Source organism: Pseudoxanthomonas daejeonensis, from assembly GCF_010093205.1.
Classification (GTDB): Bacteria; Pseudomonadota; Gammaproteobacteria; order Xanthomonadales; family Xanthomonadaceae; genus Pseudoxanthomonas; species Pseudoxanthomonas daejeonensis.
In genome coordinates this window covers 1-57671 of the sequence record NZ_PDWN01000016.1, presented here as the reverse complement: position 1 = coordinate 57671, position 57671 = coordinate 1, and the positions used below count along the sequence as shown (strand labels likewise).

Here is a 57671-nt window from a genome sequence, read left to right as displayed (position 1 = left end):
TCATCGGCCACGAGCACTACGACACCGCCCGCCGCGTGCAGTCCACCTTGCAGAAGTACAAGGAGCTGAAGGACATCATCGCGATCCTGGGCATGGACGAGCTGTCGGAAGAGGACAAGCTGTCGGTGTCGCGCGCGCGCAAGATCGAGCGCTTCTTCAGCCAGCCGTTCCACGTGGCCGAAGTGTTCACCGGCTCGCCGGGCAAGTACGTGTCGCTGAAGGACACCATCCGCGGCTTCAAGGGCATCTGCGACGGCGAGTACGACCACCTGCCGGAGCAGGCGTTCTACATGGTCGGCACCATCGACGAAGCCGTCGAGAAGGCCAAGAAGATCGCTTGATCGCGATCTTCCTGAACTGAGCACAGCGAGGCCCCATGAGCACCATCCGTTGCGACATCGTCAGCGCCGAGCAGGAGATCTTCCACGGCGAGGCCACCCTGGTCGTGGCCACCGGCGAGCTGGGCGAGCTGGGCATCGCGCCGCGGCACGCACCGCTGATCACTCGCCTGAAGCCGGGCAAGGTCGTGGTGACGCTGCCTGACGGCGCGCACCTGGACTTCGCCATTTCCGGCGGCATCCTCGAGGTGCAGCCGCAGGTGGTGACGATCCTGGCCGACACCGCGATCCGCGCCGAGGACATCGACGAGGCCGCCGTGCGCAAGGCCAAGGAAGAAGCCGAACGCGTGCTGGCCAACCGCAGCGAAGCGATGGAAGTGGCCGAGGCGCAGCAGCGCCTGGCCGAGGTCACCGCCCAGCTGCAGGCGCTCGAGCGCCTGCGCCGCAACCTCAAGCACTGATCCGCGTACTGCCCGGCCCCGGCCGGCTGACGCAGCGAACGACGCCGGCCGATGCCGGCGTTTTTCGTTTCAGGCGCCACCGTGGCCGCCACGCGCTGGCCGGGCAGGTAGACTGCGATGGACTGTCCACCCAGCCGCACCACCATGACCATCACGCCCCAGGAAGCCCTGCAGCGCACGATCGAACACCGCGAGATCTTCCACGACGAGATGGTCGGGTTGATGCGGCAGGTGATGCGCGGCGACGTCTCGCCGGTCATGACCGCCGCGATCCTCACCGGATTGCGGGTGAAGAAGGAAACGGTCGGCGAGATCGCCGGAGCCGCCACCGTCATGCGCGAATTCTCGCTGACCGTGGACGTGGCCGACCGCAGCCGGCTGGTCGACATCGTCGGGACCGGCGGCGACGGCTCGCATACCTTCAACATCTCCACCTGCTCGATGTTCGTGGCCGCCGCGGCGGGTGCGCGGGTGGCCAAGCACGGCAACCGCAGCGTCTCCTCCAAGTCCGGCAGCGCGGACGTGCTCGAGGCGCTGGGGGCGTCGATCGATCTGCAGCCGGACCAGGTCGCGCAATCGATCGGACGCTGCGGCATCGGCTTCATGTTCGCGCCCGTGCACCACCCGGCGATGAAGGTCGTCGCGCCGGTGCGCCGCGAGATGGGCGTGCGCACGATCTTCAACATCCTCGGCCCGCTGACCAACCCGGCCGGTGCGCCGAACATCCTGATGGGCGTGTTCCATCCGGACCTGGTCGGCATCCAGGCGCGCGTGCTGCACGAACTGGGCGCCGAGCGCGCACTGGTGGTCTGGGGCCGCGATGGCATGGACGAGATCTCGCTGGGCGCGGCGACCATGGTCGGCGAGCTGCGCGACGGTGTGGTCCGCGAGTACGAGATCCACCCGGAGGATTTCGGCATCGCCATGTCGGCCAGCCGCAATCTCAAGGTGGCCGATGCGGCCGAATCGCGCGCGATGCTGCTGGGCGTGCTCGAGGGCGTGCCGGGGCCGGCGCGCGAGATCGTCGCGATCAATGCCGCTGCCGCGCTGTACGTGGCGGGCGTGGCGACGGATATCGCCGACGGCCTCGTGCGTGCGCGTGCGGCGATCGACAGCGGCGCGGCGCGGCAGGCACTGGCCGGCTTCGTCGAGACCACCCGCGAACTGTCCGGACAGGTTGCGCCGGCATGAGCGACACCGGCTTCGCGCGCCTGCCGGCGCCACCCTATTACGCGGTGGTGTTCAGTTCGCGGCGCAATGACGCCGATCCGGAAGGCTACGCAGCGGCGGCCGACCGCATGCTCGAACTCGCGCGGCAGCAACCCGGTTTCCTGGGCGTGGAGTCGGCGCGGGACGCCGGCGGCTTCGGCATCACGGTGTCGTACTGGGAAAGCGAGGCGGCGATCCGCGCGTGGCGCCAGCATGCCGAACATGCGGAAGTGCGCCGCCATGGCCGCACCCACTGGTATGCGCACTACGAACTGCGCGTGGCACGCGTGGAGCGTGCTTCGGGTTCCGCCGGCGGCTGAGCCCGCCGGAAGACGTGCCCGCGCCGGCTCGTGCGAGAATGCCGGTCCGCCGCCGAGCAAGAGCCCGCGACCGCCGATGAGCGACATCCTGCAGACCATCCTCGCCCGCAAGGCCGAGGAGATCGCCGAGCGCCGCACGCGCGTGCCGCTGGCCGACGTGGCCGCGCGCGCGCGCGATGCCGGCCCGGTGCGGGGATTCGCCGCGGCGATACAGGCGGCGATCGCCCATGGCGATCCGGCCGTCATCGCCGAAGTGAAGAAGGCCAGTCCCTCCAAGGGCGTCATCCGCGCGGACTTCCGGCCGTCCGAGATCGCGGTCAGCTACGAATTCGGCGGCGCGTCCTGCCTGTCGGTGCTGACCGACGTCGACTTCTTCCAGGGCAGCGACGACTACCTGCAGCAGGCGCGCGCCTCTTGCACGCTGCCGGTCCTGCGCAAGGATTTCACCGTCGACGCCTACCAGGTGCACGAAGCGCGCGTGCTTGGCGCCGACTGCATCCTGCTGATCGTCGCCGCGCTGGACGACACCCGCCTGGCCGACCTGTCGGGACTGGCGCTGGAACTGGGCATGGACGTGCTGGTCGAGGTCCACGACATCGACGAACTCGAGCGCGCGCTGCAGGTGCCGGTACCGCTGGTGGGCATCAACAACCGCAACCTGCGTACGTTCGAGGTCTCGCTCGACGTGACCCTGGAGATGAAGAACGCCGTGCCGCGCGATCGCCTGCTGGTCACCGAGAGCGGCATCCTGGTGCACGAGGACGTGGCGCGGATGCGCGCGGCGGGGGTGCATGCGTTCCTGGTCGGCGAGACCTTCATGCGTGCCGAGGAGCCGGGCGAGGCCTTGCGGCAGCTGTTCTTCGACAGGTAGGCACGAATGGATGAGCCCCGGCGCATGAACGACGCAGCGCAGTACCCGCCACCCGGCGAGGGTGCGCCGCTGGTGGTGTTCGATTTCGACCACACCCTGTACGACGGGGATTCGGGCAGCCACCTGTTCGCCTGGCTGATCCGGCGCAATCCGCTGCGCATGCTCGCCGCGCTGCTGGCCACGCCGGTGCTCGGGCCGATGGTCGCGTTCCTGCCGACCCGGCGCTGGGGCATCTCCGGCTACGTGTGGATCGGCAGCTTCGGCCTGCACGCGGCGCGCGAGTTCGACCGGGTGATCGACCGCTACGTGGCCACGCATCGCGAGCGGATCGCCGCGCGCCTGCTGCCGGTGGCGCTGGATGTCTTCGCCCGGCACCGGGTCCGTGGCGACCGGGTGGTCGTGGCGACCGGCGCGCCGCCCGAGCTGGCCCGGGCGATCCTGGCCTTCGTCGCCCATGAGGACGTTCCGGTGATCGGCACCGCGGTGGGTCCGCGCTGGGGCGCGGTCGTGGCCACGCGTCATTGCCACAACCAGGAAAAGGTGCGGATGCTGCGCGAACGCGGCTACATCGATATCGAGGCGGCCTATTCGGACAGCAGCGCCGACCTGCCGTTGCTGCAGGCTGCGCGCCGGCCTGTGGTCGTCAATCCGAAGCCGGGTCGGGTGGAGATGTTCCGCCGGGTGTTGCCGGCGGGCACGCCGATCCTCAACTGGGGTTGCCACGATCGAGGCGGCGATCCGGTCTCCTGACCGCGGGCCGCCGGCCTAGAGGTTCAGCAACGCGTGGCCGATCTGGTAAAGGCTGATGCACAGCACCAGCACGCCGACGGCCACAAGTACCCACTGCTCGCGCACGCGCTTGACCAGCACCGCGGCTACCGGCGCGGCGATCATGCCGCCGACCAGCAGTCCGGCGACGATCTGCAGGTGCTCCAGGCCGATCGACAGGAAAAAGGTGATCGAGACGGCCAGCGTCACCACGAACTCGGCCGCGTTGACCGAGCCGATCACGGTGCGGGCCTGGCCGCCGCCGGCCAGCAGCGTCGAGGTGGCCAGCGGTCCCCAGCCGCCGCCGCCGCTGGCATCGAGCAGCCCGGCGAAGAAGCCCAGCACGGGCACCCGGCGGACTTCGCGTCGTGGCACCAGCCGGCCACTGGCCCGGACCAGGATCAGCACGGACAGGACCAGCAGGTAGGCGTAGACGAACGGTCGGATGATCTCGCCCGGGATCTGGGTGAGGACGTAGGCGCCGATGACGCCGCCGATCACGCCAGGCACGGCCAGGCGCAGGAACAGGCGCCGGTCGACATTGCCCATGGCCAGGTGCGAGGCCCCGGAGGCGCCGGTGGTGAAGACCTCGGCGGCGTGGATGCTGGCACTGACCTGGGCTGGGGGCAGGCCCATGCCCAGCAGCACCGACGAGGACACCAGGCCATAGGCCATGCCCAGCGCCCCGTCGATCAGCTGCGCACACAGCCCGATCAGGACGAACCAGAAGAAAGTTTCCCCGAATTCCATCAATGCGCGGCCCGGCCGCCGCGGCCGTCAGCGGGTGCCGTAGAGCACCACGGTCTTGCCACGCGCATGCAACTGGCCGTCGATCTGGAGCTTCTTCAGCACCCGGCCGGCCATCTCGCGCGAGCACCCGACCAGGCGCGCCAGTTCCTGCCGCGATACGCGCATCTGGGTTCCCTGCGGGTGGCTCATCGACTCCGGCTCCTTGGCCAGGTCGTGCAGGGTGCGCACGATCCGGTCGGTGACGTCCAGGAAGGCCAGGCGGCTGGCCTTGCGGCTGGTGGTCAGCAGGCGGCGCGAGAGCTGCACGCCGATGGAATAGAGCAGGCGCGGGGCGTCGCCGGACAGCGGGCCCAGCATCAGCTGCTGCAGGCGGTCGTAGCTGATTTCGGCCAGCTCGCAGGCGCTGCGGGTGCGCAGGATGACCTCGCGGCTGTCGGACTCGATGAACAGGCCCATTTCGCCGACGAACTCGCCCGCGCCGTAGTAGCCCAGGACCAGTTCGCGGCCGTCTTCTTCCTCGGCAATGATGCTGACCGAGCCGTTGACCACGTAATAGAGCGTGCCTGCCGGGTCACCCGGGCGGAACACGTCGGTGCGGTTGGGGTAGCGCCGGCGCTGGCAATGGGCCAGGAAACGCTCGATGGCGGCCTGATCCAGCAAGAGCGGGCTGCTGGTGAAGCGCAGGGGAGTCACGGCGAGGTTCCTGTGTTTCATGGGATTCGAAGCGCCCGAAGATAGCCGGCCGCGGGTCGTCCGGCAAACCCCGGTGACATCCAGACATACCGCGGTCACCGGCTTTGGCCCATAATGCCGCGTTTTCCACCCCCAGAGGCATGACCGCCGTGGTCAAACCGCTGCCGCGCCTGAGGCTGCAAGGCTTCAACAACCTGACCAAGGCGTTGAGCTTCAACATCTATGACGTCTGCTATGCGGTCTCCGAAGACGAGCGCCAGCGCTACATCGAGTACATCGATGAGGCGTACAACGCCGACCGTCTGACCCAGATCCTGACCGACGTGGCCCAGATCATCGGCGCCAACATCCTGAACGTGGCCCGCCAGGACTACGACCCGCAGGGTGCCTCGGTGACCATCCTCATTTCCGAGGAGCCGGTGATCGACAAGAAGCAGGCCGGCAAGGAGGTCATCTCCGAGGCCGTGGTCGCGCACATGGACAAGAGCCACATCACCGTCCATACCTACCCGGAAACGCACCCGCAGAACGGGATCGCGACCTTCCGCGCGGACATCGACGTGGCCACCTGTGGCGTGATCTCGCCGCTGAAGGCGCTGAACTACCTGATCGAGAGCTTCGAGTCCGACATCGTGGTGATGGACTACCGCGTGCGCGGCTTCACCCGCGACATCAAGGGCAAGAAGCACTACATCGACCACAAGATCAATTCGATCCAGGACTACCTGGCGAAGAACATCAAGTCGCGCTACGAGTCGATCGACGTGAACGTCTACCAGGAAAACATCTTCCATACGAAGACGCACCTGAAGGAGTTCGACCTCGACACCTACCTGTTCGAGGAAAAGGCGCGGAATCTCTCGTTCAAGGAGCGGATGCGGATCGAGGCGCTGCTCAAGCGCGAGATCGAAGAACTGTTCCACGGGCGCAACCTGTCGGAATAGGCCTGTCCGCGTCGCCGGGTGACGGGGGATTCAGCCTGCCGGTGGCAGGATCGCTGCACGAATTCGCGGGACGTCCCGCGCGCGGCCCAGGCCGCGGACGAAGACCGACGGCGGTCCGGAGCCTTGCTCCGGGCCGCTTTTTTTATCCCTGCGTTCTGATTCCCGCGACCGAAGGAGAAATGACGATGGCGTGGACCTACCTGCTGCTGGCCGGCCTGTTCGAGATCGGGTTCGCCCTCGGCCTCAAGCACACCGAGGGTTTCACCCGGCTCTGGCCCAGCCTGGGCACAGCCGCCGCGGCCGCCGTGAGCCTGTACCTGATGACCCTGGCCATGCGCTCGATCCCGGTCGGGACCGCCTACGCGGTATGGACCGGCATCGGCGCGGTCGGGGTGGCGCTGATGGGCATCGTGCTGCTGGGAGAGAGCGCGTCGCCGGCCCGGCTGGCCTGCATCGGCCTGATCGTGGCCGGAGTGGCGGGCCTGAAGCTGGTGTCGCCGGCCTGAGCATGCAGCGCGCGGGTTGCCACGGAGCCGGCCTGGATCGCGGGGCGGGATCTGCCCCGCAGGCCTGGTCCGCCTCGCATGGGAGCAGCGGGGCAAGCCCTGCTGCGCGGGCCGGAGAACTGCGCGCGGTCAGAGGCGGTAGGCGACCAGTTTCATCAGCCGGGAGGCGCCGGCCATCACCATCGGGATGGGGGCCGGCAGCACCCTGGCCCCGGCCTGCTCGGCATGGTCGGCGTGGCGGGCCTCGTCTTCCTTCATCACCCGGATGATTTCCCGGCTGCGCTCATCGGCGGCCGGCAGGGATTCCAGGTGCTCGTCCAGGTGCGCCTCGACCTGGCGTTCGGTCTCCACCACGAAGCCCAGGTTCCAGCCGTCCCCGCGCAGCCCGGCCAGTGTGCCGATCGCATAGCTGCCGGCGTACCAGAGCGGGTTGAACAGGCTGGGACGGCTGTCGAGCTCGCGCAGTCGCTGCGCGCACCATGCGAGGTGGTCGGTCTCCTCCTGCGCCGCTTCCAGCAGGTGCCCGCGCGTGGCCGGATCCCGGGCAACGGCGGCCTGGCCGAAGTACAGCCCCTGGGCACAGACCTCGCCGACATGGTTGATCCGCATCAGGCCGGCGGCGTGGCGCCGGGCCGGCTTCGGCAGGACCGGGTCGGCGGCCTGCGCCGGACAGGGTCGGGAAGCCGGGGGGTCGCCCAGGGTGGTTTCCAGCGCGCGCTGGGCCTCGACCAGGATGCGATCGAGCGGGGACAGGTGGCGAACGGCGGACATGCAGGCTCCAGGACGCGTCGACCGGGCCAGTGGAGGGTCCGGCACAGGATTGTCCGCCGGGCGGCCGGGGGCTGCCAAGCCGCGACGCGGGACAGGGAGGACAACACTCCGGCAAGTTGCACGGGGCGGCCCGGACGGGTATCATCCCGCCTCTTTGCTGCACCTTTCACAACGCGAGGCAAAGTTCCGCCCGGGCAATCCGGACCCGGAATCCGCCCGACCAACCACCAGGTTCCCATGAAGACTTTCATCGCCAAGTCCGAGACCGTCCAGCGCGACTGGTATCTCGTCGACGCCTCCGGCAAGACCCTCGGCCGCCTCGCCGCCGAAATCGCCCACCGCCTGCGCGGCAAGCACAAGCCCGTCTACACCCCGCACGTCGATACCGGCGATTACCTCGTCGTGATCAACGCCGAGAAGATCACGGTGACCGGCAGGAAGCTGCAGGACAAGATGTACTACCGCTTCACCGGGTACATCGGCAACCTCAAGAGCGAGTCATTGGGCCAGGCGCTGGAGCGCCACCCCGAGCGCGTGCTCGAGATCGCCGTCAAGGGCATGCTGCCGAAGGGTCCGCTGGGTCGTGCGATGTACCGCAAGCTCAAGGTCTACTCCGGTTCCGAACACCCGCACGCGGCGCAGCAGCCGCAGCCGCTGGACATCTAAGGCACAACGATGGCTACCACTCAGAATTACGGCACCGGCCGTCGCAAGTCCTCCACCGCCCGCGTGTTCCTGCGCAAGGGTAATGGCAGCATCACCGTCAACGGCCGTCCGCTGGACGAGTTCTTCGGTCGCGAAACGGCGCGCATGATCGTGCGCCAGCCGCTCGAGCTGACCCAGAGCATGGACAAGTTCGACATCGTCGTCACCGCCGCCGGCGGCGGCACCACCGGCCAGGCCGGTGCGATCCGCCTGGGCATCGCCCGCGCGCTGGTCGAGTACGACGAGTCGCTGAAGAGCGACCTGCGCAAGGCCGGGTTCATGACCCGCGACGCGCGCGAGGTCGAGCGCAAGAAGGTCGGCCTGCACAAGGCACGCCGCGCTTCGCAGTTCTCCAAGCGCTGATGCGTTTGGCCGGTCGCATCTCCTTCCGGGAGGTGCGGCTGCGGTGGATCGGGCAGGCCCAGGCTTGCCCGGTTCCGCCACTGGCGGGATGCATTCACCCGCCGCCGGGACTATAATTCCGGCCTGCCTACAGCCCCGTCGCCAAGCGGTAAGGCACCTGACTCTGACTCAGGCATTCGGAGGTTCGAATCCTTCCGGGGCTGCCATTTTCGGGAAAAGCCCGGCCGCAAGGCCGGGCTTTTTTGTATCCCGCTGCAGGCGCAGTTCTGTGCGCACGGTCAAAGTCCCGTCGCGCCGCATGGCATGCTACTTGCGTCTATGTTGGCCACCCGTCGCAGTCGTCCGTCATGCCCCAGCTGCAACCCCAGACCGAATCCGGAATCCGGCATTTCATCCGGTACACGTGCGCCATGCGCGCGCTGGGCTTCTATGCCGGCATGCTCGGGATCGGCTCGGCGTTGCTCGGGCAGGATGCGTCGGCCACGTTGCTGCTGTTGCTCGCCTTCACCTGCCTGGGCTGGCCCGTCCTGGCCTGGCGCCTGTCCAATGCCACGGCCGATCCGCTGAAGGCCGAGTTCCGCAACCTCACCATCGATACCGGGCTGGCGGGATTCTGGATCGCGATGGCCCAGTTCGACCTCCTGCCCAGTGCGCTGCTGGCGTCGGTGATGGCGATGGACCGTACCGTCGCCGGTGGTTGGCCGCTGACCCGGCGCTCGATGGGAGTGATGGTGCTGGTGGCGCTGGTGACCGCTGCCTTCAACGGCTTTGCGTTCCAGCCACACAGCAGCTTCGCCACCATGCTGTGGTGCTTGCCGTTCCTGATGCTGTACCTGCTGGCGGTCGGCGCGTCGACCCGGATGTTCGCCGACAATGTGCGTGCGCAGAAGCGCGCGCTGGAACAGGGCTCGCGGATCGATGCGCAGACCGGCCTGGCCACGCGCCCGCAATGGCTGGCGCTGGTCGGGGCGGAACTGCGGCGTTTCCAGCGCTACGGCGCGGTGTCGTCTTTGCTGATGGTCGACATCGACCGCTTCAAGCGGATCAACGACAGCGCCGGCCACCTCGCGGGCGACCAGGTGATCCACGAGGTCTGCGCGATCCTGCGCGAAGGCCTGCGCAGCGCCGATACGGCCGGTCGCTATGGTGGCGACGAATTCGGCGTGCTGTTGCCCGGAACCGAGCGCCAGGCCGCCCGTGAAGTGGCCGAGCGCCTGCGCCGCGCGGTGGCCACCCAGGTAGCGGTCGGCGGCGAGCCGGTCACCCTGAGCATCGGAGTCGCCGAACTGGGGCAGGGCATGGAATCGATCGAGGACTGGACCGGCGCCGCGGACGAGGCGCTGTACCGGGCCAAGGACGCCGGGCGCGACTGCGTCTGCGACTGACCGCGACTCGGCCGCGGGCTTCAGCCGGCGTGGGGTCGGCAGCCCAGCGCCGCCAGCGGTCCGTGCAGCGCCGGTACCTGCATCAGCCAAGGCGCGGCCACGGTCAGCAGCCCGGCGCAAAGCACCACGCCCCCCAGCGCCATGCGCAGGCCGGGGCGTTGCAGCCAGCGGTTCATGCGTGCCCCCGACCAGGTCAGCGGCAGCATCACCGGAAGCGTACCCAGGCCGAAAGCGGCCATTACCAGAGCGCCACCGCCTGCGCTGGCCTGCAGCCAGGCCACGGTAAGCAGGCCCAGGCTCAGGCCGCACGGCATCCAGCCCCACAGCGCGCCCAGCGCGATCCGCCGCCACGGGCGATCGGCCGGCAGCAGGCGTCGATGCACTGGCTGCATCCAGCGCCAGGCGCGAACGCCCGGTCGTGCGAAGAAATCCAGGCGCCCGCCGCGATCAAGCAGGCGCAGCGCCACCAGGATCAGCGCCACGCCGGCCGCCATGCGCACGCCGGTGGTGAGCGCCTCGATCCGCAGCACGCGCAGCAGTCCGCCGCCCAGGCCGCCGGCCAGCGCGCCGGCGATGACATATCCGCCGATGCGTCCGAGGTTGGCCTGCCAGGCCACCGCCAGCGGCCGCCCGGGGGCCATGGCCGGGAAACCGGCGGCGATGCCGCCGCACATCACCGCGCAATGCACGCCGCCGAGCAGTCCGGCCAGCAGCGCAGCGAGCAGGGTTGGCAGGTCGATCGGCACCTCAGCGCTCGCGCCGGTCCACCGGCGGCGCGGGACGGTCGTCGTCCTCGAGGATGTCCAGCGCCGGCGTATCGAGGTCGTCGAACTGGCCGCGCTTGACCGCCCATACGAACGCGGCCACGGCCACGCCCATCAATACGAGGCTGATCGGGATGAGCAGCAGCAGGATGTTCATGGGGCTTCCTTCGCCGGCAACGGTGCGCTGGGGACAAGCGTGTGCGCCGATGGCTTCGTGGGCCGCGCCAGGCGCAGCGCGTTGAGGGTGACGGCCAGCGAGGACAGCGCCATGCCCAGCGCGGCCAGCCATGGCGTGACCAGGCCGGCCGCGGCCAGGGGCAATGCGAGCAGGTTGTAGCCGCCGGCCCACGCGAGGTTCTGCCGGATGATGCGATGGGTCTGCCGTGCGAGCACGATCGCCTCGGGGATGCGCTGCAGTGTGCCGCCGGTGGTGACCATGTCGGCGGCGCGGTGCGCCAGCGGCGCACCTTCGCCCATGGCGATCGATACGTCGGCGCCGGCGAGTACGGGCGCATCGTTGAGGCCGTCGCCGACCATGGCTACGACGCGGCCTTGCGCCTGCAGCCGGCGTACCAGCGCCAGCTTGTCTTCCGGCACCTGCCGGGCGTGGGCCTCGTCCAGCGGGAGGGACATGGCCATGCGTGCGACCGCCGCCGCGCCATCGCCACTGGCCAGGTGCAGGTGCAGGCCCTGCGCACGCAACTGCGCCAGCGCGGCGGGCGCGTCGTCGCGGGCGCGCTCTTCCAGCACGAAACGTGCGCACGCGCTCGTGCCATCGCCAAGCCACAGTGCGCCATCGTCCTCGCCGGCGCCGGCGAAATCGGCGCGGCCCAGTCGCCAGGTGCGTCCTTCGACCTGGCCCTGCACGCCACGCCCGGGCACGGTTTCGACCTGGGTGGCTGGCAGGGGCGAGGCATCGACGCGGGCGAACGCGTTGGCCAGCGGATGGCCGCTGTCGCGCTCGAGCGCTGCGGCGATGCGCAAAGCGAGGTCAGGGTGGATCAGGTTGCCGGGTGTCTCCACGGCAGCAAGCACCGGCCGGCCATCGCTGAGCGTGCCGGTCTTGTCGAAGACGATGTCGGTGGCGCGGCCCAGCGTATCCAGCGCGTCCGGGCGCACGGCGAGCAGGCCGATGCGCGCCAGTGCGCCGTGCGCGGCGGCCAGCGCGGCCGGCACGGCCAGCGACAGCGCGCACGGGCAGCTGATCACCAGCAGGGCCAAGGTCACTTCCAGCGCGCGTGCCGGTTCGTGGTACCGCCAACCGATGAAGACCAGCAGCGCCACCGGCAACAGGAACAGCACGAAACGGCTGGCGAGGCGGTCGGCGACGCGCGCCAGGGCAGGGCGGTGCGCTTGTGCCTGTTCGACCAGCCGTGCCAGCTGCGAGATCCGGGTCGCCGGGCCGGTGCAGGTCACGCGCAGCCGCGCCGGCCGCTCGCGGCACACGGTTCCGGCGTACACCGCGTCGCCGTCCACCTTGCGTACCGGTGCCGCTTCGCCGGTGAGCAGGGCTTCCTCGAACCATGCCTCCTCGCCGAGCAGCCTGCCGTCGGCGGGAACCGATTCGCCGGCCGCCACGCAGGCGATGTCGCCGGCTCGCAGCGCGGACAGCGGCACCGTCTCGCGCCCGCCATCGTCCCGTTCGCGCGTGGCGAAGGCCGGGCGCGCCCGCGCGAGCGCATCGACCTGCGCGCTGGCCACGCTGCGCGCGCGCTGCTCGAGCATGCGCGCGGCCAGCAGCAGGAACACGAACATCACCGCCGCGTCGTACCAGACATGCTCGCCGCCGCGGATCGTCTCGAACAGGCTGGCGAAATAGGCCAGCAGGGCCGAGCCGGCAACCAGCACGTCCATGCCCAGGCGGCGTTCGCGCAGTTCGCGCATCGCCCCGGCGATGAACGGCCAGCCTGAGTAGAACACCACCGGCGTGCTCAGCAGGAAGGTCAGCCAGCGGAAGAAGTCGCGCGTGGCCACCGGCATGGTGTTGTCGAAGTCCAGGTACAGCGCCTCGGCCAGCATCATCGCCTGCAGCGTGCCGAGGCCGGCGATGCCCAGCCGCAGCAGCCAGCGGCGGCGGTCGCGCACGCGTTCGCGCTCCAGCGCCTCGCTGCCGGCCAGGTACGGCCGGTAGCCGAGCATGGCCAGGCGTTGCAACGGCGCCGACAGCGTCGTGCGCGCCGGATCCCAGGTGATGCGGATCCGCCCGGTGACCGCGTTCGCGGTGGCGTCGGTCACGCCCGGTTCGCGTGCCATCGCCCGGTCGATCAGCCACGCGCAGGCGGCGCAGCGCATGCCGTCGGTGAGCACAGTGATCTCGCGACCGCCTTCGACCACGCGACTATGCTCGGCCTGCACGTCGGACCGGTCCCATACCGACAGGTCCGGCAACTCGTCGCCGACCCTGCCGGCATTGGCGTTGCGCAGGCGGTAGTAGCCATCCAGTTCGGCACGGGCGATCCACTCGGCCGCGGCGGCGCAGCCCTGGCAGCAGAACGCACGCGCTTGGCCGTCGAGTTCCTGCACGCACGCGTGCGTGGGCAGCGCCTCTCCGCAGTGGTGGCAGGTACCGGCGACCGCGACGGACGCGGGCAGGCTTGCTGCCGACAGCGAGGCCGGGCCGACGGACACGCTGCTCAGCCGCTCGCGTCGGGCGAGGGCGTGCCCAGCGAGGGCGCCAGGCGTGCGGCGTGCTGCTGTTTGGGCAGGCGTCCGTGCAGGCGCCAGCTGCCGTCGGCGGCCTGCAGCTGCACCACCCAGTCGTGCTGTGGATCGACCGCCTGCTGCAGGCGCCAGCCCGGCCCTTCCGGCACCAGTTCCAGGTGCAGGTCCTCGGCCTTGCGGGCCGGATGCTCGAGCACCAGGCGCAGCGGCTGGCCACGCACGAAATCACCGGTAGCCGGCAACACCTCGACGATGCCGTCCTCCACCCGCAGCACCGCGCTGAGGCCGCGCTTGCCCGCCTCCGCGTCCGGGCCCAGGTCGGTGGTCTGGATCTGCGCCACGCGGCGCACCGGGTCGTTGACCGCATCGGCGCCGCCGGTGCGCGTGGCGATCACCAGCAGGCCCACGCCGGCGACGATCGACAGCAGCGGCAGGCCGACCACCAGCCACATCACCGGGTTGCGCCACGTGGAGGCTCGGGTTTCGGGCGAATCGTTCATGGGGTGGGTCCGAAGAAACTGCTGTCGATGGTGCGCCGCTCGCGACCGTCCTCGCTTTCGACGACGAAGCGGATCTCGTGGCGACCGCCGATGCCTGGATCGGCGGCGACGCTCAAGGTGACCGGCAAGACCTGCTCGGGACCGGCTTCGACCATCGATGGGCCGGACAGGCGCAGGCTGGCGCCGGCCCCTCCGGCGCTCTCCAGGGTGATGCGGTAGCGGCGCGCTTCCTGGCTCTTGTTGATCAGCTTGAGCGTGTAGTCGTTCTCGACGTGGCCGTCGGCGGCCTCGCGATACAGCGCATTGCGGTCGCGCAACACTTCGGCGATCAGTTCGCTGCGATGGGTCACGCCCCAGGCCCAGGCGCCGCACAGGCCCAGCAGCAGCAACCCGTAGACGAGGATGCGCGGGCGCAGCACGCGGGTGGACTTGCCGTCGATCGCGTTCTGGGTCGAATAGCGGATCAGGCCACGCGGGTAGCCCACCTTGTCCATCACCTCGTCGCAGGCGTCGATGCAGGCGCCGCAGGCGATGCACTCGTACTGCAGCCCGTTGCGGATGTCGATGCCGGTCGGACAGACCTGCACGCAGATCGTGCAGTCGATGCAGTCGCCCAGTTCCTCGGCCGCGAATTTCGGCAGCGGCTCGGCCATCGCACCGGCGCCGGCCAGGCTGATCGTGCCGTGCGCCTGGATCCGGTTGTCGGCCGCCGAAGGATGCCGGCTTGCCCGGAACACATAGTCGTAGGCGGCGACCGGATCGATCAGCCCGCGGGCGCGCTGCAGCACGCTGGCCAGGCCACGCTTGCGCGGGCCGCGCGGCTCGCCGCGCATCGGGTCGTAGGCGATCAGCAGGGTGTTGCGATCGAACATCGCGCTCTGGAAGCGCGCGTACGGGCACATGTACTTGCACACCTGCTCGCGCAGGAAGCCGGCGTTGCCCCAGGTGGCCAGCGCATAGAACAGCACCCAGAAAGTCTCCCAGCCACCCCAGCCGAACGGGACGATGCGCGCGCCCAGGTCGGTGATCGGGGTGAAGAAGCCGACGAAGGTGAAACCGGTCCACAACGCGAACACCGCCCACAGCGCGTGCTTGCCGCCCTTGCGCAGCACTTTCTCGCCGGTCCACGGACCGGCATCGAGCTTCATCCGCTTGCCACGGTCGCCCTCGGTCCAGCGCTCCATCCACAGGAACACTTCGGTCCACACCGTCTGCGGGCAGGCATAGCCGCACCACAGCCGCCCGGCCAGCGCGGTGAAGAAGAACAGCGCCATCGCCGCGATGATCAGCAGCAGGGCCAGGAACAGGAAGTCCTGCGGCCAGAACACCAGTCCGAACACGTAGAACTTGCGCGCCGGCAGGTCGAACAGTACCGCCTGGCGGCCATCCCAGTGCAGCCACGGGAAAAGGTAGAACATGCCCAGCAGCCACACTACGGCGGCCACGCGCAGGCGGTTGAAGCGCCCGGACACGTCGCGCGGATAGACCTTGCGCTCGCTGACGTAGAACGAGTTTCCCTGGTCGTCGACGACGTCCAGCGGGATGCGCTTGCTCATGGTTGCCGTCCTGGCTGCGGCCGTGCGCGTGCGCAGGAGCGGGGCGGGCTGGACTGGCCGGTGCGGGGGAATCGGGTCGGGTTCATGGTGTCGGCTTGGCCGCTCGCGGCGTGGCTGGCGGATCGTGGCTCCGCATCCATCCCAGTATCCGCAAACCCGCGCCGTGCGCCAGACGACAAATTGCCGCAGGGGCGCGCATCGCGCCCGGGCTATCCCGGCGGCAACGGCCGGTTGAAGCGACTGGACGGACGCAGCAGGATCCAGGTGAACAGGCTGGACGACGCGGTCGCCAGCCAGAACATGAAGAAGCCCAGCGTATAGCCGAGCTCGCGGGTGATCTGCAGCTGCGGGAAGGTGAGGTCGCGCAGCGCCAGCGGGTCGACGAAGGCGAAGAACACCATCGTCGCCACGCCGGCAGCGAAGAAGCTGGGCCAGGCGATGGCCCCCACGCGCTGCGCGAGCGGGCGTGGGGGATGGTCGAAGCGCGGCTCGCTGAAATCGGTCACTTCACGCCCTGCTGGCTCCCTGTCTGGGTCGCATTATGCGACAGCGACCAGACGTAGGCGGCGACCAGGCGTGCACGGGTTTCGCCCAGCAGCTCGCGGTGCGCCGGCATGCTGCCGTGGCGGCCGTGGGCGATGGTCTGGTACAGGCTCTCGCGGCTGCTGCCATACATCCAGTACGCGTCGGTCAGGTCCGGTGCGCCCAGGTCCGCGTTGCCGGTGCCGTCGATGCCGTGGCAGGCCGCGCACACGCCCTCGTAGAGCTTGCGGCCGCGCGCTGCCATGTAGTTGTTCTGCAGCGTTTCCGGCGCCGACAGCGTGCGCACGTAGGCGATGGTGTAGTCGATCGCGTCCGGGCCGCCCATGCCGGTGAGCACCGTTCCCCACTCGGGCATCATGCCCTCGCGCCCGTCGAGCACCGTCTGCAGGATGTGGTCCGGCGAACCGCCCCAGTGCCAGATGTCGTCGGTCAGGTTCGGATAGCCGATCGCACCCTGGCCCGAGGAGCCATGGCAGGTGGCGCAGGTGTTGCTGAAGATCGAGCGGCCCAAGGCCACCGCCTTCGGGTCCTGCGCCAGCGCATCGATGGCCTGGCCGGCGAAGGGCTTGAACGTCTGCTCGAGCTTGGCGTCCTCGATGGCTTTTTCCTTGCTGTGCTCGTTCACCGAGGTCCAGCCGCCGTAGCTGGGCACGCCGCCAAGGCCGCCGAACCAGAACAGGTAGGCGATGGCGAAGACGATGGTCAGGTAGAACAGGTTGATCCACCACTTCGGCAGCGGCTTGTTGTACTCGGTGATGTCGCCGTCCCAGATGTGGGACGTGTCCTCGGGCTTGGGATCGCCCGGGCGCCGCCGCGCGGTCCACCACAGCAGCCACACGCATCCGAGGATGTTGATGGCCACCAGGACGATGACGAACCAGGTCCATCCGCTTGTCATGCCACGTTCCCCTTGTCTTGCAGGCCGGCGTCGCCGTCGTCCAGCGGCAGCTGCGCCGCCTCGTCGAACGCACGCTTGCGCTTCGGGCTCCAGGCCCAGATCCAGCCGCCGATGAACAGCACCAGCAGCGCCCCCGTCACCAGCCCGGCGATCATGGCTGGCCTCCACGCGGCGCGTGCCGGCCCAGCGCCTGCAGGTAGGCGACCATCGCATCCAGTTCGGTCTTGCCCTCTACGTCTGCGGCGGCCTGCGCGATCTGCTCGTCGGTGTAGGGATCGCCCAGCGTCTTGAGCGCGGACATGCGTCGGGCCACTGTCTTCCCGTCGACCTTGTTTTCCTGCAGCCAGGGGAAGCCGGGCATGTTCGATTCCGGCACCACGTCGCGCGGGTTGATCAGGTGCACGCGATGCCAGTCGTCGGAGTAGCGGCCACCGACCCGGGCCAGGTCCGGCCCGGTGCGCTTGCTGCCCCACTGGAACGGACGGTCGTAGACCGATTCGCCCGCCAGCGAGTAGTGGCCGTAGCGTTCGGTCTCGAAGCGCAGGGTGCGGACCATCTGCGAGTGGCAGTTGTAGCAGCCCTCGCGTACGTACACGTCGCGGCCGGCCAGTTGCAGCGCCGGGTAGGGCTCCACGCCTTCCAGCGGCTTGATCGCTTCGGCCTGGAACATCAGCGGCACGATCTGGGCAAGACCGCCGAAGGAGATGGCGACCGCGATCAGTACGGCCATCAGGCCGACGTTCTTCTCGATCTTCTCGTGCGGATTCTGGTTGTGTTCGCTCATGGGGGCCTCAGGCGCGCACTTGGGAAGCGTCGACCGGCAGCAGCGGCTGTTCGGCGATCGCGGGGGCGGCGCGGTAGGTGCGCACCAGGTTCCAGGCCATCACGAACATGCCGGCCAGGACCAGCAGGCCGCCGAACAGCCGGATCAGGTAGTACGGATAGGTCGCGGCGAGCGCCTCGACGAAGCTGTAGGTCAGCGTGCCGTCGTCGTTGGTGGCGCGCCACATCAGGCCCTGCATCACGCCGGCGATCCACATCGAGGCGATGTAGAACACCACGCCCAGGGTGTGCATCCAGAAGTGCAGGTCGATCGCCTTGATCGAGTACATCTGTTCGCGGCCGAGCAGCCTGGGCAGCAGCGAATAGATCGAGCCGATCGAGATCATCGCAACCCAGCCCAGCGCGCCGGCGTGGACGTGGCCCACGGTCCAGTCGGTGTAGTGGGACAGCGAGTTGACCGTCTTGATCGACATCATCGGCCCCTCGAAGGTGGCGATCATGTAGAACGAGATGGCCACGATCAGGAACTTCAGGATCGGGTCGGTGCGCAGCTTGTACCAGACGCCCGACAGGGTCATCACGCCATTGATCGCGCCGCCCCAGGACGGGGCCAGCAGGATCAGCGAGAACACCATGCCCAGCGACTGCGCCCAGTCCGGAAGCGCCGTGTACAGCAGGTGGTGCGGGCCGGCCCACATATAGATGGCGATCAGCGCCCAGAAGTGCACGATCGACAGGCGGTAGGAGTAGATCGGCCGCCCGGCCTGCTTGGGCACGAAGTAGTACATCATCCCGAGGAAGCCGGCGGTCAGCAGGAACCCGACCGCATTGTGGCCGTACCACCACTGCACCATCGCATCGACCGCGCCGCTGTAGATCGAATACGACTTGCCCAGGCCGACCGGGATGGCCAGGTTGTTGACGATGTGCAGCAGGGCGATGGCGATGATGTAGGCGCCATAGAACCAGTTGGCCACGTAGATGTGCTTGACCCGGCGCTTGACGATCGTGCCGAAGAACAGGGCCCCGTAGGCCACCCAGACGACCGTGATCAGCAGGTCGACCGGCCACTCCAGCTCGGCGTACTCCTTGCCCTGGGTCAGGCCCAGCGGCAGGGTGATCGCCGCCAGCAGGATCACCAGCTGCCAGCCCCAGAACACGAAGGCGGCCAGCCGGTCGGAGATCAGGCGCACGTGGCAGGTGCGCTGGACCACGTGCAGGCTGGTGGCGAACAGCGCGCTGCCACCGAAGGCGAAGATCACCGCATTGGTGTGCAGTGGCCGCAACCGGCCGTAGCTGAGCCACGGCAGGTCGAAGTTCAATGCCGGCCAGTACAGCTGGGCGGCGATGAGGACGCCCACGGCCATGCCCACGATGCCCCAGACCACGGTCATCACCGCGAACTGCCGCACCACCTTGTCGTTGTATGTCCCCTGCACGCTTTGCATGCGGCCCGATCCTCAGTCTGAACGGGGGCAATCATCCCCCTGTGGGGTGATCCGGGCATTGATCGTGATCAATGCGCGCCGGATGGCATCCGGGTTACCCATAGAAACTGGCCGTCGCCATGCCCCGTGAACGGAGAACCGCCTGGCTGCCGGCTGGCAGTGGGTGAGCCCTGGCCGGCAGCATACGCGCCGGCCGCGGCGATTGGACCGGACACATTGTCCGGGTGGGCCTGCCGGCGGACGGGTTGTATGGTTCCCGCCATGGACGAGGAAGGTTCGACGCGATGAGCACCTATGCCCTGGAGGCGGTATTCCGCCCGCGTTCGGTCGCCGTGGTCGGGGCCAGCCCCCGCGAGCGTTCGGTCGGGCGCGCGGTGGTACGCAACCTCCGGGAGGCCGGTTTCGCCGGGCCGGTGGGCCTGGTCAATCCGAAGCACCGCCAGATCGACGGCCTGGCTGCGGTGGCTCGGCTGGCCGACCTGCCGTTCAAGCCGGAACTGGTCGTGGTCTCCACCCCGGCCGCGACCGTGCCCGGGGTGATCGCCGAAGCGGTGGCGGTCGGCGCCCGGGCGGCTGTGGTGGTCTCCGCCGGCCTGGGCCAGGGGCCCGGGTCGCTGCTGGAGCAGTTGCGCGACATCGCCCGTCCGCACGGCCTGCGCATCGTCGGACCCAACTGCCTGGGGGTGATGGCGCCGCACGCCGGGCTCAACGTCAGCTTCGCCGCGCGCAGCCCGCTCAAGGGCGACCTGGCGCTGGTGTCCCAGTCCGGCGCGGTCGCCTCGGGCCTGGTGGAGTGGGGCGTGGCCCGTTCGATCGGGTTCTCGGCGGTGGTCTCGCTGGGCGATGCGCTGGACGTGGACTTCGGCGACCTGCTGGACTGGTTCGCGCAGGACCCCAAGACCCGCGCGATCCTGCTCTACATCGAATCGATCCGCGACGCGCGCAAGTTCATGTCCGCCGCCCGCGCGGCCGCGCGCGCCAAGCCCGTCGTGGTGGTCAAGTCCGGCCGCCATGCGCAGGGGGCGAAGGCGGCGGCCACGCACACCGGCGCGCTGGCCGGGTCCGACGCGGTCTACGACGCCGCTTTCCGCCGCGCCGGCCTGCTGCGGGTGCTGGCGCTGGACGAACTGTTCGCCGCCGCCAAGACCCTGGGCCACCTGCGCCAGGCGCCGGGGCGGCGGCTGGCGATCCTGACCAACGGCGGCGGCATCGGCGTGCTCGCGGTGGACCGGCTGGTCGACCTGGGCGGCACCCTGGCCGCGCTGGACGAGGCGACCGTGCGCCGCCTGGACCGCGTGCTGCCGCCGACCTGGTCGCGCTCCAATCCGGTGGACATCGTCGGCGACGCCGACGCATCGCGCTACTCGGAAGCGCTCGAAGCCCTGTTGTCGGACCGCGAGAACGACGCGGTGCTGGTGATGAACGTGCCTACCGCCCTGGCCTCCTCGAGCGAGGCCGCCGACGCGGTGACGCAGGTGCTGTCGCGGCGGCCGCGACCCGGTGCCGGCAAGCCGGTGCTGGGGGTCTGGCTGGGCCGCGAAGCCGAAGCGCTGAAGTCACTCGAAGCGGCCGGCGTGCCGACCTACACCACCGAGGCCGGCGCGGTGCGCGGCTACACCTACCTGGTCCGGCATCGCGAGGCGCAGCAGGCGCTGATGGAGACGCCCCCGAGCCTGCCCGAGGATTTCGTGGTCGACAGCGCCGCCGCGCAGGCCGTGGTCGCCGGCGCGCTGGCGCAGGGACGGCAGTGGCTGGACCCGCTGGAAGTCACCGCATTGATGGCGGCCTACGGCATCCCGATCACGCCGGTGACCCTGGCGCGCGACGCTGACGCCGCAGTGGCTGCGGCCGCGCCTTCGCTGGTGGCCGGCCAGCAGGTCGCGCTGAAGATCCTCTCGCCCGACATCGTGCACAAATCCGACGTTGACGGCGTGCGCCTGAACCTGGCCACCGAGGCTGCGGTGCGTGAAGCCGCCGCCGCGATCCTCGCCCGCGCGCGCGAACTCAGGCCGGACGCGAAGATCGAGGGCGTGACCGTGCATCCGATGATCGTGCGGCCCAAGGCGCGCGAGCTGATCGCCGGCCTGGCCGACGATCCCACGTTCGGACCGGTGGTGGTGTTCGGTCGCGGTGGCACGGCGGTGGAGGTGATCGACGACAAGGCGCTGGCGCTTCCGCCGCTGGACCTGCGCCTGGCCCACGACCTGATCTCGCGCACGCGCGTGTCGCGCATCCTCAAGGCCTACCGCGACGTGCCGGCCGCCGACGAGCGCGCGGTTGCGCTGGTGCTGGTCAAGCTCGCGCAGCTGGCGGCCGACATCCCGCAGGTGCGCGAACTGGACATCAATCCGCTGCTGGCCGACAAGGACGGCGTGATCGCGGTGGACGCCAGGGTCGCGGTGGCACCGCACCCGGGCCCGGCGCAGAAGGGGCCGTGGCATTCGCGCTTCGTGATCCGGCCGTATCCGAAGGAATGGGAGCGCCATGTCGAGCTGGCCCACGGCCGGCGCATGTTCGTGCGCCCCGTCCGGCCCGAGGACGAAGCGCTGTTCCTGCAGTTCTTCTCGCGGGTGACCGAAGAGGACCTGCGCCTGCGCTTTTTCTCCGCGGTGCGCCATTTCAGCCACGAATTCATCGCCCGCCTGACCCAGCTCGACTACGCGCGCTCGATCGCGCTGGTGGCGATCGACCCGGAGAACGGCGAGATGCTCGGCGCGGTGCGCCTGCTGGCCGACGCCAACTACGAACGGGGCGAGTACGGCATCCTCGTGCGCTCGGACCTGAAGGGTTACGGCATCGGCTGGCAGCTGATGCGGATCATGATCGAGTACGCCGGCACCATTGGACTGAAAGTGGTCGAAGGGCAGGTCCTGCGCGAGAACGTGACCATGCTGGCGATGTGCCAGCAGCTCGGGTTCCGGATCCGCCCGGACGCGGACGACGCGACGCTCATGGACGTGACGCTGCAGGTGTAGGCCGCTGAGTGGAATCGCGGCCTGCGCATGCCGTTCACGCGCCATGCCTATCGTGTGCACCAGTCCAGTAGCGCGAGAGGCGGCGATGGCCGGGAGTTCCTGCGACGACGTCGTGGTGGTCGGCGCCGGTCCGGCCGGGCTGACCGCGGCGATCTACCTGGGCCGCCTGCTGCGCACGGTGCGCGTGCTCGACGCCGGCGCCAGTCGCGCCCGCTGGATCCCGGAGAGCAACAACTGCCCGGGATTCCCGCAGGGCATCGCCGGGATCGACCTGCTGGCGCGACTGCGCGAGCAGGCCACTTCCTTCGGCGCACGTTTCGAAAGCGCCACGGTGACCAGCCTGCTGCGCGACGGCGACGGATTCCAGCTGGCGGATGCGCAGGGCCACCGCTGGCGCGCGCCCACGGTGATCCTCGCCACCGGCCTGGCCGACCGCCTTCCGGACGTCGACGACGTCGAGGGCGCCATCGCCTGCGGCGCCTTGCGCCTGTGCCCGGTCTGCGATGCCTACGAGGTGACCGACCGGAATATCGGCATCCATGGCCCATGGGCGTCGATCGTCTCCCATGCACGTTTCCTGCGCGGCTACAGCGCGCGCCTGACCCTGCTGCCGACCGACACAGTCGGGACGCTCGACGGCGAGGGCGGCCTGGATGCGCGCGTACTGCCCGCGGGTGGGCAGCTGGTCTTCGATGGCAGGCGCTGCGGTTATGCCGTCGATGGCGACCGCGACTGGTTCGACACCGTCTATCCCTTCCTGGGCAGCCGCAGCAGTGCCCGGCTGGCGCAACAGGCCGGCGTCACGCTCACCGGCACCGGCGAAATTCCAGTCGATCGCAGCCACCAGACCACCGGCGTGCCCGGCCTGTATGCGATCGGCGATGTCGTCAGCGGGCTCAACCAGATCTCGGTGGCGGTGGGCCAGGCGGCAGTGGCGGCGCTGGACGCGCACGCCAGGCTCCCGTTCGTGCCGCGCCGCTGATCCACGCGATCCATACCGGGTTCGGCTGCACCCATGCATACCCGTGCGGGGACGTTGAACGGCCGCTGCGGGCGGAGCGCCGCTGCGCCGCAGCGGGTCGTTACGCATTTTTACCTATCATCCCGTAGGTTGATTCGCGGATGTCCACGGGCCGCCCGTGCGCGCAATCTTCACTCCAGCTGCAACAGAACGATGGCAACCCAGGGGCCACCACGCCCGGGTAGGCGGTGACGACGCGGCACCAGGCACTACCGGTGCAGTCATCGACGGAAGATGGAACCAGACGGGAGGGGACACGATGAGCGTTATGCCTGCAGCGATCGCGCAAGGCCACGTGCAACACGCAGGTCCGGAGGGCGCCGGCATCCGGGGACGCCGCCTCCGCTGGCTACTGGGACTGGCGATGCTCGCGCTGGTCCAGGCGGCCTGCAACCGGGCTACGGGCCCGGCCGATGCGGCTGCGGGCCCGGTACCGGCCAGCATGGCGGCCTCGCCGGACGAACTGCGTGCGATCACCAGGGAGGCCTACATCTACGGCTTCCCGATGGTCGACAGCTACCGGATCCAGCATTCCTACTTCGTCGACACGGCCAACCCCGAGTACAAGGGCTCGTGGAACCAGGTCCACAACGTGGCGCGCGTGTTCACCCCGCAGGACAAGGCGATCCAGACACCCAACTCGGACACGCCGTACTCCTTCCTCGGCGCCGACCTGCGCGCCGAGCCGCTGGTGATCAGCGTGCCGGCCATGGATCCGGCCCGCTACTACTCGCTGCAGTTCATCGACATGTACACCCACAACTTCGCCTACGTCGGCAGCCGGGCCACCGGCAATGACGCGGGCCACTTCCTGCTGGCCGGTCCCGGCTGGGACGGGGAGGTGCCGAAGGGGATCAAGTCGGTGATCCGTTCGGAGACCGAACTGGCCTTCGTGCTCTACCGCACCCAGCTGTTCGGCGAGGATGACATCGACGCGGTCAAGCAGGTCCAGGCCGGCTACCGCGTGCAGCCGCTGTCGCAGTTCGCCGCCGCCGCCGCGCCGGAACCGCTGCGACCGGTGGACTTCCCGGTGCCGTTGTCGCCCGAGGCGCAAAAGACCTCGCCGGAGTTCTTCGCGCTGCTCAACTTCCTGCTGCAGTACGCACCGACCCACCCGAGCGAGACCGCGCTGATGGAGCGCTTCGCCAAGGCCGGCATCGGTGCGGGGAAGACATTCGACGTGGCCGCGCTGTCGCCGGAACAACGCCAGGCGGTGGAAGCCGGCATGGCCGACGCGCTGGCCGCGTTCGCGCAGTACAAGGCCGGGATGATCGACACCGGCAAGAAGAGCAGCGCCGACGGATTCGGCACGCGCGAGTTCCTCGACAACGACTACCTGGCCCGGATGGCGTCGGCCCTGCTGGGCATCTACGGAAACTCCAAGGAGGAAGCCAATTACCCGGCCTATTTCGTGGATTCGGAGGGCAAGCCACTCGACGGGGCGAACAACCGCTACACGGTGCACTTCGAGCCGGGCAAGCTGCCGCCGGTCAATTCGTTCTGGTCGCTGACCATGTACGAACTGCCCGCCAGCCTGCTGACCGAGAATCCGATCAACCGCTACCTGATCAACTCGCCGATGGAGAAAAGCCTGGTGCGCGATCCCGACGGCGGGATCACCCTCTACATCCAGCACGAATCGCCGGGCGAGGGCAAGGAAGCCAACTGGCTGCCGGCGCCCGCGAGCCCGTTCTTCATGGTGATGCGCGAGTACTGGCCCAAGCCCGAGGCACTGGACGGCTCCTGGAAGGCGCCGCCGGCCGTGCGCACCGCCGAATGACCATTGCCGCGGGCGCACCCCGCAATGCCCGGACCCCCGAACTCAATCCTCACGAGGCACCCATGAAGACCCATCGAATTGCCGCAACCCTGCTGTCCGCCGCGCTGCTGGCGAGCCTGGCCGCCTGTGGCGAGCGCACCGGGACGGCGGCTGACACTGCCGCAGCCGACGCGCCGGCGAACGGATCGGCCGCTGCACCCGTCGCACCCGCCTCCACGGTGCCCGACCTCGGCGACCCCTCGCGCTGGACCCGGACGGCCGACGGCAAGATCGTAGTCACTCCCGACAACTTCATCCGCGCCGAGTCCGACGTGTACATGGGCGCGCAGCTGAAGGAGGGTGCGTTCGGCAAGTTCAAGCACACCCGCGAGCCGGCCCCGGTCGACAACCAGCCCATCATCCGGCTCAACCGCGACACGATCTATTCGTCGGCGGTCTTCGACCTGGACGCCGGCCCGGTCACCGTCACCCTGCCCGATGCGGGTTCGCGCTTCATGTCGATGCTGGTGATCAACGAGGACCACTTCAATCCGGCCGTGATCTACGAGCCCGGCGCGCACACGCTGACCCGCGAGAGCGTCGGTACCCGCTACGCGATGGTGGGCATCCGCACCCTCGCCGACCCGGCCGACGCGGACGACCTCAGGCAGGCCCAGGCCCTGCAAGACGCGATCACGGTCGAGCAGCCCGGCGGGCCGGGCACCTTCGAGATCCCCGACTGGGACCCGGCCAGCCAGAAGAAGGTCCGCGACGCGCTGCTGGCCCTGTCCGGCACCATCCCCGACCTGCGCTACGCAGCCGGGCCGGACGCCGCTTCGGTCGACCCGGTGCGTCGCATTGCCGCGGCGGCCTCGGGCTGGGGCCTGAACCCGGACAAGGACGCGGTCTACCTCAACGTGTTCCCGGAAAAGAACGACGGCAAGACGCCGTACCGGCTGGTGGTCGGCGACGTGCCGGTGGACGCGTTCTGGTCGGTAGCGGTCTACAACGCCGAGGGCTACTACCAGCCCAACGACCTGAACGCCTACTCGATCAACAGCGTCACCGGCGAGAAGGGCGCGGACGGTTCGATCACCCTGCAGTTCGGCGACTGCACCGCGCAGACGCCCAACTGCCTGCCGATCACCGAAGGCTGGAACTACATGGTCCGCCTGTACCGGCCACGCCAGGAGATCCTCGGCGGCAGCTGGTCGTTCCCGGTGGCCGAGCCGCTGCAGTAGCAGCGCGCGAGGCAATGCGTTGGGCTGCGGATCCGGGGCCAGGGACGGTCCCCGGACCGTTCGCGGCGGCCCGCTCCGGGCCGTCGCCACAGCCACTCGTGCCCAATGCCGGCGTCAGCTTCCGAGCGACGCCGCGCGCGGCCGGCCCGAGTGGGCTAGTGCGGGGGTGAAGTGGTTCCGTGCGGGGCGTGCAGCAGGCCGAGCTTGAGCGCCTGGTTGACCAGGGCGATGCTGGTGCTGACGCCAAGGAGCTTCATGATCGAGTGGCGATGGGTGTCCACGGTGCGTACCGAGATGGCCAGCGTCTGGGCGATCTCGCGCGAGCGCTGGCCTTCGGCGATCATCCTGAGGATGCGCGACTGCTGCGGAGTCAGGCGCGGCACCGGCGCCTGGCCGAGCACCTGGTCCCACAGCGGACGGCTCACCCAGCTGCGTCCGGCCAGGACCTCGTCCAGCGCGTGGATCAGGTTCTCGCCGCTTTCGCCCTTGAGCACGTAGCCGCGAGCGCCCTGGGCCAGGGCCTCGCGCACCACCACCGGTTCGGCGTGGACGCTCATGAAGACGAAGTCCGTTTCCATGCCCTCCCCGCGGACGCGGCGCAGCACCTCGATGCCGGTGAGCCCGGGCATGCTGATGTCCGCCAGGACGATGTCGGGCTGGAGGCTGCGGATCGAATCGAGCAGCGCATGGCCGTCGCCGAGCACCGCGACCACCTCGAAACGTCCGCCGATGAAGACATGGATCGCATCGGCCATCATCCGGTGGTCGTCCGCGATCAGCACCGTGGACTTCCGGGTACGTGTCACGCCAACCGTTCCAGTCTCACGCATATCCGTGTGCCTCCAGCCGAGTCGTCGGAAATGATGTCCAGCGCCGCGCCGATGTGCCTGCAGCGCTCGCGCATGTTGAGCAGCCCAAGCCCGGCGTCGGGGTTGGCGCTTGCCGTGTCGAAGCCACGGCCGTCGTCGCCGACTTCCAGGTAGAGCCCCGAGCGGTCCTCGCCCAGCCGGAACAGCAGGGTCGCCGGCTGGCCGTGCTCGATGGCGTTGCGCGCCGCTTCCTGCGCGATCCGGAACAGGTGCAGGGCGACGTCCTCGCCGGGCACCGTGTCGATCGGGGCCAGGTCCAGCTCGACCCGGCCGTGCCAGTGGCGGCCGATTTCGCCCGCCAGCGCCTCAAGCGCGGCGGGCAGGCCGGCCTGCGAGATCGCCGACGGGTGGAGCTGGCGGGAAATGGTGCGGACTTCGTCGAGCACGTCCAGCAGGTTGCTCCTGACGTCTTCGATGGACTGCGTGGAGCCGTCCGCGGCGTGTGCCGGCAGGTTGCCCAGGGTGAACGCCGCCAGCGCGATGCGCTGGCCGATCGAATCGTGCAGCTCGCGTGAAACGCTGGCCCGTTCCTCTTCCTGGCGCCTGATGGCCAGCGCCGCGGTCTCGGCGAGCCGGGCCTGGGCCGACCTGGAGCTCTGCACCATGAGCGACAGGGTCTGGATGACGAAGCCGACGGCGATGATCGACCACTGCAGGATCTGGGTGTTGACCAGGCCGATGTCGCTGCGGTTCGGCAGGTCCATGTGGATGGCAGCCACCGTGGCCGGCGTCATCGACACCACGAACGTGGCGCATATCCCGAATGGCGCGAGCCGGAACACCGACAGCACCAGCAGCGGGATGGGGGAGAACGCCAGCGCCGGCAGCCGGTTCGTGCTGTCGGGAAGCGTGTTCCAGAGAAACGCCGCCAGCAGCAGGTTGGCCGCGCAGAACAGCACGGTCCATTGGACCTCGCGTCCGGCCTGCGCACGATCCAGGCGCAGGAACGACCGCCCTTCGATCAGCAGCGGTGCCACCATCGCCGCTGCGGCGGCGAAGCAGGGGACCGAAAGGAACCAGATCTCGGCGAACAGCTCGAGCCGGTGCTTGGTCGAAAGGATGATGTATACCGCCCACGCCGTTCCGGCCATCGGGAACAGCAGTACCGCGACCAGGTAGTAGCGGAACAGGTCGCCCATCTGCACGAAAAGGCGCTCGCCGCGCAGCGGGAAGCGCAGCATCACCCCGGTGGGCAGCAGCATCGCGACCAGCCCGGCGTAGCCGTAGGCGGCCTGCACCGACAGGCCGTCGCGGAGTTGGAAGGCGAGCGTGCCGCCCACGCCCAGCGCGACCAGGACCACGGGCCAGCGGCGCCGCGGGAGGGCGGCCATGAATGCGAGTGCCAACGCTCCCGGGAACCACAGCGCCGTGGTTCCGACCGGGCGGACCCACAAGGCGAAAGACAGCAGCTGCGCGATCAGTCCCGCCGCACACGCGCACAGCGGTACGGCCAACGCCTGCAGCCCATTGCGCTTCAACGGCGGGATATCCATTCTCCTCCGTGCCTGCGTGGTCGTCGCTGCCCCAGTGCGGTCCCTGCACCCCGACGGCCGGTTGCGGCGATTCTACAGTTGCGGGCGCCACCCGTCCGTGCTGCGGCGCTGCGCGCGCGCGCGCGCGGCCGGTTGCAGCACGTGTCGTGCAGCGGTTGGCGAGGCGATCCCTACAACGTGGCGGCAGGCACCCGCACGGCGCCTTCCATCAGGATCCGCGCGCTGCGGCTCATCACCGCGCGGGTCACCGTCCACTGCCCGTCCACCTGCGCCACGGTGGCGCCCACGCGCAGCGTACCGGAGGGATGGCCGAAGCGGACCACGTCGCGCACGCCGCCACCGGCGGCGAGGTTGACCAGCGTTCCCGGCACCGCGGCGGCGGCGGCAATGGCGACCGAAGCGGTGCCCATCATCGCGTGGTGCAGCTTGCCCATCGACATCGCGCGCACGTTGAGGTCGATGTCCTCCGCGGCGACGGCCTTGCCGCTGGAAGCGGCGTAGGCGCGCGACGGAGCGACGAATGCGACCTTCGGGGTGTGCTGCCGGGTTGCGGCTTCGGCGGCCGTACGGATCAGGCCCATGCGCAGCGCGCCGGCCACGCGCACCGCTTCCAGGCGGGCCAGCGCAGTGGTGTCGCCGTTGATCGCCGGCTGCAGTTCGGTGCCGTCGTAGCCCAGGTCGGCGGCGTTGACGAACACGGTGGGGATGCCGGCGGTGATCAGCGTCGCCTGCAGCGTGCCGACGCCGGCCACCTCGAGCGTGTCGACCAGCTGGCCGGTGGGGAACATCGCGCCGCCTGCATCGCCTTCTCCATCGTCGGCCGGATCGAGGAACTCCAGCACGATCTCCGCGGCCGGGAAGGTCACCCCGTCCAGTTCGAAATCGCCGTCCTCCTGCACCTGGCCGCCACTCACCGGCACGTGCGCCAGGATGGTCTTGCCGATGTTGGCCTGCCAGATCCGCACCGTGCACAGGCCGTCGGCGCCCACGCTTGCCGGATCGACGTAACCGGCATGGATCGCGAACGCACCGGCGGCGGTGGAGAGGTTGCCGCAATTGCCCGACCAGTCGACGAAGTCGGCGTCGATCGAGACCTGCCCGTAGAGGTAGTCCACGTCGTGGCCGGGACGGCTGCTGGGCGAAACGATCACGCACTTGCTGGTGCTGGAGGTCGCCCCGCCCATGCCATCGGTCTGCTTGCCGTACGGGTCGGGTGAGCCGATTACGCGCTGCAGCAGGCGGTCGCGCGCCGGACCCGGCACGCGCGCGGCCGGTGGCAGGTCCTCGAGGCGGAAGAACACGCCCTTGGAGGTGCCGCCGCGCATGTAGGTGGCGGGAATGCGGAGCTGCGGAAGTGCGGTCATGGTCGGTGGTTCCGGAATGCTCGGGTTACTGGAGGAGGTCGAGCTGCGCGGGCGGTGCGACCGGTGGGCGCAACTGCCAGGCGTCGACCACGTCGTAGCGGTAGTCGTTGCCATGGCCGGCAACCTCGACGAGTTCGATGGTGTCGATCTGCCAGATCAGCGGCGCGAAGGTAAGTGGTTCGATCGACCGGTTGGCCCGGTAGCTGACCGTGACATGCGGACGATGGCCCTGTGCTTCGACCAGGCCCTGCGCGCGCAGCTGTCCGCGCACCGCGGCCATCAGCCTGCCCAGGCCTTCGGGCCGCCCGGCGGACGGCACGAACTGCCAGTGGATGCGTTGGTGCACCGAGCTCTCCAGTCGATCCAGCCGCATCTCGAAGGCTTCGGCCACCACGGCGGCGCAGGCCCGCCGCATGGCTTCGCGCGCCTCGCGCGCATGCAGGTCCGACAGGCTCTGGTGCCAGTTGCGCAGCGGAGACAGCGTCTCGCCCAGCACCGTGTCCAGCCCGGCCTCGCGCAGTACGCCCAACCCCGCGTCGCGCAGCGCCTGCGGCACGCGCGACATGACGAACAGCTCGCCGGGCCTGGCCAAGTCAGGCCGCCTTCGCCGCCTCGAGGAAGTCCTGGGCGAAGCGCTGCAGCACGCCGCCGGCTTCGTAGATCGAGACCTCCTCGGCCGTGTCCAGGCGGCAGGTCACCGGGACTTCGACGCGCTCGCCATCGCGGCGGTGGATGACCAGGGTCAGGTCCGCGCGCGGGCGGCGCTCGCCGATCACGTCGAAGGTCTCGCTGCCGTCGATGCCGAAGGTCTGGCGGTTCTGCCCCGGCTTGAACTCCAGCGGCAGCACGCCCATGCCGATCAGGTTGGTGCGATGGATGCGTTCGAAGCCCTCGGCGACGATCGCCTCCACGCCGGCCAGGCGCACGCCCTTGGCGGCCCAGTCGCGCGAGCTGCCCTGGCCGTAGTCGGCGCCGGCCACGATCAGCAACGGCTGCTTGCGCTCCATGTAGGTCTCGATCGCCTCCCACATGCGCACCACCTCGCCCTCCGGTTCGATGCGCGCCAGCGAACCGGGTTTCACCTGCCCGTCGACCACGGCCATCTCGTTCACCAGCTTGGGATTGGCGAAGGTCGCGCGCTGCGCGGTGAGGTGGTCGCCGCGATGGGTCGCGTAGGAATTGAAGTCCTCCTCCGGCACGCCCATCTTCGTGAGGTACTCGCCGGCGGCGCTGCTGGCCAGGATCGCGTTGGACGGCGACAGGTGGTCGGTGGTGATGTTGTCGCCGAGCACCGCCAGCGGGCGCATGCCGCGCAGCGTGCGTTCGCCGGCGAGCGCGCCTTCCCAGTACGGCGGCCGACGGATGTAGGTGCTCTGCGGGCGCCAGTCGTACAGCGGCTCGATCGCGCCGACATGTTCGACGCGCACGTCGAACATCGGACCGTACACCTTGCGGAACTGCTCGGGCTTGACGCTGGCCTTGACCACCGCGTCGATCTCCGCGTCGCTGGGCCAGATGTCCTTCAGCCGGACTTCGTTGCCTTCAGCGTCCAGGCCGAGCACGTCCTTCTCGATGTCGAAGCGCACGGTACCGGCTATCGCGTAGGCGATCACCAGCGGCGGCGAGGCGAGGAAAGCCTGCTTCGCATACGGATGGATCCGTCCGTCGAAGTTGCGGTTGCCCGACAGCACCGCGGTGGAATACAGGTCGCGGTCGATGATCTCCTGCTGGATCGCCGGGTCCAGCGCGCCGCTCATGCCGTTGCAGGTCGTGCAGGCGAACGCGACGATGCCGAAGCCGAGCTTCTCCAGGTCCGGCAGCAGGCCCGATTCCTCCAGGTACAGCTGCACGGCCTTGGAGCCCGGCGCCAGCGAGCTCTTCACCCACGGCTTGCGCAGCAGGCCCTTCGCGTTCGCGTTGCGCGCCAGCAGGGCGGCGGCGATCACGTTGCGCGGGTTGCTGGTGTTGGTGCAGCTGGTGATGGCGGCGATGATCACCGCCCCGTCGGGCATCAGGCCCTTGGCCTCGTCGCTGCGGGCGCCCTCCAGCTTGGCCTCGTCGGCGATGCCGCGTTCGGCCAGCGCGCTGGTGGGCAGGCGCCGGTGCGGGTTGGACGGACCGGCCATGTTGCGCACGACCGAAGACAGGTCGAACTCCAGCACGCGCTCGTACTCCACGTCGGCCAGGCCGTCGGCCCACAGGCCGGCGGCTTTCGCGTAGGTCTCGACCAGCTGCACCTGCTTTTCCTCGCGCCCGGTGAGGCGCAGGTAGTCCAGGGTCTGGTCGTCGATGTAGAACAGCGCGGCGGTGGCGCCGTACTCCGGGCACATGTTGGAGATGGTGGCGCGGTCACCGATCGTGAGCGCGGCGGCGCCTTCGCCGAAGAACTCCAGGTAATGGCCGACGACCTTTTCCTTGCGCAGGAATTCGGTCAGCGCCAGCACCACGTCGGTGGCGGTGATGCCCGGCTGCGGCCGGCCGCTGAGGCGGACGCCGGTGATGTCGGGCAGGCGCATCCACGACGCGCGGCCGAGCATCACGTTCTCCGCTTCCAGGCCGCCGACGCCCACCGCGATCACGCCGAGTGCATCCACGTGCGGGGTGTGGCTGTCGGTGCCCACGCAGGTGTCGGGGAAGGCGACGCCGTCGCGCGTGTAGACCACCGGCGACATCTTCTCCAGGTTGATCTGGTGCATGATCCCGTTGCCCGGCGGGATGACTTCCACGTTGCGGAACGCATGCCGGGTCCATTCGATGAAATCGAATCGGTCGGCGTTGCGGCGGTCCTCGATCGTGCGGTTCTTGGCGAAGGCATCGGGATCGTAGCCGCCGCACTCCACCGCCAGCGAGTGGTCGACGATCAGCTGCACCGGCACCACCGGATTGACCTGTGCCGGGTCGCCGCCCTGCTCGGCGATGGCGTCGCGCAAGCCGGCCAGGTCGACCAGCGCGGTCTGGCCGAGGATGTCGTGGCAGACCACGCGCACCGGGAACCAGGGGAAGTCCAGGTCGCGGCGGCGCTCCACCAGCTGCGCCAGGTAGGCGTCGCGCTGTGCCGGCTCGGCGCATCGGACCAGGTTCTCGGCATGGACGCGCGCGGTGTAGGACAGGGTAGCCCAGGCGCCGGGACGGATCGCGTCGACCGCTTCGCGGGCGTCGAACCAGTCCAGGGAGGTGCCGGGCAGGGGCTTGCGGTGCTGGGTGTTCATGGCGGGCGCTGCTCGTGGACGGCCGTCCTGCCGCTGCGCACAGCAGCGGGGGCGGCGATGGGAGGAGGTCGCGATGATTTTACGGCGGCTGCCCGTGCGCGCCGGCCCGGCAGCTCCGGTTTCGCGCGGAATCGGGCGAAAAACCGGCTTTGCATTGATGCAGGCGATCAACGCGTCGCGACAGCGGCGCCGTCGCCGGGAGGGCGGATGCCCGCCTGCTCGGGGGTGGATCACGCGACGCGACGCGCCCCGGGATTGAACCTGCCTGGGCCTGTGAAACCCCTCTTTCCGCCCCGGTTGCGCAGTGCAGCAAGCCATTTTCCGGGGGGCTGGTACAGTCGCATCTGCCCATGGTCGCTCGCATCGCGACGCTGCCATGGCCAGCAACGGGCCGAGGCGCCCGTTTTTCCCTGGTTTTAATGGTAGCGCTAACACAAGCGGGCGAAATGAGCGGAATGGACCGGAACAACCCGATCGTCATCGGCCTGGACGTGGGCACCCAGAGCCTCAAGCTCGTGGCCTACGATCCGCAGTCGCGGCAGGTCGCCGCGACCCATGGCGAGGCGCTGGAACTGGCCTCGGGCGACGACGGCAGCCGCGAGCAGCGCGCCGAATGGTGGATCGACGCGATCCGCGCGTGCTTCTCGCGGCTGGATCCGGCGCTGCGTGCGCGGACCATCGCGATCGGCGTCTCCGGACAGCAGCATGGCTTCGTGCCGCTGGACCGCGCGGGCAACGTGCTGGCCCCGGCCAAGCTGTGGTGCGACACCAGCACCGCAGCCGAGTGCGACCTGATCATGGATGCGGTCGGCGGAGCGCAGCGCGCGATCGATATCGCCGGCAACCCGATCATGGTCGGCTATACCGCCTCCAAGCTGCCATGGACCCGCGAGCACCGCTCGCAGGCCTACGCACAGCTGGCGACGATCATGCTGCCGCACGACTACGTGAATTTCTGGCTTACCGGCGAGCGCTGGATGGAGTGCGGCGACGCCTCCGGCACGGGCTGGCTGGACGTGCGTACCCGGCAATGGTCGGACGCGATGATCGCCGCGACCGACGGCGACCGCGACCTGCACGACTGCCTGCCGCCGCTGGTGGAGGCCGACGCGCTGTTCCCGATCGCCGCGGACATCGCCGACGAGCTCGGCCTGCCACGCGGCGTGCAGGTGTCGGCGGGCGGTGGCGACAACATGATGGCTGCGATCGGCACCGGCAACGTCTCGCCTGGCGTGCTCAGCATGAGCCTGGGGACCTCCGGCACGCTGTTCGCGCATGCCGACCGGCCGATCGTCGATGACGCCGGCCGCTGGGCCGCGTTCTGCGATTCCACCGGCGGCTGGCTGCCGCTGATCTGCACGATGAACTGCACCGTGGCCACCGAAGCGGTGGCCGGGTTGTGCGACTTCTCCACCCGCGACGGCGACGCGTTGCTGGCCAGCACCCGGCCGGGCGCCGGTGGACTGCTGATGCTGCCGTTCCTCAACGGCGAGCGCACGCCCAACCTGCCCAACGGCCGTGGCAGCCTGTTCGGCATGACCGCGACCAATTTCACCCCGGCCAACCTGTATCGCGCGGCGATGGAAGGCGCGGTCTACAGCCTGAAGAACGGCTACGACGCCTTCATCGATGCGGGCATGCGCTTCGAGGCGATCCGCCTGACCGGCGGCGGCAGCCACAGCGCGATCTGGCGGCAGATGGTGGCCGACGTGTTCGGCCTGCCGGTCGACGTGCCCGAACAGGCCGAAGGCGCCGCGTTCGGTGCGGCACTGCAGGCGCTGTGGGCGACCCGGCGAGCCGGTGACGCCAGTACCGACCTGGCCGCGCTCGCCGCCGCGCACGTGCGCCTGGATCCGCGCCTGTCCGCGCACCCGCACGCCGAGGCCACCGCCGCGTACGCGGCGCAGTACCAGCGTTTCCTTTCCCACCTCGATGCGATCCGGCCGCTGTACGCCTGATCACCCCTATCGACACGCACCCCCAACTCCCGACGGAAGCACAGACATGAGCAGCAAGCCCTTCATCGGCGCCAAGGAATATTTCCCCGGTATCGGCGCGATCCCCTACGAGGGTCCCGGTTCCGACAACCCGCTGGCGTTCAAGGTCTACGACGAGAACAAGGTGATCGGCGGCAAGACCATGCGCGAGCACCTGCGTTTCGGCGTCTGCTACTGGCACACCTTCTGCAACGCCGGCCACGATCCGTTCGGCCCGGGCACGCGCCACTTCCCGTGGGAGAAGGAAACGGCGATGGCCACCGCCGAAGCCAAGGTCGACGCGGCGTTCGAGTTCTTCACCAAGATCGGCGTGCCGTACTACTGCTTCCACGACGTGGACCTGGCGCCGGACGCCGAGGACATCGGCCAGTACGAGAAGAACCTCAAGCACCTGGTGGCGATGGCCAAGGAGCGCCAGCAGGCGACCGGCGTCAAGCTGCTGTGGGGCACGGCCAACCTGTTCTCGCACCCGCGCTACATGAACGGTGCTTCGACCAACCCGGACTTCGCCGTCGTCGCCCGCGCCGCGGTGCAGGTCAAGGCCGCGCTGGACGCCACCGTCGAGCTGGACGGCGAGAACTACGTGTTCTGGGGCGGCCGCGAAGGCTACGCCTCGCTGGTCAACACCGACATGAAGCGCGAGCTGGCCCACTTCGGCCGCTTCCTGACCGTCGCCCGCGACTACGCGCGCAGCATCGGCTTCAAGGGCAAGTTCTTCATCGAGCCCAAGCCGATGGAGCCGATGAAGCACCAGTACGACTTCGATTCGGCCACCGTTGCCGGCTTCCTCAAGGAGCACGGGCTGGAGAAGGACTTCGCGCTCAACATCGAGGCCAACCACGCGACCCTGTCGGGCCACACCTTCGAGCACGACCTGCAGGTCGCGTCCGACCACGGCCTGCTGGGCAGCATCGACGCCAACCGCGGCAACCCGCAGAACGGCTGGGATACCGACCAGTTCCCGACCGACATGTACGACACCGTCGGCGCGATGATGGTGGTGTTGCGCCAGGGCGGCCTGGTCGGCGGCCTGAACTTCGACGCCAAGCCGCGTCGCGAGTCCACCGACATGGAAGACCTGTTCATCGCGCACATCGGCGGCATGGACGCGTTCGCACGCGGCCTGGAAGTGGCCCACGCGCTGCTCAACGATTCGCCGTGGGAATCCTGGCGCAAGCAGCGCTACGCCAGCTTCGACGGTGGCGATGGCCAGGCGTTCGCGAACGGCAAGCTCTCCCTCGCCGACCTGCACGGCATCGCCCTCAAGCAGGGCGAGCCGAAGCAGACCAGCGGCAAGCAGGAGCGCTACGAGAACCTGCTCAACCAGTACCTGCTGCGTTGAGCCGGTACGTCGCCCCCGCCGCCGATGCCGGAGCCCACGCCTGAGGGAGGCGTGGGAAGCGCGGGCCATCCTGGGCGCGGGGGCGGCGTGATTCACCCATAGAGGAGGGGACCGATGGGCGGCTGCGACCGCATCGCCATTGGGGCCGGGCTTGTCCGACCCGCCTGTTCGGCGCCGCTGGTCGGGCTTGCCCGACCCGCCTGTTCGGCGCCGCTGGCCGGGCTTGCCCGACCTGTCCGATCGGCGTCGTTGGCCGGGTCTGCCGGTTCCGCTCTCACGGTCTCAGCGGCTGGGCTTGCCCGACAGGCGCCCTCAGCCGCGCTTGCCGGGCGGGGCGACCGAGCCGCGCACGATCAGCCGGTGCGGCACGACCTGGTCCACCAGTACGCGCGTGCTGCGGTCCTTGCGGCGGATGGTGCGCAACAGGATGTCGATGGCCGCGTTGGCCATCGAAGCGATCGGCTGGTGGATGGTGGTCAGCTCCGGCCAGACCGTGGTCGCCGAGGAACTGTCGTCGAAGCCCACCACCGCCAGGTCGCGCGGCACGTCCAGGCCGCGCCGGTGCGCGACCGAGATCACCGCGGCGGCCATGTCGTCGTTGGAGGCGATGATCGCCGTGGGCGGCCGCTTGTGGGCGAGGATCTTCTCGCCCGCCTTCAGCCCGGACCGGTAGGTGTAGTCGCCCTGCTGGACCAGGGACGCGTCCACCGACAATCCGGCTTCGAACATCGCCGTCTGGAAGCCCTCGTAGCGCCGGGCGCTGGCGCTCAGGTCGGGGCGGCCCTTGATGAAGCCGATGCGGCTGTGGCCCTGCGAGATCAGGTAGTCGGCCAGGTCCTTGCCGGCTCGCAGGTCGTCGATGCGCACGCACGAGATCTCATCGCTGGAACGGCCGGCGGCAATGGCCACCACCGGCACGTCGGCGCGCACGAATTCGCTGACCGCCGCATGCGATTCGCACACCGGCGGCGGCAGGATCACCCCGTCGACCTTGCCGGCCATGGCCCGCGCGGCCTTGCGTTCGGCATCGGCGTCGGACGTGTCCCAGTAGTCGACCACCAGCTGGATCGACGTGCGCGAAGCCACGCGCAGCAGGCCGACCAGCATCTCGCGCAGGTAGGCGCCACTGGGATTGTTGTAGACCAGGGCGATGCGCGTGTGCTGCGCCGCCGCCAGCGAGCTGGCGGCCAGGTTGGGCGTGTAGTCCAGCTCGCGCACCGCCTGCATCACCCGCTCGCGCGTGGTGTCGCGGACCTTGCCCTGTCCATTCACCACCCGCGACACGGTCATCGGCGAGACGCCGGCCAGTGCCGCGACCTCGTCGATGGTGACGCCGCGCCCCTTGCGACGCACCGATTTCCTTGGCTTTTCCAACGGGTATCCCTTCGATCGTGCGGCGACGGCCAGCGCCATGGCGCCGGGTGCGTCGTGGTCCATGCCGCGCCAGTACCACGCAGGGGACGGAAAACCGACCCGATCAGAGCACTCCGGAGGACTTGATGGTATCGCTATCAAACGGCACAGGCGAACGCGCCAGCCTTTACCGGACCGGGGCGGCGCTGCGCCGCATCGGCCGCACCGCCATGGCCGTCCTGGGCCTGGCCCTGTTCCTGCCCACGCTTCCGGCTGCGGCCGAGGACGGCCACGACCTGTGGCTGCGCTACCTGCCGGTGCAGGAAAGCCGGGTGGCCGCCTACCGCGCACAGGCCACCGAGCTGGCTGCCGCGACCGCGACCCCGACCCAACGGGTTGCCCGCGACGAATTGCTGCGTGGCCTGCAGGGCCTGCTCGGTACCGCGCCGGCCGTAGTCCCGAAGGCCGGGCGCGCCGGTGCGCTGCTGGTCGGCACGCCGGCGTCCTCGCCCCAGTTGCGCGCGCTGAAGCTGGACCTGTCGACACTGGGCGAGGAGGGCTACCTGGTGCGCAGTGTGCGCATCGACGGCCGGGCAGCCACGGTGGTCGCTGCCAATACGGATGTCGGCGCGCTGTACGGCGCCTTCCATTTCCTGCGCCTGATCCAGACCGCGCAGCCGCTGGATGCGCTGGATATCCGCGAGGTGCCGCGCACGAAGGTGCGCGTGCTCAACCACTGGGACAACCTGGACCGCTACGTCGAGCGTGGCTACGCCGGCGAGTCGATCTTCGACTGGCACAGGCTGCCGGGCTGGAAGGATCCGCGCTACACCGACTACGCCCGTGCCAATGCCTCGATCGGCATCAACGGCACGGTGTTGAACAACGTCAACACCAGCGCGCAGATGCTCACGCCGATGTACCTGGAGAAGGCGGCGGCGCTGGCCGAGGTGTTCCGCCCGTTCGGCATCAAGGTCTACCTGAGCGCGCGCTTCAGCGCACCGATCGAGATCGGCGGCCTGAAGACCGCCGACCCGCTCGACCCGGCGGTGCGCCGCTGGTGGAAGGCCAAGACCGACGAGGTGTATCGCATCATTCCCGGCTTCGGCGGCTTCCTGGTCAAGGCCAACTCCGAAGGCCAGCCCGGTCCGCAGGATTACGGTCGCTCGCACGCCGACGGCGCCAACATGCTGGCCGAGGCCCTGGCGCCGCACGGTGGCATCGTGATGTGGCGCGCGTTCGTCTACTCACACGAGGAACCCGACGACCGCGCCAAGCAGGCGTACACCGAGTTCGTCCCGTACGACGGCAGGTTCGCGCCGAACGTGCTGGTGCAGGTCAAGAACGGCGCGATCGACTTCCAGCCACGCGAGCCGTTCCATCCGCTGTTCGGCGCGATGCCGGAGACGCCGCTGATGATGGAGTTCCAGATCACCAAGGAGTACCTGGGCTTCGCCACCCACCTGGCCTACCTGGCGCCGATGTACGAGGAGGCGCTGCGCGCCGACACGCACGCCAGCGGACCGGGATCGACCGTGGCCAGGGTGGTCGACGGTTCGCTGGACGGACACGCCCTGACCGGCATGGCCGGCGTGGCCAACATCGGCGTGGACCGCAACTGGAGCGGGTCGCACTTCGACCAGGCCAACTGGTTCGCGTTCGGTCGCCTGGCCTGGGATCCGTACCTGGAAGCGGAGGCGATCGCCCGCGACTGGGTAAAGATGACCTTCTCCACCGATCCGGCCGTGGTCGATCCGGTGGTCGCGATGATGATGGGTTCACGCGAGGCGGTGGTCGACTACATGACCCCGCTCGGCCTGCACCACCTGATGGGCCGGGGCCACCATTACGGACCGGCGCCGTGGGTGGCCGGGGGTCCGCGCGCGGACTGGACCTCGGTGTACTACCACCGTGCCGATGCGAAGGGCATTGGTTTTGATCGCAGCGCCACCGGTTCCAATGCCGTGGCCCAGTACGCACCGCCACTGGCCGCGCAGTTCGGGGACCTGTCCACGGTGCCGGAGGAATTCCTGCTGTGGTTCCACCATGTGCCCTGGGACCACAGGATGGCGTCGGGAAGAACGCTGTGGGACGAGCTGGTGCTGCGCTACGGCCGCGGCGTCGACTACGTGACCGGCATGCGCCGCACCTGGGACGGGCTGGCCGGGAAGATCGATCCGGAGCGGCATGCGCAGGTCGCCGCGTTCCTGGCGATCCAGGAACAGGAAGCGCAGTGGTGGCGCGATGCCTCCATCGCCTACTTCCAGACCTTCTCCAAGCGGCCGCTGCCTGCAGGCGCGGCCCCGCCGGCGCACGACCTGGAGTACTACCAGGCGCTGCAGTTCCCGTTCGCACCGGGAGACGGAAAATGAGCCCTGCGATGGAAGCGGCGGCGTGCCGCCTGCGTGGCACGGTCCTGCTGCTGGCCGCGATGGTCGCGACGGCGGCAGTGCCCGCGGCGGCCGGAGAGGCGAAGACGCCGCTGCTGCACGCCATGTTCCAGGACCACGCCGTCCTGCAGCGCGGACAGCCCGTGCGGGTCTGGGGCCAGGCGCAGCCGGGGCAGGAGGTGAAGGTCGAGCTGGCCGGCAAGCGCGCCCGCGCGCGCGCCGGCGATGACGGCCGCTGGGAAACGCAACTGCCGGCGATGAAGGCCGGAGGTCCCTACACGCTGGTCGCCAGTACCGCCGATGCGAAGCAGACCATCGCCGACGTGCTGGTCGGCGACGTGTGGCTGTGCTCGGGCCAGTCGAACATGGAGCTGCAGGTCTGGCGCGCGCTCGATGCCCGCTCGGAGATCGCCAGTGCGAGCAACGACCGCATCCGCCTGCTGACCGTGCCGCAGGCCGGCAGCGTCGTGCCGCAGCCGACGTTCTCCAGTCCGGTGCAGTGGCGGCCGGTGGATTCCGAGTCGGTCCGCGACTTCTCCGCGGCCTGCTACTTCTTCGCGCGCGAGCTGCAGAAGACCGTCGACGTGCCGATGGGCCTGGTCAACGCGGCATGGGGCGGTTCGCGCATCCAGGCCTGGACCAGCGCGCCCGCTTTGCGCGCGGCCGGGGGCTACGACGGCGAACTGGACGTGCTGGCGCGCTATGCCGGCGATCCGGTGGCCGCGGTCGGCGACTGGGGTTCGCTGTGGCAGCGCTGGTGGTCGAGCCGGCCCGGCGTGGCCGCCGGCGACGAGCCGTGGGATGCGCAAGGCAAGCCCACCGGAGACTGGCGCAAGGCGCCGGCGCAGCTGGGCGCATGGGAGAAGTGGGGCGTTCCGGCGCTGGCCGATTTCAATGGCATGGTCTGGTACCGGACCACGATCGAGCTGACCGCCGCGCAGGCGGCGCAGGGCGCGGTGCTCGCGCTGGGCCCGGCCGACGAGATCGACATGACCTGGGTGAACGGGCGCGCGGTCGGCAGCACCTACGGCGCCGGGCCGGGCCGCGAGTACACGTTGCCACCGGGCCTGCTGCACGAAGGTGCGAACACGGTGGTGGTGAACGTGCTCGACACCTACCGCGATGGCGGCCTGGGCGGACCGGCCTCGGTGCACGCGCTGCACTTCGCCGATGGCGGCCGCGTGCCGCTGGACGGGCAGTGGAGCTACCGCATCGTTCCGCCGGAGCTGGGCACGCCGCCGCGCGCGCCGTGGCAGACCGCCGCCGGGCTGTCGACCTTGTACAACGGCATGATCGCCCCGCTGGGCCGCTACGGCCTGCGCGGCGCGCTCTGGTACCAGGGCGAGTCCAACACCTTCGAACACGACCGCTACGCCGACCTGCTGCGCGCCTTGCGCAAGGACTGGCGTTCGCAGTTCGGCGCCGACCTGCCGATGCTGTTCGTGCAGTTGCCCAACTACGGCGCGCCGGCGACCAGGCCCGGCGAGAGCGACTGGGCCTCCATGCGCGCCGCGCAACGGCAGGTGGCTGGCGAGGATCCGCGCTCGGGCATGGTCGTGGCGATCGACCTGGGCGACCGCTACGACATCCATCCGAGCAACAAGCAGGAGCTCGCCCGGCGCCTGGCCCGCGCGGCGCGCCATGTGGTCTATGGCGAGAAGCTGGCGGCCACCGGCCCGGCGCCGCTGTCGGCCAGCCGCAATGGCGACGCGGTGGTGGTCGAGTTCGGCGATGTCACCGATGGCCTGGTCGCCTACGGCGCCGAAGGCCCGATCGGCTTCGAGCTGTGCGGCGTGGACAAGGGCTCGTGTCGTTATGCGAGCGCGGAAATCTGGAACCACCGCGTGACCCTGCGCGCGCCGGCCGCGCATGAAGCCACGCGCATCCGCTACTGCTGGGCCGACAGCCCTGTTTGCACGTTGTTCGACGGCGCCGGCCTGCCAGCCGGCCCGTTCGAGCTTTCCATTCCCCCCATCCCCTACGACGACCACGCACGATGAGCACCGCCACCGAAACCAGTACCCATACCCATCCGGAGCCGGGCTCCCGCAACGATCGCGAGATCGTCGATGCGAAAGTCATCGTCACCTGCCCGGGCCGCAACTTCGTCACCCTGAAGATCACCACCCGCTCGGGCGTGTACGGCCTGGGCGATGCGACCCTCAACGGCCGCGAGCTGGCCGTGGCCTCGTACCTGCAGGACCACGTCGTGCCGAACCTGATCGGCCGCGACGCCGGCCGGATCGAGGACATGTGGCAGTTCCTGCACCGCGGTGCCTACTGGCGGCGCGGCCCGGTGACCATGAGCGCGATCGCCGCGGTCGACGTCGCGCTGTGGGACATCCTCGGCAAGATGGCCAACCTGCCGGTTTACCAGCTGCTCGGCGGCCGTTCGCGCGAAGGCGCGCTGGTGTACGGCCACGCCAACGGCCGCGACATCGCCGAGGCGTCCGACGCGGTCGGCAAGTTCATCGAGCAGGGCTTCCTGGCGGTGCGCGCGCAGTGCGGCGTGCCCGGCGTGAAGAAGGCCTATGGCGTTTCCAACGCCAAGGGCTACGAGCCGGCCGAAAGCGAACTGCCGCTGGAAACGGTGTGGAATACGCCGCGCTACCTGGAAGTGGTGCCGCAGCTGTTCGAGCAGCTGCGCAAGGACCACGGCAACCACGTCGAACTGCTGCACGACGTGCACCACCGCCTGACGCCGATCGAGGCCGCGCGCCTGGCCCGCGACCTCGAGCCGTACCGCCTGTTCTGGCTGGAGGACGCCACCCCCGCCGAGAACCAGAAGTCGTTCGAGCTGATCCGCAAGCATTCGGTCACCGCGCTGGCGGTGGGCGAGGTGTTCAATTCGATCTGGGACTGCAAGCACCTGATCGAGAACCAGCTGATCGACTACATCCGCACCACCATCGTGCATGGCGGTGGCATCACCCACGTGCGCCGCCTGGCCGACTTCGCCGCGCTGCATTCGGTGCGCACCGGTTTCCACGGCGCCACCGACCTGTCGCCGGTGACGATGGGCGCGGCGCTGCACTTCGACACCTGGGTGCCCAACTTCGGCATCCAGGAATACATGTTCCACACCGACGAGACCGACGAAGTCTTTCCGCACGACTACGTGCTGCGCGCCGGCCGCCTGCATGTCGGCGATACGCCGGGCATCGGCGTGGACATCGACGAGAAGCTGGCGGCGAAGTATCCGTATGCGCCCAAGCAGCTGCCGGTCGCGCGGCTGGAAGACGGCTCGATGTGGGACTGGTGAGCCGAACGCGGCCCACGACGGAAGGACGAGCCAGGGAGTAGCCGGAATGGATGGAGGGGAGCAGGAATGACGCAGGTGGACGGGAAGGGCCGCATGCCGCGGCTGCTGGCGACGGGAATGGCGGCATTGCTGCTGGTGGCCTGCGGCGCGGACAAGGACGCAGGCACGGCCGCGCCGGCGGCGTCCGCCGGCGGTGCCGCCGCGCCCGCGTACTTCGACTGGTTCGAGTACACCGGGCGCGACGCCGCGTTCGAGACTCCGTTGCCGGAGGGCAGCTTCCGCAACCCGGTGCTGTCGGGCTTCCATTCCGACCCGGCGGTGACCGCCGCCAACGGCAAGTTCTACCTGGTGGCGTCCACCTTCACCTTCTTCCCCGGCATCCCGGTGTTCGAGAGCCAAGACCTGGTGCACTGGACGCAGGTGGGCAACGCGATCCATCGCCCGGAGCAGCTGGATTTCGATGGCCTGGGCGTGTCGCGCGGCGTGTTCGCGCCGTCCATCGAGTACCACGACGGCACCTTCTACGTGGTCAACACCTCGGTCGATGCCGGCGGCAACTTCATCGTCACCGCCACCGATCCGGCCGGCCCCTGGTCCGATCCGTTCTGGCTGCCGGGCATCGGTGGCATCGATCCGTCGCTGTTCTTCGATGACGACGGCAAGGTCTACATCCTCAACAACGACGAACCGGAAGTGCCGGTGCGCTACGACGGCCACCGCGCCATCTGGCTGCAGCAGATCGACATCGCCAGCAAGAAGCCGTTCGGCCCGCGCAAGGTGCTGATCGATGGCGGGGTCAAGCCGGAAGAAAACCCGATCTGGATCGAAGGCCCGCACATCTACAAGGTCGACGGCTGGTACTACCTCAGCAATGCAGAGGGCGGCACCGGTCCGCAGCATTCGCAGGTGATCCTGCGCAGCCGTGATGTCTGGGGTCCGTACGAACCGTACGCGGACAACCCGATCCTGACCCAGCGCGACCTGGACCCGAACCGCCCACTGCCGATCACCAACGCCGGCCACGCCGACCTGGTGCAGGGGCCGGACGGCACCTGGTGGGCGACTTTCCTGGCCAGCCGCAACTACGGCGTGGATCACTACAACACCGGTCGCGAGGCGTTCGTGCTGCCGGTCACCTGGAAGGATGGCTGGCCGGTGATCCTGCCGCACGGCGAGGAGATCCCGTACGTGTTGCCGGGGCCATCGTTCATGAAGAAGCCCGTCGACCAGGCGCCGATGACCGGCAACTTCACCTGGCGCGACGAGTTCGACACCGTCGAGCTGGGCAAGGGCTGGATGACCCCGCGCGTGCCGAAGACGCCGTGGTACGACGGCAGCGCGCGCCCGGGCTGGCTGGCGATCCACCCGCTCGCCGAACGGCTGGACTCGAAGGTCAACCCGGCGTTCTATGCGCGCCGCCAGCAGCACCGGGTATTCGAGGCGAGCACCGCCATGGACCTGCCGGCGCCGGGCGTGGCCGCGGGCCTGGCCGCGTTCCAGGGCGATACCCACTGGTACTTCCTGGGCGTGCGCCGCGATGGCGACGGCGCCGAGGTGTTCCTGGAGAAGAAGGCCGGTGGCGACGTCGAGGTCGTGGCCCGCCAGGCCATCGCCGGAGCCAGTCAGCTGACCCTGCATGTCGAGGGCGACCAGGGCGTCTACGGCTTCGGCTTCGACGCCAACGACGGCAAGGGCGTGCAGTGGCTGGTGCGCGACGCCGACGGCACGGTCCTGAGTACCGATGTGGCCGGCGGATTCGTCGGCGCCACGCTCGGACCGCACGCCCGCCTGGAAGCCGCGCGTTGAGCGGCCTGCCCGACCCACACGAAAACCCGCGGACCGAACGCCAGGAGAAGCCGACGATGGATGCCCATAACCGACAGTCCCCACGGGCCAGGCCCGCCACGCCCGCCAACCTGACGCGCGGCGCGCTGCGCCGGCGCCTGCTCGCGCGCGCCTGCGTGGTCGCACTGCTGGTGGCCCTGCCCGGATTGCAGGCCGCCGAACCCGCGCGGCCCTGGCTGGACACCCAGCGCAGCTTCGAGGATCGCGCCGCGGCCCTGGTCGCGCAGATGACGCTGGAGGAGAAGGCCGCGCAGATGCAGAACGACTCCCCGGCGATCGAGCGCCTGGGCCTGCCGGCCTACGACTGGTGGAACGAGGCGCTGCACGGCGTGGCCCGCGCAGGCGGGGCGACCGTGTTCCCGCAGGCGATCGGCATGGCCGCCTCGTTCGACATCCCGCTGATGGACCAGGTGTCGAGCGCGATCAGCGACGAGGCACGGGCCAAGCACCACCGCTTCCTGGCCGAGGGCAAGCACGGCCGCTACCAGGGCCTGACCTTCTGGTCGCCCAACATCAACATCTTCCGCGACCCGCGCTGGGGCCGGGGGCAGGAGACCTACGGCGAGGATCCGTACCTGACCTCGCGGATGGGCGTGTCGTTCGTGCGCGGCCTGCAGGGCATGGACCCGGTCACCGGCAAGCCGCTGGACCCGAAGTACCGCAAGCTCGACGCCACCGCCAAGCACCTGGCCGTGCACAGCGGCCCGGAGGCCGACCGTCACCACTTCGACGTGCACCCGTCCAGGCAGGACCTGTACGACACCTACCTGCCGGCCTTCGAGGCCCTGGTCAAGGAAGGCGACGTCTACGCGGTGATGGGCGCCTACAACCGCGTGTACGGCGAGTCCGCCAGTGCCAGCCAGTTCCTGCTGCAGGACACCCTGCGCCGCGACTGGGGCTTCACGGGCTACGTGATGTCGGACTGCTGGGCGATCCGCGACATCTACACCACCCATGCCATCGTCGCCACGGCCGAGGAGGCCGCGGCGCTGGGGGTGAAGAAGGGCACCGAGCTCAACTGCGGCAACACCTACGCCGAGCACCTGCCGGTGGCGGTGCGCAAGGGCCTGATCACCGAAGCCGAGTTGGATGAGTCGCTCACCCGGCTGATGACCGCGCGCATGCGCCTGGGCATGTTCGATCCGCCCGCGCAGGTGAAGTGGGCGCAGATCCCGTACTCGGCCAACCAGTCGCCGGCGCACGATGCGCTGGCGCGGAAGATGGCGCAGGAGTCGATCGTGCTGCTGAAGAACGACGGCGTGCTGCCGCTGTCGCGCGACGTCAAGCGCATCGCCGTGATCGGCCCCACCGCCGACGACACCATGGCCCTGCTCGGCAACTACTACGGCACCCCGGCCGATCCGGTGACGATCCTGCGCGGCATCCGCGAGGCCGCGCCGCAGGCCGAAGTGGTCTACGCGCGCGGCGTGGACCTGGTCGAGGGCCGCAACGATCCGGCGGCCACGCCGCTGGTCGAAGCGCAGTACCTGCGCCCGTCGCCCGGTGCGAACGAACGCGGCCTGCGCGGCGAGTACTTCCGCAACCGCGACCTGTCCGGCACGCCGGCCCTGGTCCGCGTCGATCCGGTGATCGGCTTCAGCTGGGACCGCGGCTCGCCGACCGACAACCTGATGGCGCGTGGCGAAGCCGGTCCGGACGAGGCCATCCCCGCCGACAACTTCTCCATCCGCTGGAGCGGCCAGCTGCTGCCGCCGGTGTCGGGCAGCTATGAACTGGAAGCGGCCGCCAACGATGGCGTGCGCGTGTACCTGGATGGCAAGCGCGTGATCGACCGCTGGCAGCAGGCCGACCGGCTCACCGCCAGCAGCGCGACCGTGCAGCTGGAAGCCGGCCGCGCCTACGACCTCAAGCTCGAATACCAGGAAGGCGAACGCGATGCCGGCGTGCGCCTGGCCTGGCGCATGCCCGGGGCCAAGCCGCCGTTCGAGGAAGCGCTGGAAGCGGCGCGCAATGCCGACGTGGTGGTCTTCGCCGGCGGACTCACCGGCGACGTGGAAGGCGAGGAGATGACGGTCAACTATCCGGGCTTCGCCGGTGGCGACCGCACCGACACGCGCCTGCCGGCGACCCAGCAGAAGCTGCTGGAAGCGGTGCAGGCGACCGGCAAGCCGGTGGTGCTGGTGCTGACCACCGGCTCTGCGCTGGCGGTGGACTGGGCCAAGGAACACGTGCCCGGCGTGCTGGTCGCGTGGTACCCGGGCCAGCGCGGCGGCAATGCGGTGGCCGACGTGCTGTTCGGCGATGCCAATCCCGCGGGCCGCCTGCCGGTCACCTTCTACAAGGCCGGCGAGAAGATGCCGGCGTTCGACGACTACACCATGGCCGGTCGCACCTATCGCTACTTCGAGGGCGAGCCGCTGTATCCGTTCGGCCACGGCCTGTCCTACACGACGTTCGACTACGCGGGCCTGAAGCTCGACCACGCCACCGCGCGCGCCGGGCAGCCGGTCAAGGCGACGGTCAAGGTGCGCAACAGCGGCAAGCGCGCCGGCGACGAAGTCGTGCAGCTGTACGTGCATCCGCGCCAGGCCGGCGAAGGACGTGCGCTGAAGGACCTGCGCGGCTTCCAGCGCGTGCACCTGCAGCCGGGCGAGGAGCGCGAGGTCAGCTTCGTGCTCGATCCGGCCAGGGACCTGCGCCACTACGACGAGAAGGCGCAGGCCTATGTCGTCAGCCCCGGCGGCTACGAGGTGCAGGTGGGCGCGTCCAGCGCCGACATCCGCGCCCGCACCCCGCTCACGATCCGGGCCGACTGATCGGTCGGCCCCGTTCGACCCGCGTTGCACCCGGCCCGCCCGATCTCTCCAGGCGGGCCGGGCGAGGCGAGGCGGAACCGGTGGCAACTCCCAGGGTCGCCGGTTCCGCCAACCCCTCCCACGTCCACGTACTCCGCAACAGGATCCCGATGAACCCGCAGTCCGCGTCCCCGCTCCTCCGCCTGTCGCAGGCCACGCTCGCCCGCGTGCGCGACGGCGTGGCGGTGCCCGCCTACGATCGCGACGCCACCCGCATCGGCATCGTCCACTTCGGACCGGGTGCGTTCCACCGCGCGCACCAGGCGGCGTACATCGACGACCTGCTCGGGACCGACCCGGCCTGGGCGATCAGCGCGGTATCGCTGCACAGCGCCGGCGTGCGCGATGCGCTGCGGCCGCAGGACGGGCTCTACACCCTGGCGCTGCCCGGCGACGCGCGCGCCGATGCATCGGCGTCCGACGGCGCGCCGCGCCTGCGGGTGATCGGTTCGATCCGCGAGCTGCTGTGCGCGCGCGACGAGGCCGCCGCGGTGCTGGCGCGCCTGGCCGACCGCGACGTGCGCCTGGTGACCCTGACCATCACCGAGAAGGGGTATTGCCTGTCCGCCGACGGCGTCGACCTGCAGCACCCTGACATCGTCCACGACCTGGCTGCTCCGGAAGCACCGGCAAGCGCGCCGCTCAGTGCGCCGCTCAGTACGATCGGCTGGCTGGTCGCCGGATTGCGCCTGCGCCGCGCGCGTGGGTTCGAGCCTTACACCGTACTCAGTTGCGACAACCTCGCCGACAACGGCGGGCGCCTGCGTCGCGCGGTGCTGCAGTTCGCGCGCGAGCTCGAGCGAGACCGGGCGGACCAGGGGCTGGCCGACTGGATCGAAAGCGAAGTCGCCTTCCCGCGCTCGATGGTCGACAGCATCACCCCGGCCACCGACGACGCGTTGCGCGCGCAGGTCGCTTCGCGGCTGGGCGTCGAGGACGCCTGGCCGATCCAGCGCGAGCCCTACGCCCAATGGGTGGTGGAGGACGACTTCCGCAACGGACGGCCACCGCTGGAGCGCGCCGGCGTGGTCCTCAGCAACGAGATCGCCGGCTACGACCGGGCCAAGCTGCGTTTGCTCAATGCGCCGCATTCGACGCTGGCCTACCTCGGTTCGCTCATGCGCATCGAAACGGTGGCCGACGCGATGCGCGAACCGGCACTGGCCGGCTTCGTCGAACGGCTGATGCGCGAAGACATCGTGCCCACGCTGCAGCTCCCGCGCGGTTTCGATCCGGATGCCTACATCGACGCGATCCTGGCGCGCTTCCGCAACCCGGCCATCCGCCACCTGCTGGCGCAGATCGCATGGGACGGATCGCAGAAGATCCCGGTGCGGCTGCTCGGCACGATCGCCGATGCGCTGGCCGCCGGCCGTCCGCTCGAACGCCTGTGCCTGCCGGTGGCCGGCTGGCTGCGGTTCGTGCGGCGGCAGGCGCGCGAAGGCGTGGCGATCGTCGATCCGCTGGCCGACACACTGGCGCGGATCGGCGCGGCGACAACCGGCGAGGCCAGCCACGACGTGGACGCATTCCTCACCCTGGACAGCGTGTTCGGTGCGCTGGCTGGCGACGCGCGTTTCGTCGATGCACTGGCCCGCGCCCATGCGCGGCTGGGCGACGCCACGCCCGCCGCGGTGGCGCGCGCCCTGGCCGATTGATCGATCGCGACACCGCCTGTTCGCCTGTTCGCCCGTAGTGCCGATGGAGTTTTCGCACCCGACGTAGCCGTTCCCACCCGTTCCCGTGGAGCCCCGCATGCCCGAGATCCTGACCCGCCACACCACGCCCGACGGACCGCGCTGGGCGCTCGACGGCCACTGGCTGCCGCTGGATTTCACCCTCGCCGCGTGGCTCGCATTGCCGGCCGCGCAGGCCGACGCCAGGCTCGCCGCGCAGCCACGCGGGGACCGCGCCGACGCGCCGCTGCTGGCCCCGATCGAGGACACCCACGAGGCCTGGGCCAGCGGCGTGACCTACCTGAGCAGCCGCATGGCGCGCGAGGCGGAATCGCAGAGCGCCGACGTCTACCAGAAGGTCTATGCGGCGGCGCGGCCGGAGCTGTTCTTCAAGGCCCAGGGTTGGCGCGTGCGCGGTCCCGGCGCCGGCATCCGCATCCGCGCCGACAGCCACTGGAACGTGCCCGAACCGGAACTGGTGCTGCTGCTCGATGCCACCGGCGCGATCCGCGGGTTCACCGCCGGCAATGACGTCTCCTCGCGCAGCATCGAAGGCGAGAACCCGCTGTACCTGCCGCAGGCCAAGGTCTACGACGGCGCCTGCGCGATCGGCCCGTCGATCCGCCTGTGCGGCGCCGACGAACTGCGCGACCTGCCGATCACGCTGGGCATCGCCCGCGAAGGCGCGGCGGTGTTCGGTGGCGAGACACGCACCTCGCAGATCAAACGCGCGCTGCCCGAACTGGCCGGTTACCTGTTCCGCGAACTGGCCTTCCCGCAGGGCGCGTTCCTGTTCACCGGTACCGGCGTGGTCCCGGGCGAGGACTTCACCCTGCAGCCGGGCGACGTGGTGACCATCGACATCGGCGGCCTGGTACTGCGCAACTTCGTGGAAGACGCCACGCCCGCGGGCGCGCCGCGATGAGCGCGACCGGCGACGGCCTCGACGCCATCCTCGGCGACGGTGCGCCGCTCGCCACCACGCGCACCTCGGGCGAAGGCCCGCACGGGCACCTGCCGATCGACGCGCGGATGCTGCGCGAGGCCGCCAGCGGCGACCTGTTCGGCCTGACCCAGAACGCGGGCATGGGCTGGCGCGCCAGCGAAGTCGCGCGCGATCCGTACCTGATCGTCAGCACCCAGGGCGGACTGCGCGGCGCCGACGGCACCCCGCTCGCACTGGGCCTGCATACCGGCCACTGGGAGATCGACCGGCTGGTGCGCACCGCGGCCGAAACCTTCGCCGCCAATGGCGCGCTGCCGTTCTCGGTGATGTGCTCGGATCCGTGCGACGGCCGCACACAGGGCACGACCGGCATGTTCGACAGCCTGCCGTACCGCAACGACGCGGCGATCGCGATGCGGCGGCTGATCCGCTCGCTGCCCACGCGCCGCGGCGTGCTCGGCATCGCCACCTGCGACAAGGGCCTGCCGGCGATGATGCTGGCGCTCGCAGGATGTTCGGACCTGCCCGGCGTGATCGTGCCCGGCGGGGTGACCCTGCCGGCGCGCGGCGCCGAAGATGCCGGCCAGGTGCAGACCATCGGCGCACGCTTCGCGCATGGGCTCATCGACCTGGAACATGCGGCGGCGATGGGTTGCCGCGCCTGCGGATCGCCCGGCGGCGGCTGCCAGTTCCTCGGCACCGCGGCGACCTCGCAGGTGGTGGCCGAAGCACTCGGCATCGCATTGCCGCACAGCGCGCTGGCACCGTCCGGCGAACCGGTGTGGACCGACATGGCGCGGCGTTCGGCGCTGGCGCTGCTGCGCATGGCGGGGCAGGGCACGCCGCTGTCGGCGATCCTGGACCGGCGCGCGGTGGAGAACGCCCTGCTGGTCCACGCCGCGTTCGGCGGCTCGACCAACCTGCTGCTGCACGTGCCGGCGATCGCACATGCCGCCGGCGTCTCTCCGCCCACGGTGCAGGACTGGATCGCCGCCAGCCGCGCCACGCCGCGGCTGGTCGACGCGCTGCCCAACGGCCCGCGCCACCATCCCACGGTGCAGGTGTTCATGGCCGGCGGCGTGCCCGAGGTGATGCTGCACCTGCGCGACATGGGCCTGCTGCACCTGGATGCGGCGACGGTGAGCGGCCGGACCGTGGGCGAGAACCTGGCCTGGTGGGAACACAGCGCCACCCGCGCGGCCGCGCGCGCACGGCTGCGCGAACTGGACGGCATCGATCCGGACGTGGTGATCATGGGGCCGGACGCGGCGTGCAAGGCCGGGCTGTCGAGCACGATGGTGTTCCCGGTCGGCAACCTGGCGCCGGAAGGGTCGGTGATGAAGGCCACCGCGATCGATCCCTCGCTCGTGGACGAAGGCAACGTCTACCGCCACACCGGCCCGGCGCGCGTATTCGCCTCCGAGCGCGACGCGATCGTCGCGATCAAGTCACGCGGCGACGACGCGGTGCGCGCCGGCGACGTGGTCGTGCTCGCCGGCTGCGGGCCCGCCGGCACCGGCATGGAAGAGACCTACCAGCTGACCTCGGCGCTGAAGTACCTGCCGTGGGGCAAGCACGTGCCGGTGCTGACCGATGCGCGCTTCTCCGGCGTGTCCACCGGCGCATGCATCGGCCACGTCGGCCCGGAGGCACTCGCCGGCGGCCCGCTCGGCCGGCTGCGCGATGGCGATGTCGTGCGCATCCAGATCGACCGCGAGCGCCTGGAAGGGCGCGTGGACTTCGTCGGCGACGACGCGCAGCGGCCCCTCGATCCGGACGCCGCCGCCGCGGTGCTGGCCACGCGCACGCTGCATCCGGCGATCGCGCCGCATCCACGCCTGCCCGGCGACACACGGCTGTGGGCTGCCCTGCAGGAAGCCGGCGGCGGGACCTGGACCGGCTGCGTGTACGACGTCGACGCGATCATCGACACGCTGCGCGCCGGGCGCGAGGCGCTGGCTGGCAAGGGGCGAAGCGCATGACCACGTTCCTGATCATCGCCGCAGCAATAGCGCTGCAGATCTTCCTCACCGCGCGCAAGCTCAGCCCGTTCCTGTCCCTGCTGATCGTGGCGATCCCGATGGGCCTGCTGCTGGGCATGTCGCCGCAGGACCTGCTCAAGACCATCGACGCCGGCGTCGGCAGCACCCTGGGCGGGCTGGCGCTGGTGATCGTGCTCGGCGCGATCCTGGGCAAGGTGCTGGAGGAGAGTGGGGCGGCGGAGAAGATCGCCATCACCCTGATCGCCCGTTTCGGCGAGCAGAACATCCAGTGGGCGCTGCTGCTCACCGGCTTCCTGGTCGGCATCCCGCTGTACTTCAATGCCGGCTTCATCATCCTGGTGCCACTGATCTTCTCGCTCGCACGCAGGACCGGCCTGCCGATCCTGTACCTGGCCATCCCCACCGTGGCCTCGCTCAGCACCACCCACTGCTTCCTGCCGCCGCACCCGGGCCCGGTGGTGCTGGTCAACGCGTTCGGCGCCGACATGGGCCTGACCCTGGTGTACGGCATCGCGATGGCGATCCCGGCGGTGGTGATCGCCGGACCTCTGCTGGGCAGGCGCCTGCAGGCGATCAACCCGCCGCTGCCGGACCTGTTCACCGCCAGCAGCACGCCGCGGGAACTGCCCGGTACGTGGAGTTCGTTCCTGATCGCGCTCTCGCCGGTGCTGCTGATCAGCGCCTCGGTGCTGGCCCACGCACTGCTGCCCGAGGGCATTGCGCGCACCGCGCTGCTGTTCCTGGGCAACCCGACCGTGGCACTGCTGCTGGCGACGCTGGTCGCGTTCTGGTGGCTGGGCTATCGCCGCGGCGTGGGCCTGGAGGTGCAGACGCGCTGGCTCAACGCCGCCATCGCCGGCATCGCGGTGATCCTGCTGATCATCACCGCCGGCGGCGTGTTCAAGCAGGTGCTGGTGGACAGCGGGGTGGGCGCGCGCATCGCCGCGCTCAGCGCCACCTGGCACATGCCGCCGCTGGTGTTCGCATGGCTGGCCACCGCCATCCTGCGGGTGATGATCGGCTCGGCCACGGTGGCGGTGATCACCGCCGCCGGGATCGTTGCGCCGCTGATCGCCAGCACCGGTGCCTCGGCCGAGCTGATGGTGCTGGCGGTGGGCGCCGGCAGCGTGTTCGGCTCGCACGTCAACGACTCCGCGTTCTGGATGTTCAAGGAGTTCTTCGGCCTGTCGATGAAACAGACCTTCCAGTCGTGGACGGTGATGGAGTCGCTGATCTCGGTGATCGGCCTGGCCGGGGTGCTGTTGCTGGACCTGGTGCTGGGCTGAGCGCAGGGCCGCCGCTGGCCGCGGCGATCCGGTGCCGGCGTGGATCGCCGCCAGCGCGAGCCGGGCACCACGCTGCCTCGCCCGCCGTCGCCCGGGCTTCAGCGGTCCAGCGGACTGAGCACGCCCAGCGCCCCGCGGTTGAGCACGTGGGTGTAGATCTGCGTCGTGGCGACATCCTTGTGGCCGAGCAGTTCCTGCACGGTGCGTATGTCGGCGCCCGATTCGAGCAGGTGGGTGGCGAAGCAGTGGCGCAGCGTGTGCGGCGTCACCGGCCGGTCGAAGCCGGACTCCAGCGCCGCCCGCCGCACTGCCTTCTGCAGCACCTTCTCGTCGATGTGGTGGCGCCGACGCTCCCCGTCGCGAGGATCCACCGAGATGCGCGTGGCCGGGAACACGTACTGCCAGGCCAGTTCCGCCGCCGCATTCGGATACTTGCGCGCGAGCGCATGCGGCAGGTGCACCCGGCCCAGTCCACAAGCCAGGTCGCGCGCGTGCAGTACGCGTGTTTCCGCAACCTGCCGGGACAGCGCCTCCCGCAACGAAGACGGAAGCACGGTCATGCGGTCCTTGCCGCCCTTGCCGTCGCGCACGACCAGTTCGTTGCGCTCCAGGCCCACGTCCTTGACCCGAAGGCGCACGCACTCCATCAGCCGCAGGCCGCTGCCGTAGAGCAGCCCGGCCATCAGCGCCTCGCGCCCGGCCAGGCGCTCGAGCAGCCGCGCCACCTGCGCCCGCGTGAGCACCACCGGCAGGCGCTGCGGCCGCTTGGCCCGGACCACGTTCTCCATCCATGGCAGGTCTACGCCCAGCACTTCCCGGTACAGGAACAGCAGCGCCGACAAGGCCTGGTTCTGGGTGCTGGCGGCCACGTTGTCGCGCGTGGCCAGGCGAGTGAGGAAGGCCTCCACCGCCGCCCCGTCAAGTTCGCGCGGATGTCGCGGCAGCCAGGCCCGGATATACCGGCGTATCCAGTACAGATACGCCTGTTCCGTGCGCCGGCTGTAATGCTTGAGCCGCATCCGCGCGCTCACTTGCTCCAGCAACCGCGGTTCCCGCGCCTGCGCGATCCGCCCCGGTACCGGGGCCTGCTCGCCGTCATAAGACATACCGGGGTCTCCATGCCGCCTTTGCAGGCAGCATGGACGTCGCCTGGCGACGAAGGTATCGGCCAAGTCCGTGATCGGCGTAGGAGTTTCTCGATTGACGGCCCACCGATCCGCCCTACAAACTCGGCGCTACACCCCCGCTGGGGGTCTACTGGTAGTTAGGCGCCTTTGGGGGCTCATGAAGTACGGCTGTGAAGGCAAGAGTGATGTTCTGCTCCGGCTCAATTACATGGTGATCCACGCCCCAGACTTTCCGCCCGAGGGAGGCATGACCCTGCCCCTCGCATTTGAGACCGTCGAGTACGCCCTCTCTCGGATAGAGTTGGAGGATGCGCGACCGGCTGTGGTAGCCGTTATTGGTCAGGTCCGCGCTTTGCTCAAGGACGCTCATGCCAAGTTTAATGCCGCCGAGATAATTCCGGCTTGTCACTTGCTTCAGGACGCAGAAGACTTGCTACGTCCAATCCGGGTTAAGGCTGCCGTAGCATGAGTACGGCGCCTAACCACTCGTTCAAGCCGACGCCACTCCGCGGCGCGGCTTAACTCCAGCGTTAGCCTTCATGGGGAGAAGGTCGTGAATCCGGCAACAGTCATAACCGGCGCCTTGCTATCTCAGGTCCTGCTCGGTGTCCTCATGTTTGTTGCAGCCAGCATCATGCGTGCGCATCAATCCCGGACGGCGATGTTTCGAGGAGAGCCCATCCAATCAGAGTACAGCTGGTTAATTCTGACTCTTCTGCTAGTGTCGGTAGCAACTCTCGTTCTAGCTCACTCAATGTCGTCTCTATGGGTTGGTCTCTTCCAGAACACCACATTCTCTGGAGTGCCTGACAGAGCGGCGACGCTGATTGTTTTCCTCATCAACATCGCAATCACCACAGTACTGGTGGCAAGCACTGGCGGGAGTGCCCATAGCCCCTTTCAGCCAATTTTTTTTCTTATCCCTACGTTAGCCATACTGCTATTCGAGTCGTCTTTCCGCGTGATCGTATACGCAGCAATCGTTGGCGTATGTTTCATCTATTTGCTAGTTCAGGCTGCTCCGCTCCATGAGGCTCACAGACGGGCGGCCAAGAAAGCATATGGATTTGTCTCTATCGCATCACTTGCCATTGCAGTTCTAATCGGCCTGTTAACGCGCATCTGCCCAAGCGGCATGTGCTGAAGGCTAACAATTCATTCAAGCCGACGTTGCTCCGCAACGCGGCTTAATTCTGGCGTTAGGGCCCCAAACCCACAGACCGGAGGACGAGTTATGGACACTTATACCCCGGATCGACCGTTCATAGCCGTTGAGGATATGGCCCTTTTTGACGCGATCGGACCAGATACCTCGCGCAAGTACGGTCCTAAGGTCAAGGCAGCCGGCATCTCCAACGTTGACTATAAGGTTCGCTTCGGCAAGCTCGGCTCAGCGCATACCATGCAGCCGCCGCCAAGTTGCGGGAGGATCTTTCCTGGCTACGTCGTTGTTCGGAAACTCGGCACACCAGATCAGTATGAAACTTGGATGCCTGAGCACGTATTCGAGGAGCTGTATCGGAGTTGCGGGTGAGGCCTAACATTGCGTTCAAGCCGAAATTGCATCGCTACGCCGTCAACATGGCAGAAAGAGCTTGCCATGTTGCCAGCTACGCGCTGCAATTCGGCTTAACTTGAGCGTTAGGTTGCACTAGACACATTGTCGCAAGGGGAGAAGGCGATGTTTGAGCTCATTGGCATAGCTGTAGTCATCTGGGTCATCTGGAAGATCATCAAGGCGGTAGCCCGCACGGCCACGACACAGGCCTACCATCAGGGCGCAGCAGAAAGCCTTGACTTGGCAACTGCGCAAAAGCAGTTCGAGGACGCGGAGGCTGACTTCATCGGGTCGGTCTTTATCCCCGGCGGAGTTGCCGCAACCGAACAACAAAGCATGTTAGACAAAGCCACCTTTCTCAAAGACCGTATCAACCAGCTTACTGGTGGCGAGACAGGCTCTGCCTTTCGTGCACGGTATCGCAACGAGCTAATTGCCAAAGCCAATAACTTTGGCCCGAGCCTTCAGGCTGGCTTTGAAGCGTACCAAAGGGAGCAAGAGCAAACCAAAGAGCAAGGGCATGGCTACGAGTCATTCGAGGATTGGCTAGAGGAGTTCAAAGATGGCGCAGGCTCCGTTGATGAGCACCTCGCAACAACAACTGAGGACGGGACAAGCCTAATCGACTTGATGGATCTCACGCCGCTTCGCCGAGCATTTGCAGAGGGCGTCGAGCCATACGAGCTGGGAGTTGAGTTTGGTGAGCAATTCGACATTGGTGAGTTTCTGGCACGCAACCACAAAGGTGCAACCTAACAATTCATTCAAGCCGACGCGGTAGTTCCTTCGGTTCAGTGGACACCCTGACCTAACCCTCAGGAGTGTCCCAATGCCAAAGCCTGGCCCCAGAACCATCTCTCGCTACAGCGATGAGTTCAAAGCCGCTGCCGTCCGCCTAAGCC

At 69.1% G+C, this 57671-nt stretch carries 48 protein-coding genes and 1 tRNA gene (1 of these 49 running past the window's edge); 29 read left to right on the top strand and 20 right to left on the bottom strand.

Going from position 1 to position 57671, the window contains the following annotated elements; all coding sequences use genetic code 11:
• The 6 genes from atpD to CSC65_RS14525 form a co-directional block, all read left to right on the top strand.
• A protein-coding gene (gene atpD, locus CSC65_RS14550) for a F0F1 ATP synthase subunit beta (protein ID WP_162411300.1) crosses the window boundary here: on the top strand, positions 1-341 show its final stretch. Its footprint begins 1057 nt before the window's first position; only the last 341 of its 1398 coding nucleotides appear in the window; its start codon lies beyond the left edge, outside the window; the stop codon is at positions 339-341.
• A 35-nt stretch (positions 342-376) separates the two neighbouring features.
• Complete coding sequence (locus CSC65_RS14545) at positions 377-799, top strand: F0F1 ATP synthase subunit epsilon (protein ID WP_162411299.1); 423 nt, start codon at positions 377-379, stop codon at positions 797-799.
• 144 nt (positions 800-943) lie between these two features.
• Positions 944-1990, top strand: a complete 1047-nt coding sequence (gene trpD, locus CSC65_RS14540) for an anthranilate phosphoribosyltransferase (protein ID WP_162411333.1) — start codon at positions 944-946, stop codon at positions 1988-1990.
• Entirely contained in the window at positions 1987-2328 is a 342-nt protein-coding gene (locus CSC65_RS14535; protein ID WP_162411298.1) for an antibiotic biosynthesis monooxygenase family protein, read from the top strand. Before trpD ends, CSC65_RS14535 begins: the two co-directional genes overlap by 4 nt.
• A 76-nt stretch (positions 2329-2404) precedes the next feature.
• The gene (gene trpC, locus CSC65_RS14530; protein ID WP_162411297.1) at positions 2405-3199 is read left to right on the top strand and encodes an indole-3-glycerol phosphate synthase TrpC; all 795 of its coding nucleotides are present in this window, start codon (positions 2405-2407) and stop codon (positions 3197-3199) included.
• Between the two features lie 24 nt (positions 3200-3223).
• Positions 3224-3949: a haloacid dehalogenase-like hydrolase gene (locus CSC65_RS14525; protein ID WP_162411296.1), complete on the top strand. Its 726-nt coding sequence runs from the start codon at positions 3224-3226 to the stop codon at positions 3947-3949.
• 15 nt (positions 3950-3964) lie between these two features.
• Here the strand turns inward: CSC65_RS14525 and CSC65_RS14520 are convergent, their stop codons facing one another.
• The gene (locus CSC65_RS14520) at positions 3965-4717 is read right to left on the bottom strand and encodes a sulfite exporter TauE/SafE family protein (protein ID WP_162411295.1); all 753 of its coding nucleotides are present in this window, start codon (positions 4715-4717) and stop codon (positions 3965-3967) included.
• 27 nt (positions 4718-4744) lie between these two features.
• The gene (gene crp / locus CSC65_RS14515; protein ID WP_162411294.1) at positions 4745-5431 is read right to left on the bottom strand and encodes a cAMP-activated global transcriptional regulator CRP; all 687 of its coding nucleotides are present in this window, start codon (positions 5429-5431) and stop codon (positions 4745-4747) included.
• A gap of 128 nt (positions 5432-5559) precedes the next feature.
• Between crp and speD the strand changes: the two genes are divergently transcribed.
• Both speD and sugE read left to right on the top strand, forming a co-directional pair.
• Complete coding sequence (speD, locus tag CSC65_RS14510; RefSeq protein ID WP_162411332.1) at positions 5560-6354, top strand: adenosylmethionine decarboxylase; 795 nt, start codon at positions 5560-5562, stop codon at positions 6352-6354.
• A 185-nt stretch (positions 6355-6539) separates the two neighbouring features.
• A complete protein-coding gene (gene sugE, locus CSC65_RS14505; RefSeq protein ID WP_162411293.1) occupies positions 6540-6860 on the top strand; it encodes a quaternary ammonium compound efflux SMR transporter SugE in 321 nt (106 codons plus the stop codon).
• Between the two features lie 129 nt (positions 6861-6989).
• On the opposite strand, the gene coq7 is transcribed toward sugE, so the two are convergent.
• Positions 6990-7631 carry a 2-polyprenyl-3-methyl-6-methoxy-1,4-benzoquinone monooxygenase gene (gene coq7, locus CSC65_RS14500; RefSeq protein WP_162411292.1) on the bottom strand — a complete coding sequence of 214 codons (642 nt, stop codon included), beginning with the start codon at positions 7629-7631 and terminating at the stop codon, positions 6990-6992.
• Between the two features lie 237 nt (positions 7632-7868).
• Here coq7 and rplM point away from each other — a divergent pair, with 237 nt between their 5' ends.
• From rplM to CSC65_RS14480, 4 genes are all read left to right on the top strand, one after another.
• Positions 7869-8297, top strand: coding sequence for a 50S ribosomal protein L13 (gene rplM / locus CSC65_RS14495; protein ID WP_162411291.1), 429 nt, complete (start codon positions 7869-7871; stop codon positions 8295-8297).
• Between the two features lie 9 nt (positions 8298-8306).
• Entirely contained in the window at positions 8307-8699 is a 393-nt protein-coding gene (gene rpsI / locus CSC65_RS14490; protein WP_162411290.1) for a 30S ribosomal protein S9, read from the top strand.
• A gap of 131 nt (positions 8700-8830) precedes the next feature.
• Positions 8831-8905, top strand: a tRNA-Gln gene (locus tag CSC65_RS14485).
• 204 nt (positions 8906-9109) lie between these two features.
• Positions 9110-10084: a sensor domain-containing diguanylate cyclase gene (locus CSC65_RS14480; RefSeq protein ID WP_162411289.1), complete on the top strand. Its 975-nt coding sequence runs from the start codon at positions 9110-9112 to the stop codon at positions 10082-10084.
• A gap of 20 nt (positions 10085-10104) precedes the next feature.
• On the opposite strand, the gene CSC65_RS14475 is transcribed toward CSC65_RS14480, so the two are convergent.
• The 10 genes from CSC65_RS14475 to ccoN all read right to left on the bottom strand — a co-directional run bounded on the left by CSC65_RS14475 (position 10105) and on the right by ccoN (position 19237).
• Complete coding sequence (locus CSC65_RS14475) at positions 10105-10830, bottom strand: sulfite exporter TauE/SafE family protein (protein ID WP_162411288.1); 726 nt, start codon at positions 10828-10830, stop codon at positions 10105-10107.
• A 1-nt stretch (position 10831) separates the two neighbouring features.
• Entirely contained in the window at positions 10832-11005 is a 174-nt protein-coding gene (gene ccoS, locus CSC65_RS14470; protein WP_162411287.1) for a cbb3-type cytochrome oxidase assembly protein CcoS, read from the bottom strand.
• Complete coding sequence (locus CSC65_RS14465) at positions 11002-13476, bottom strand: heavy metal translocating P-type ATPase (protein ID WP_238390417.1); 2475 nt, start codon at positions 13474-13476, stop codon at positions 11002-11004. Before CSC65_RS14465 ends, ccoS begins: the two co-directional genes overlap by 4 nt.
• Positions 13477-13481: 5 nt before the next feature.
• Positions 13482-14009, bottom strand: coding sequence for a FixH family protein (locus tag CSC65_RS14460; protein ID WP_162411286.1), 528 nt, complete (start codon positions 14007-14009; stop codon positions 13482-13484).
• Positions 14006-15565 carry a 4Fe-4S dicluster domain-containing protein gene (locus CSC65_RS14455; RefSeq protein WP_162411285.1) on the bottom strand — a complete coding sequence of 520 codons (1560 nt, stop codon included), beginning with the start codon at positions 15563-15565 and terminating at the stop codon, positions 14006-14008. The genes CSC65_RS14460 and CSC65_RS14455 overlap by 4 nt, the downstream gene beginning before the upstream one ends.
• 209 nt (positions 15566-15774) lie before the next feature.
• Positions 15775-16071: a hypothetical protein gene (locus tag CSC65_RS14450; RefSeq protein ID WP_162411284.1), complete on the bottom strand. Its 297-nt coding sequence runs from the start codon at positions 16069-16071 to the stop codon at positions 15775-15777.
• Positions 16068-17006: a cytochrome-c oxidase, cbb3-type subunit III gene (gene ccoP, locus CSC65_RS14445; protein WP_162411283.1), complete on the bottom strand. Its 939-nt coding sequence runs from the start codon at positions 17004-17006 to the stop codon at positions 16068-16070. Before ccoP ends, CSC65_RS14450 begins: the two co-directional genes overlap by 4 nt.
• Positions 17003-17161 carry a cbb3-type cytochrome oxidase subunit 3 gene (locus CSC65_RS14440; RefSeq protein WP_162411282.1) on the bottom strand — a complete coding sequence of 53 codons (159 nt, stop codon included), beginning with the start codon at positions 17159-17161 and terminating at the stop codon, positions 17003-17005. The genes ccoP and CSC65_RS14440 overlap by 4 nt, the downstream gene beginning before the upstream one ends.
• Positions 17158-17790, bottom strand: coding sequence for a cytochrome-c oxidase, cbb3-type subunit II (gene ccoO / locus CSC65_RS14435; RefSeq protein WP_162411281.1), 633 nt, complete (start codon positions 17788-17790; stop codon positions 17158-17160). The genes CSC65_RS14440 and ccoO overlap by 4 nt, the downstream gene beginning before the upstream one ends.
• Before the next feature lie 7 nt (positions 17791-17797).
• Positions 17798-19237 carry a cytochrome-c oxidase, cbb3-type subunit I gene (gene ccoN / locus CSC65_RS14430; protein ID WP_162411280.1) on the bottom strand — a complete coding sequence of 480 codons (1440 nt, stop codon included), beginning with the start codon at positions 19235-19237 and terminating at the stop codon, positions 17798-17800.
• Positions 19238-19521: 284 nt separating this feature from the next.
• Here ccoN and CSC65_RS14425 point away from each other — a divergent pair, with 284 nt between their 5' ends.
• The 4 genes from CSC65_RS14425 to CSC65_RS14410 all read left to right on the top strand — a co-directional run bounded on the left by CSC65_RS14425 (position 19522) and on the right by CSC65_RS14410 (position 26233).
• Positions 19522-22212, top strand: coding sequence for a bifunctional acetate--CoA ligase family protein/GNAT family N-acetyltransferase (locus tag CSC65_RS14425; RefSeq protein ID WP_162411279.1), 2691 nt, complete (start codon positions 19522-19524; stop codon positions 22210-22212).
• Between the two features lie 85 nt (positions 22213-22297).
• Positions 22298-23194, top strand: coding sequence for an NAD(P)/FAD-dependent oxidoreductase (locus tag CSC65_RS14420; protein ID WP_162411278.1), 897 nt, complete (start codon positions 22298-22300; stop codon positions 23192-23194).
• Between the two features lie 307 nt (positions 23195-23501).
• Complete coding sequence (locus CSC65_RS14415) at positions 23502-25013, top strand: DUF1254 domain-containing protein (protein ID WP_202922895.1); 1512 nt, start codon at positions 23502-23504, stop codon at positions 25011-25013.
• A 62-nt stretch (positions 25014-25075) separates the two neighbouring features.
• The gene (locus CSC65_RS14410) at positions 25076-26233 is read left to right on the top strand and encodes a DUF1214 domain-containing protein (RefSeq protein WP_162411277.1); all 1158 of its coding nucleotides are present in this window, start codon (positions 25076-25078) and stop codon (positions 26231-26233) included.
• Positions 26234-26388: 155 nt separating this feature from the next.
• On the opposite strand, the gene CSC65_RS14405 is transcribed toward CSC65_RS14410, so the two are convergent.
• The 5 genes from CSC65_RS14405 to acnD form a co-directional block, all read right to left on the bottom strand.
• Entirely contained in the window at positions 26389-27039 is a 651-nt protein-coding gene (locus CSC65_RS14405) for a response regulator (protein ID WP_162411276.1), read from the bottom strand.
• A complete protein-coding gene (locus CSC65_RS14400) occupies positions 27036-28595 on the bottom strand; it encodes a sensor histidine kinase (protein WP_162411275.1) in 1560 nt (519 codons plus the stop codon). Before CSC65_RS14400 ends, CSC65_RS14405 begins: the two co-directional genes overlap by 4 nt.
• A 170-nt stretch (positions 28596-28765) precedes the next feature.
• Positions 28766-29959: a 2-methylaconitate cis-trans isomerase PrpF gene (gene prpF / locus CSC65_RS14395; RefSeq protein ID WP_162411274.1), complete on the bottom strand. Its 1194-nt coding sequence runs from the start codon at positions 29957-29959 to the stop codon at positions 28766-28768.
• A 25-nt stretch (positions 29960-29984) separates the two neighbouring features.
• Complete coding sequence (locus CSC65_RS14390) at positions 29985-30551, bottom strand: 2'-5' RNA ligase family protein (protein WP_162411273.1); 567 nt, start codon at positions 30549-30551, stop codon at positions 29985-29987.
• Between the two features lies 1 nt (position 30552).
• Positions 30553-33168 carry a Fe/S-dependent 2-methylisocitrate dehydratase AcnD gene (gene acnD / locus CSC65_RS14385; RefSeq protein ID WP_162411272.1) on the bottom strand — a complete coding sequence of 872 codons (2616 nt, stop codon included), beginning with the start codon at positions 33166-33168 and terminating at the stop codon, positions 30553-30555.
• A gap of 455 nt (positions 33169-33623) precedes the next feature.
• Between acnD and xylB the strand changes: the two genes are divergently transcribed.
• Positions 33624-35126 carry a xylulokinase gene (gene xylB / locus CSC65_RS14380; RefSeq protein ID WP_162411271.1) on the top strand — a complete coding sequence of 501 codons (1503 nt, stop codon included), beginning with the start codon at positions 33624-33626 and terminating at the stop codon, positions 35124-35126.
• Positions 35127-35172: 46 nt separating this feature from the next.
• Entirely contained in the window at positions 35173-36507 is a 1335-nt protein-coding gene (gene xylA, locus CSC65_RS14375; protein WP_162411270.1) for a xylose isomerase, read from the top strand.
• A 312-nt stretch (positions 36508-36819) separates the two neighbouring features.
• Here xylA and CSC65_RS14370 read toward each other — a convergent pair whose 3' ends face one another.
• Positions 36820-37881 (bottom strand): LacI family DNA-binding transcriptional regulator, encoded by a 1062-nt coding sequence (locus tag CSC65_RS14370; protein ID WP_162411269.1) that lies wholly within the window; start codon positions 37879-37881, stop codon positions 36820-36822.
• Between the two features lie 209 nt (positions 37882-38090).
• On the opposite strand from CSC65_RS14370, the gene CSC65_RS14365 reads away from it, so the two are divergent.
• From CSC65_RS14365 to CSC65_RS14325, 9 genes are all read left to right on the top strand, one after another.
• On the top strand, positions 38091-40232 hold the full coding sequence (locus tag CSC65_RS14365) for an alpha-glucuronidase family glycosyl hydrolase (protein ID WP_162411328.1): 2142 nt from the start codon (positions 38091-38093) through the stop codon (positions 40230-40232).
• A complete protein-coding gene (locus CSC65_RS14360; RefSeq protein ID WP_238390416.1) occupies positions 40229-42250 on the top strand; it encodes a sialate O-acetylesterase in 2022 nt (673 codons plus the stop codon). Before CSC65_RS14365 ends, CSC65_RS14360 begins: the two co-directional genes overlap by 4 nt.
• Entirely contained in the window at positions 42247-43512 is a 1266-nt protein-coding gene (gene manD / locus CSC65_RS14355) for a D-mannonate dehydratase ManD (RefSeq protein WP_162411268.1), read from the top strand. The genes CSC65_RS14360 and manD overlap by 4 nt, the downstream gene beginning before the upstream one ends.
• A gap of 117 nt (positions 43513-43629) precedes the next feature.
• The gene (locus CSC65_RS14350; protein WP_162411327.1) at positions 43630-45318 is read left to right on the top strand and encodes a glycoside hydrolase family 43 protein; all 1689 of its coding nucleotides are present in this window, start codon (positions 43630-43632) and stop codon (positions 45316-45318) included.
• A 56-nt stretch (positions 45319-45374) separates the two neighbouring features.
• Positions 45375-48134 (top strand): glycoside hydrolase family 3 protein, encoded by a 2760-nt coding sequence (locus CSC65_RS14345; protein ID WP_162411267.1) that lies wholly within the window; start codon positions 45375-45377, stop codon positions 48132-48134.
• 149 nt (positions 48135-48283) lie between these two features.
• Positions 48284-49831: a mannitol dehydrogenase family protein gene (locus CSC65_RS14340; RefSeq protein WP_162411266.1), complete on the top strand. Its 1548-nt coding sequence runs from the start codon at positions 48284-48286 to the stop codon at positions 49829-49831.
• A 97-nt stretch (positions 49832-49928) separates the two neighbouring features.
• Positions 49929-50774 carry a fumarylacetoacetate hydrolase family protein gene (locus CSC65_RS14335; protein WP_162411265.1) on the top strand — a complete coding sequence of 282 codons (846 nt, stop codon included), beginning with the start codon at positions 49929-49931 and terminating at the stop codon, positions 50772-50774.
• Positions 50771-52777 carry a YjhG/YagF family D-xylonate dehydratase gene (locus CSC65_RS14330; protein ID WP_162411264.1) on the top strand — a complete coding sequence of 669 codons (2007 nt, stop codon included), beginning with the start codon at positions 50771-50773 and terminating at the stop codon, positions 52775-52777. The genes CSC65_RS14335 and CSC65_RS14330 overlap by 4 nt, the downstream gene beginning before the upstream one ends.
• Positions 52774-54084, top strand: a complete 1311-nt coding sequence (locus tag CSC65_RS14325) for a GntT/GntP/DsdX family permease (RefSeq protein WP_162411263.1) — start codon at positions 52774-52776, stop codon at positions 54082-54084. Before CSC65_RS14330 ends, CSC65_RS14325 begins: the two co-directional genes overlap by 4 nt.
• A 98-nt stretch (positions 54085-54182) precedes the next feature.
• On the opposite strand, the gene CSC65_RS14320 is transcribed toward CSC65_RS14325, so the two are convergent.
• The gene (locus CSC65_RS14320; protein ID WP_162411262.1) at positions 54183-55190 is read right to left on the bottom strand and encodes an integron integrase; all 1008 of its coding nucleotides are present in this window, start codon (positions 55188-55190) and stop codon (positions 54183-54185) included.
• Between the two features lie 1255 nt (positions 55191-56445).
• Here CSC65_RS14320 and CSC65_RS14310 point away from each other — a divergent pair.
• Positions 56446-56745 carry a hypothetical protein gene (locus CSC65_RS14310; protein ID WP_162411260.1) on the top strand — a complete coding sequence of 100 codons (300 nt, stop codon included), beginning with the start codon at positions 56446-56448 and terminating at the stop codon, positions 56743-56745.
• Between the two features lie 147 nt (positions 56746-56892).
• Positions 56893-57525, top strand: coding sequence for a hypothetical protein (locus CSC65_RS14305; RefSeq protein ID WP_162411259.1), 633 nt, complete (start codon positions 56893-56895; stop codon positions 57523-57525).
• The last annotated feature ends 146 nt before the right edge of the window (positions 57526-57671 follow it).

Bases quoted from the DNA above. Each gene is read 5' to 3' on its own strand.
- CSC65_RS14545 (WP_162411299.1), top strand. From the start codon at position 377: ATGAGCACCATCCGTTGCGACATCGTCAGCGCCGAGCAGGAGATCTTC.
- trpD (WP_162411333.1), top strand. From the start codon at position 944: ATGACCATCACGCCCCAGGAAGCCCTGCAGCGCACGATCGAACACCGC.
- CSC65_RS14535 (WP_162411298.1), top strand. From the start codon at position 1,987: ATGAGCGACACCGGCTTCGCGCGCCTGCCGGCGCCACCCTATTACGCG.
- trpC (WP_162411297.1), top strand. From the start codon at position 2,405: ATGAGCGACATCCTGCAGACCATCCTCGCCCGCAAGGCCGAGGAGATC.
- CSC65_RS14525 (WP_162411296.1), top strand. From the start codon at position 3,224: ATGAACGACGCAGCGCAGTACCCGCCACCCGGCGAGGGTGCGCCGCTG.
- CSC65_RS14520 (WP_162411295.1), bottom strand. From the start codon at position 4,717: ATGGAATTCGGGGAAACTTTCTTCTGGTTCGTCCTGATCGGGCTGTGT.
- crp (WP_162411294.1), bottom strand. From the start codon at position 5,431: ATGAAACACAGGAACCTCGCCGTGACTCCCCTGCGCTTCACCAGCAGC.
- sugE (WP_162411293.1), top strand. From the start codon at position 6,540: ATGGCGTGGACCTACCTGCTGCTGGCCGGCCTGTTCGAGATCGGGTTC.
- coq7 (WP_162411292.1), bottom strand. From the start codon at position 7,631: ATGTCCGCCGTTCGCCACCTGTCCCCGCTCGATCGCATCCTGGTCGAG.
- rplM (WP_162411291.1), top strand. From the start codon at position 7,869: ATGAAGACTTTCATCGCCAAGTCCGAGACCGTCCAGCGCGACTGGTAT.
- rpsI (WP_162411290.1), top strand. From the start codon at position 8,307: ATGGCTACCACTCAGAATTACGGCACCGGCCGTCGCAAGTCCTCCACC.
- CSC65_RS14480 (WP_162411289.1), top strand. From the start codon at position 9,110: ATGCGCGCGCTGGGCTTCTATGCCGGCATGCTCGGGATCGGCTCGGCG.
- ccoS (WP_162411287.1), bottom strand. From the start codon at position 11,005: ATGAACATCCTGCTGCTGCTCATCCCGATCAGCCTCGTATTGATGGGC.
- CSC65_RS14460 (WP_162411286.1), bottom strand. From the start codon at position 14,009: ATGAACGATTCGCCCGAAACCCGAGCCTCCACGTGGCGCAACCCGGTG.
- CSC65_RS14455 (WP_162411285.1), bottom strand. From the start codon at position 15,565: ATGAGCAAGCGCATCCCGCTGGACGTCGTCGACGACCAGGGAAACTCG.
- ccoP (WP_162411283.1), bottom strand. From the start codon at position 17,006: ATGACAAGCGGATGGACCTGGTTCGTCATCGTCCTGGTGGCCATCAAC.
- CSC65_RS14440 (WP_162411282.1), bottom strand. From the start codon at position 17,161: ATGATCGCCGGGCTGGTGACGGGGGCGCTGCTGGTGCTGTTCATCGGC.
- ccoO (WP_162411281.1), bottom strand. From the start codon at position 17,790: ATGAGCGAACACAACCAGAATCCGCACGAGAAGATCGAGAAGAACGTC.
- ccoN (WP_162411280.1), bottom strand. From the start codon at position 19,237: ATGCAAAGCGTGCAGGGGACATACAACGACAAGGTGGTGCGGCAGTTC.
- CSC65_RS14425 (WP_162411279.1), top strand. From the start codon at position 19,522: ATGAGCACCTATGCCCTGGAGGCGGTATTCCGCCCGCGTTCGGTCGCC.
- CSC65_RS14420 (WP_162411278.1), top strand. From the start codon at position 22,298: ATGGCCGGGAGTTCCTGCGACGACGTCGTGGTGGTCGGCGCCGGTCCG.
- CSC65_RS14415 (WP_202922895.1), top strand. From the start codon at position 23,502: ATGCCTGCAGCGATCGCGCAAGGCCACGTGCAACACGCAGGTCCGGAG.
- CSC65_RS14410 (WP_162411277.1), top strand. From the start codon at position 25,076: ATGAAGACCCATCGAATTGCCGCAACCCTGCTGTCCGCCGCGCTGCTG.
- CSC65_RS14400 (WP_162411275.1), bottom strand. From the start codon at position 28,595: ATGGATATCCCGCCGTTGAAGCGCAATGGGCTGCAGGCGTTGGCCGTA.
- prpF (WP_162411274.1), bottom strand. From the start codon at position 29,959: ATGACCGCACTTCCGCAGCTCCGCATTCCCGCCACCTACATGCGCGGC.
- acnD (WP_162411272.1), bottom strand. From the start codon at position 33,168: ATGAACACCCAGCACCGCAAGCCCCTGCCCGGCACCTCCCTGGACTGG.
- xylB (WP_162411271.1), top strand. From the start codon at position 33,624: ATGGACCGGAACAACCCGATCGTCATCGGCCTGGACGTGGGCACCCAG.
- xylA (WP_162411270.1), top strand. From the start codon at position 35,173: ATGAGCAGCAAGCCCTTCATCGGCGCCAAGGAATATTTCCCCGGTATC.
- CSC65_RS14365 (WP_162411328.1), top strand. From the start codon at position 38,091: ATGGCCGTCCTGGGCCTGGCCCTGTTCCTGCCCACGCTTCCGGCTGCG.
- CSC65_RS14360 (WP_238390416.1), top strand. From the start codon at position 40,229: ATGAGCCCTGCGATGGAAGCGGCGGCGTGCCGCCTGCGTGGCACGGTC.
- manD (WP_162411268.1), top strand. From the start codon at position 42,247: ATGAGCACCGCCACCGAAACCAGTACCCATACCCATCCGGAGCCGGGC.
- CSC65_RS14350 (WP_162411327.1), top strand. From the start codon at position 43,630: ATGGCGGCATTGCTGCTGGTGGCCTGCGGCGCGGACAAGGACGCAGGC.
- CSC65_RS14345 (WP_162411267.1), top strand. From the start codon at position 45,375: ATGGATGCCCATAACCGACAGTCCCCACGGGCCAGGCCCGCCACGCCC.
- CSC65_RS14340 (WP_162411266.1), top strand. From the start codon at position 48,284: ATGAACCCGCAGTCCGCGTCCCCGCTCCTCCGCCTGTCGCAGGCCACG.
- CSC65_RS14335 (WP_162411265.1), top strand. From the start codon at position 49,929: ATGCCCGAGATCCTGACCCGCCACACCACGCCCGACGGACCGCGCTGG.
- CSC65_RS14330 (WP_162411264.1), top strand. From the start codon at position 50,771: ATGAGCGCGACCGGCGACGGCCTCGACGCCATCCTCGGCGACGGTGCG.
- CSC65_RS14325 (WP_162411263.1), top strand. From the start codon at position 52,774: ATGACCACGTTCCTGATCATCGCCGCAGCAATAGCGCTGCAGATCTTC.
- CSC65_RS14320 (WP_162411262.1), bottom strand. From the start codon at position 55,190: ATGTCTTATGACGGCGAGCAGGCCCCGGTACCGGGGCGGATCGCGCAG.
- CSC65_RS14310 (WP_162411260.1), top strand. From the start codon at position 56,446: ATGGACACTTATACCCCGGATCGACCGTTCATAGCCGTTGAGGATATG.
- CSC65_RS14305 (WP_162411259.1), top strand. From the start codon at position 56,893: ATGTTTGAGCTCATTGGCATAGCTGTAGTCATCTGGGTCATCTGGAAG.